This is a genomic window from Prauserella isguenensis (assembly GCF_014191605.1).
Lineage (GTDB): Bacteria > Actinomycetota > Actinomycetes > Mycobacteriales > Pseudonocardiaceae > Prauserella > Prauserella isguenensis.
In genome coordinates this window covers 1-56,635 of record NZ_JACHWU010000006.1, presented here as the reverse complement: position 1 = coordinate 56,635, position 56,635 = coordinate 1, and the positions used below count along the sequence as shown (strand labels likewise).

General features: G+C 71.0%; 51 protein-coding genes (1 of these 51 cut by a window edge). 30 read left to right on the top strand and 21 right to left on the bottom strand.

Annotated features, from left to right (window positions below):
* Positions 1-2,013 carry the 3' portion of a 3-hydroxyacyl-CoA dehydrogenase NAD-binding domain-containing protein gene (locus FHS23_RS19775; protein ID WP_183658238.1) on the top strand. 159 nt of this gene lie to the left of the window's left edge, so the window shows 2,013 of its 2,172 coding nt (coding positions 160-2,172); its start codon lies beyond the left edge, outside the window; its stop codon occupies positions 2,011-2,013.
* Between the two features lie 450 nt (positions 2,014-2,463).
* Here FHS23_RS19775 and FHS23_RS19770 read toward each other — a convergent pair whose 3' ends face one another.
* From FHS23_RS19770 to FHS23_RS19755, 4 genes are all read right to left on the bottom strand, one after another.
* Positions 2,464-4,020 (bottom strand): acetolactate synthase large subunit, encoded by a 1,557-nt coding sequence (locus tag FHS23_RS19770; RefSeq protein ID WP_246382490.1) that lies wholly within the window; start codon positions 4,018-4,020, stop codon positions 2,464-2,466.
* A gap of 106 nt (positions 4,021-4,126) precedes the next feature.
* Positions 4,127-5,773 carry an FAD-binding dehydrogenase gene (locus FHS23_RS19765; protein ID WP_183658236.1) on the bottom strand — a complete coding sequence of 549 codons (1,647 nt, stop codon included), beginning with the start codon at positions 5,771-5,773 and terminating at the stop codon, positions 4,127-4,129.
* A gap of 826 nt (positions 5,774-6,599) precedes the next feature.
* Complete coding sequence (locus FHS23_RS19760; protein WP_183658234.1) at positions 6,600-7,097, bottom strand: DUF3830 family protein; 498 nt, start codon at positions 7,095-7,097, stop codon at positions 6,600-6,602.
* A gap of 13 nt (positions 7,098-7,110) precedes the next feature.
* Entirely contained in the window at positions 7,111-8,364 is a 1,254-nt protein-coding gene (locus FHS23_RS19755; RefSeq protein ID WP_183658232.1) for an aspartate aminotransferase family protein, read from the bottom strand.
* A 316-nt stretch (positions 8,365-8,680) separates the two neighbouring features.
* Between FHS23_RS19755 and FHS23_RS19750 the strand changes: the two genes are divergently transcribed.
* From FHS23_RS19750 to FHS23_RS19740, 3 genes are all read left to right on the top strand, one after another.
* Positions 8,681-10,147 carry an NAD-dependent succinate-semialdehyde dehydrogenase gene (locus tag FHS23_RS19750; protein WP_183658230.1) on the top strand — a complete coding sequence of 489 codons (1,467 nt, stop codon included), beginning with the start codon at positions 8,681-8,683 and terminating at the stop codon, positions 10,145-10,147.
* Complete coding sequence (locus tag FHS23_RS19745; RefSeq protein WP_183658228.1) at positions 10,144-11,199, top strand: tartrate dehydrogenase; 1,056 nt, start codon at positions 10,144-10,146, stop codon at positions 11,197-11,199. Before FHS23_RS19750 ends, FHS23_RS19745 begins: the two co-directional genes overlap by 4 nt.
* Positions 11,200-11,348: 149 nt before the next feature.
* On the top strand, positions 11,349-12,011 hold the full coding sequence (locus FHS23_RS19740; protein ID WP_343054121.1) for a class I SAM-dependent methyltransferase: 663 nt from the start codon (positions 11,349-11,351) through the stop codon (positions 12,009-12,011).
* Positions 12,012-12,022: 11 nt separating this feature from the next.
* On the opposite strand, the gene FHS23_RS19735 is transcribed toward FHS23_RS19740, so the two are convergent.
* On the bottom strand, positions 12,023-12,718 hold the full coding sequence (locus FHS23_RS19735; RefSeq protein WP_183658225.1) for a GntR family transcriptional regulator: 696 nt from the start codon (positions 12,716-12,718) through the stop codon (positions 12,023-12,025).
* The gene (locus tag FHS23_RS19730; protein WP_343054120.1) at positions 12,715-13,440 is read right to left on the bottom strand and encodes a maleate cis-trans isomerase family protein; all 726 of its coding nucleotides are present in this window, start codon (positions 13,438-13,440) and stop codon (positions 12,715-12,717) included. Before FHS23_RS19730 ends, FHS23_RS19735 begins: the two co-directional genes overlap by 4 nt.
* 219 nt (positions 13,441-13,659) lie before the next feature.
* On the opposite strand from FHS23_RS19730, the gene FHS23_RS19725 reads away from it, so the two are divergent.
* Positions 13,660-14,577 (top strand): D-2-hydroxyacid dehydrogenase, encoded by a 918-nt coding sequence (locus FHS23_RS19725; RefSeq protein ID WP_183658470.1) that lies wholly within the window; start codon positions 13,660-13,662, stop codon positions 14,575-14,577.
* Positions 14,578-14,592: 15 nt separating this feature from the next.
* Here FHS23_RS19725 and FHS23_RS19720 read toward each other — a convergent pair whose 3' ends face one another.
* Both FHS23_RS19720 and FHS23_RS19715 read right to left on the bottom strand, forming a co-directional pair.
* On the bottom strand, positions 14,593-15,840 hold the full coding sequence (locus FHS23_RS19720; protein WP_183658222.1) for an MFS transporter: 1,248 nt from the start codon (positions 15,838-15,840) through the stop codon (positions 14,593-14,595).
* Positions 15,837-16,349, bottom strand: a complete 513-nt coding sequence (locus tag FHS23_RS19715; protein WP_343054119.1) for a helix-turn-helix domain-containing protein — start codon at positions 16,347-16,349, stop codon at positions 15,837-15,839. Before FHS23_RS19715 ends, FHS23_RS19720 begins: the two co-directional genes overlap by 4 nt.
* 137 nt (positions 16,350-16,486) lie before the next feature.
* Between FHS23_RS19715 and FHS23_RS19710 the strand changes: the two genes are divergently transcribed.
* Complete coding sequence (locus FHS23_RS19710; RefSeq protein ID WP_183658217.1) at positions 16,487-17,461, top strand: aldo/keto reductase; 975 nt, start codon at positions 16,487-16,489, stop codon at positions 17,459-17,461.
* A 146-nt stretch (positions 17,462-17,607) separates the two neighbouring features.
* Here FHS23_RS19710 and FHS23_RS19705 read toward each other — a convergent pair whose 3' ends face one another.
* Positions 17,608-18,978 carry a WS/DGAT/MGAT family O-acyltransferase gene (locus FHS23_RS19705; RefSeq protein ID WP_183658213.1) on the bottom strand — a complete coding sequence of 457 codons (1,371 nt, stop codon included), beginning with the start codon at positions 18,976-18,978 and terminating at the stop codon, positions 17,608-17,610.
* A gap of 220 nt (positions 18,979-19,198) precedes the next feature.
* Between FHS23_RS19705 and FHS23_RS19700 the strand changes: the two genes are divergently transcribed.
* The 3 genes from FHS23_RS19700 to FHS23_RS19690 all read left to right on the top strand — a co-directional run bounded on the left by FHS23_RS19700 (position 19,199) and on the right by FHS23_RS19690 (position 22,407).
* The gene (locus tag FHS23_RS19700; protein ID WP_183658210.1) at positions 19,199-20,200 is read left to right on the top strand and encodes a glutathione S-transferase family protein; all 1,002 of its coding nucleotides are present in this window, start codon (positions 19,199-19,201) and stop codon (positions 20,198-20,200) included.
* A gap of 22 nt (positions 20,201-20,222) precedes the next feature.
* Complete coding sequence (locus tag FHS23_RS19695) at positions 20,223-21,884, top strand: thiamine pyrophosphate-binding protein (RefSeq protein ID WP_183658208.1); 1,662 nt, start codon at positions 20,223-20,225, stop codon at positions 21,882-21,884.
* Positions 21,885-21,993: 109 nt separating this feature from the next.
* Positions 21,994-22,407, top strand: coding sequence for a CoA-binding protein (locus FHS23_RS19690; protein WP_183658205.1), 414 nt, complete (start codon positions 21,994-21,996; stop codon positions 22,405-22,407).
* A gap of 167 nt (positions 22,408-22,574) precedes the next feature.
* Here FHS23_RS19690 and FHS23_RS19685 read toward each other — a convergent pair whose 3' ends face one another.
* Positions 22,575-23,837: an HNH endonuclease signature motif containing protein gene (locus tag FHS23_RS19685; protein ID WP_183658202.1), complete on the bottom strand. Its 1,263-nt coding sequence runs from the start codon at positions 23,835-23,837 to the stop codon at positions 22,575-22,577.
* A 463-nt stretch (positions 23,838-24,300) separates the two neighbouring features.
* Between FHS23_RS19685 and FHS23_RS19680 the strand changes: the two genes are divergently transcribed.
* Both FHS23_RS19680 and FHS23_RS19675 read left to right on the top strand, forming a co-directional pair.
* Positions 24,301-25,542: an MFS transporter gene (locus FHS23_RS19680; protein ID WP_183658199.1), complete on the top strand. Its 1,242-nt coding sequence runs from the start codon at positions 24,301-24,303 to the stop codon at positions 25,540-25,542.
* 207 nt (positions 25,543-25,749) lie between these two features.
* A complete protein-coding gene (locus FHS23_RS19675) occupies positions 25,750-27,120 on the top strand; it encodes an FAD-binding oxidoreductase (protein WP_183658195.1) in 1,371 nt (456 codons plus the stop codon).
* A gap of 56 nt (positions 27,121-27,176) precedes the next feature.
* On the opposite strand, the gene FHS23_RS19670 is transcribed toward FHS23_RS19675, so the two are convergent.
* The 4 genes from FHS23_RS19670 to FHS23_RS19655 form a co-directional block, all read right to left on the bottom strand.
* Complete coding sequence (locus FHS23_RS19670; RefSeq protein ID WP_183658191.1) at positions 27,177-28,634, bottom strand: cytochrome P450; 1,458 nt, start codon at positions 28,632-28,634, stop codon at positions 27,177-27,179.
* 89 nt (positions 28,635-28,723) lie between these two features.
* Entirely contained in the window at positions 28,724-29,605 is an 882-nt protein-coding gene (locus FHS23_RS19665) for an SDR family oxidoreductase (RefSeq protein ID WP_183658189.1), read from the bottom strand.
* Positions 29,606-29,723: 118 nt separating this feature from the next.
* A complete protein-coding gene (locus FHS23_RS19660) occupies positions 29,724-30,980 on the bottom strand; it encodes a cytochrome P450 (protein ID WP_183658464.1) in 1,257 nt (418 codons plus the stop codon).
* Positions 30,981-31,125: 145 nt separating this feature from the next.
* Positions 31,126-31,359 carry a hypothetical protein gene (locus tag FHS23_RS19655; protein WP_183658186.1) on the bottom strand — a complete coding sequence of 78 codons (234 nt, stop codon included), beginning with the start codon at positions 31,357-31,359 and terminating at the stop codon, positions 31,126-31,128.
* 76 nt (positions 31,360-31,435) lie between these two features.
* Between FHS23_RS19655 and FHS23_RS19650 the strand changes: the two genes are divergently transcribed.
* The 4 genes from FHS23_RS19650 (at position 31,436) to FHS23_RS19635 (ending at position 35,680) form a co-directional block, all read left to right on the top strand.
* Positions 31,436-32,872, top strand: a complete 1,437-nt coding sequence (locus FHS23_RS19650; protein ID WP_183658183.1) for a sensor histidine kinase — start codon at positions 31,436-31,438, stop codon at positions 32,870-32,872.
* On the top strand, positions 32,869-33,546 hold the full coding sequence (locus FHS23_RS19645) for a response regulator (protein WP_183658180.1): 678 nt from the start codon (positions 32,869-32,871) through the stop codon (positions 33,544-33,546). Before FHS23_RS19650 ends, FHS23_RS19645 begins: the two co-directional genes overlap by 4 nt.
* A gap of 98 nt (positions 33,547-33,644) precedes the next feature.
* Positions 33,645-34,550 carry an ABC transporter ATP-binding protein gene (locus FHS23_RS19640; RefSeq protein WP_183658177.1) on the top strand — a complete coding sequence of 302 codons (906 nt, stop codon included), beginning with the start codon at positions 33,645-33,647 and terminating at the stop codon, positions 34,548-34,550.
* Complete coding sequence (locus FHS23_RS19635; RefSeq protein ID WP_183658174.1) at positions 34,550-35,680, top strand: ABC transporter permease; 1,131 nt, start codon at positions 34,550-34,552, stop codon at positions 35,678-35,680. The genes FHS23_RS19640 and FHS23_RS19635 overlap by 1 nt, the downstream gene beginning before the upstream one ends.
* A 173-nt stretch (positions 35,681-35,853) precedes the next feature.
* Here the strand turns inward: FHS23_RS19635 and FHS23_RS19630 are convergent, their stop codons facing one another.
* Positions 35,854-37,308 (bottom strand): cytochrome P450, encoded by a 1,455-nt coding sequence (locus FHS23_RS19630; protein ID WP_246382488.1) that lies wholly within the window; start codon positions 37,306-37,308, stop codon positions 35,854-35,856.
* 160 nt (positions 37,309-37,468) lie between these two features.
* Here FHS23_RS19630 and FHS23_RS19625 point away from each other — a divergent pair, with 160 nt between their 5' ends.
* Together FHS23_RS19625 and FHS23_RS19620 are read left to right on the top strand one after the other, a co-directional pair.
* Positions 37,469-37,840: a DUF4383 domain-containing protein gene (locus FHS23_RS19625; RefSeq protein WP_183658171.1), complete on the top strand. Its 372-nt coding sequence runs from the start codon at positions 37,469-37,471 to the stop codon at positions 37,838-37,840.
* Between the two features lie 407 nt (positions 37,841-38,247).
* Positions 38,248-38,478 carry a hypothetical protein gene (locus tag FHS23_RS19620; protein WP_183658168.1) on the top strand — a complete coding sequence of 77 codons (231 nt, stop codon included), beginning with the start codon at positions 38,248-38,250 and terminating at the stop codon, positions 38,476-38,478.
* A gap of 102 nt (positions 38,479-38,580) precedes the next feature.
* On the opposite strand, the gene FHS23_RS19615 is transcribed toward FHS23_RS19620, so the two are convergent.
* The gene (locus FHS23_RS19615) at positions 38,581-39,147 is read right to left on the bottom strand and encodes a hypothetical protein (RefSeq protein ID WP_183658165.1); all 567 of its coding nucleotides are present in this window, start codon (positions 39,145-39,147) and stop codon (positions 38,581-38,583) included.
* 138 nt (positions 39,148-39,285) lie between these two features.
* Between FHS23_RS19615 and FHS23_RS19610 the strand changes: the two genes are divergently transcribed.
* The 3 genes from FHS23_RS19610 (at position 39,286) to FHS23_RS19600 (ending at position 41,030) form a co-directional block, all read left to right on the top strand.
* Entirely contained in the window at positions 39,286-39,666 is a 381-nt protein-coding gene (locus FHS23_RS19610) for a hypothetical protein (protein WP_183658162.1), read from the top strand.
* Positions 39,667-39,681: 15 nt separating this feature from the next.
* The gene (locus FHS23_RS19605; protein WP_183658159.1) at positions 39,682-40,764 is read left to right on the top strand and encodes an Rv2629 family ribosome hibernation factor; all 1,083 of its coding nucleotides are present in this window, start codon (positions 39,682-39,684) and stop codon (positions 40,762-40,764) included.
* An 83-nt stretch (positions 40,765-40,847) separates the two neighbouring features.
* Positions 40,848-41,030, top strand: a complete 183-nt coding sequence (locus FHS23_RS19600; RefSeq protein WP_183658157.1) for a hypothetical protein — start codon at positions 40,848-40,850, stop codon at positions 41,028-41,030.
* 12 nt (positions 41,031-41,042) lie between these two features.
* Here FHS23_RS19600 and FHS23_RS19595 read toward each other — a convergent pair whose 3' ends face one another.
* Positions 41,043-41,636, bottom strand: coding sequence for a TetR/AcrR family transcriptional regulator (locus FHS23_RS19595; RefSeq protein WP_183658154.1), 594 nt, complete (start codon positions 41,634-41,636; stop codon positions 41,043-41,045).
* 72 nt (positions 41,637-41,708) lie between these two features.
* On the opposite strand from FHS23_RS19595, the gene FHS23_RS19590 reads away from it, so the two are divergent.
* Positions 41,709-43,235: an MFS transporter gene (locus tag FHS23_RS19590; protein ID WP_425501156.1), complete on the top strand. Its 1,527-nt coding sequence runs from the start codon at positions 41,709-41,711 to the stop codon at positions 43,233-43,235.
* Positions 43,236-43,287: 52 nt separating this feature from the next.
* Here FHS23_RS19590 and FHS23_RS19585 read toward each other — a convergent pair whose 3' ends face one another.
* On the bottom strand, positions 43,288-43,698 hold the full coding sequence (locus FHS23_RS19585; RefSeq protein WP_183658146.1) for a RidA family protein: 411 nt from the start codon (positions 43,696-43,698) through the stop codon (positions 43,288-43,290).
* A gap of 125 nt (positions 43,699-43,823) precedes the next feature.
* On the opposite strand from FHS23_RS19585, the gene FHS23_RS19580 reads away from it, so the two are divergent.
* Complete coding sequence (locus FHS23_RS19580) at positions 43,824-44,189, top strand: winged helix-turn-helix transcriptional regulator (protein WP_183658143.1); 366 nt, start codon at positions 43,824-43,826, stop codon at positions 44,187-44,189.
* 32 nt (positions 44,190-44,221) lie between these two features.
* On the opposite strand, the gene FHS23_RS19575 is transcribed toward FHS23_RS19580, so the two are convergent.
* Positions 44,222-44,788 carry a TetR/AcrR family transcriptional regulator gene (locus FHS23_RS19575; RefSeq protein WP_183658140.1) on the bottom strand — a complete coding sequence of 189 codons (567 nt, stop codon included), beginning with the start codon at positions 44,786-44,788 and terminating at the stop codon, positions 44,222-44,224.
* A gap of 140 nt (positions 44,789-44,928) precedes the next feature.
* Between FHS23_RS19575 and FHS23_RS19570 the strand changes: the two genes are divergently transcribed.
* From FHS23_RS19570 to FHS23_RS19545, 6 genes are all read left to right on the top strand, one after another.
* On the top strand, positions 44,929-45,402 hold the full coding sequence (locus FHS23_RS19570) for a hypothetical protein (protein ID WP_183658137.1): 474 nt from the start codon (positions 44,929-44,931) through the stop codon (positions 45,400-45,402).
* Positions 45,403-45,680: 278 nt separating this feature from the next.
* Positions 45,681-46,706 carry a Gfo/Idh/MocA family protein gene (locus FHS23_RS19565; protein ID WP_183658134.1) on the top strand — a complete coding sequence of 342 codons (1,026 nt, stop codon included), beginning with the start codon at positions 45,681-45,683 and terminating at the stop codon, positions 46,704-46,706.
* Between the two features lie 308 nt (positions 46,707-47,014).
* Entirely contained in the window at positions 47,015-48,145 is a 1,131-nt protein-coding gene (locus FHS23_RS19560; RefSeq protein ID WP_183658131.1) for a TAXI family TRAP transporter solute-binding subunit, read from the top strand.
* Complete coding sequence (locus FHS23_RS23370; RefSeq protein WP_183658128.1) at positions 48,138-50,267, top strand: TRAP transporter permease; 2,130 nt, start codon at positions 48,138-48,140, stop codon at positions 50,265-50,267. The genes FHS23_RS19560 and FHS23_RS23370 overlap by 8 nt, the downstream gene beginning before the upstream one ends.
* Positions 50,264-51,202: a CoA transferase subunit A gene (locus tag FHS23_RS19550; protein WP_183658535.1), complete on the top strand. Its 939-nt coding sequence runs from the start codon at positions 50,264-50,266 to the stop codon at positions 51,200-51,202. Before FHS23_RS23370 ends, FHS23_RS19550 begins: the two co-directional genes overlap by 4 nt.
* A complete protein-coding gene (locus FHS23_RS19545) occupies positions 51,199-52,077 on the top strand; it encodes a CoA-transferase subunit beta (RefSeq protein WP_183658126.1) in 879 nt (292 codons plus the stop codon). The genes FHS23_RS19550 and FHS23_RS19545 overlap by 4 nt, the downstream gene beginning before the upstream one ends.
* 11 nt (positions 52,078-52,088) lie before the next feature.
* Here the strand turns inward: FHS23_RS19545 and FHS23_RS19540 are convergent, their stop codons facing one another.
* A complete protein-coding gene (locus FHS23_RS19540; RefSeq protein WP_183658124.1) occupies positions 52,089-52,997 on the bottom strand; it encodes a LysR family transcriptional regulator in 909 nt (302 codons plus the stop codon).
* Positions 52,998-53,164: 167 nt separating this feature from the next.
* On the opposite strand from FHS23_RS19540, the gene FHS23_RS19535 reads away from it, so the two are divergent.
* On the top strand, positions 53,165-54,373 hold the full coding sequence (locus FHS23_RS19535; RefSeq protein WP_183658121.1) for a CaiB/BaiF CoA transferase family protein: 1,209 nt from the start codon (positions 53,165-53,167) through the stop codon (positions 54,371-54,373).
* A gap of 41 nt (positions 54,374-54,414) precedes the next feature.
* Complete coding sequence (locus FHS23_RS19530) at positions 54,415-55,596, top strand: acyl-CoA dehydrogenase family protein (RefSeq protein ID WP_183658451.1); 1,182 nt, start codon at positions 54,415-54,417, stop codon at positions 55,594-55,596.
* Positions 55,597-55,764: 168 nt separating this feature from the next.
* On the opposite strand, the gene FHS23_RS19525 is transcribed toward FHS23_RS19530, so the two are convergent.
* Complete coding sequence (locus tag FHS23_RS19525; RefSeq protein ID WP_183658118.1) at positions 55,765-56,334, bottom strand: TetR family transcriptional regulator; 570 nt, start codon at positions 56,332-56,334, stop codon at positions 55,765-55,767.
* Positions 56,335-56,635: the final 301 nt, after the last annotated feature.

Genomic DNA, 56,635 nt, shown 5'->3' with positions numbered 1-56,635 from the left:
ACCGGTGTCGTGCTGACCTCCGCGAAGAAGACGTTCTTCGCGGGCGGCGACCTCAACGACCTGATCAAGGCGACGCCCGACGACGCCGCCGAGATCACGGAAGCGAGCAACGAACTGAAGGGGCAGCTGCGCCGGCTGGAGACGCTGGGCAAGCCCGTCGTCGCCGCCGTCAACGGTGCGGCGCTCGGTGGCGGCCTGGAGATCGCGCTGGCCTGCCACCGCCGGATCGTCGCCGACGTCAAGGGCACGGCCATCGGCCTGCCCGAGGTGTCGCTGGGCCTGCTGCCCGGTGGCGGCGGCATCGTCCGCACGGTCCGCCTGCTCGGCATCCAGAGCGCCATCATGAACGTCCTCGTGCAGGGCCAGCGGCACCGGCCCGCCAAGGCACTGGAGCTCGGCCTGGTGGACGAGCTGGTGTCCAGCGTGGACGAACTGCTGCCAAAGGCCAAGGCGTGGATCAAGGAGAACCCCGAGGGCGGTGTGCAGCCGTGGGACCAGAAGGGCTTCAAGATCCCGGGCGGCAGCCCGTCGAACCCGAAGTTCGCCGCGAACCTCCCCGCGTTCCCCGCGAACCTGCGTAAGCAGCTCAAGGGCGCTCCGATGCCGGCGCCGCGTGCCATCCTGTCCGCCGCCGTCGAGGGGGCGCAGGTCGACGTCGACACGGCGGCCCTGATCGAGACCCGCTACTTCGTCAGCCTCGTCACCGGACAGGTCGCGAAGAACATGACCAAGGCCTTCTTCTTCGACCTGCAGGCCATCAACGCGGGCGAGTCGCGCCCGGACGGCCACGAGCAGTACCAGGCCAAGAAGGTTGGCGTGCTCGGCGCGGGCATGATGGGTGCCGCCATCGCCTACGTGTCGGCGAAGGCCGGCATCGACGTGGTCCTCAAGGATGTCTCGCAGGAGAACGCCGAGAAGGGCAAGGGCTACGCGGCCAAGCTCGAGGAGAAGGCACTCAAGCGGGGCAAGACCACGCAGGAGAAGTCCGACGCGCTGCTCGGCCGCATCACGCCGACGGCCGACCCGGCCGACCTGAAGGGCGTCGACTTCGTCATCGAGGCCGTCTTCGAGAGCACCGAACTCAAGCACAAGGTGTTCCAGGAGATCGAGGACGTCGTCAACCCCGACGCCGTGCTCGGCTCCAACACCTCCACGCTGCCCATCACCGGCCTGGCCGAGGGCGTGCAGCGGCAGGAGGACTTCATCGGCATCCACTTCTTCTCGCCGGTCGACAAGATGCCGCTCGTGGAGATCATCCGCGGTGAGAAGACGTCCGACGCCACGCTGGCGAAGGTCTTCGACTACACGCTGCAGATCAAGAAGACGCCGATCGTCGTGAACGACAGTCGAGGCTTCTTCACCTCGCGCGTCATCGGAACGTTCATCAACGAGGCCGTGGCGGCGCTCGGCGAGGGCGTCGAGCCGGCGACCATCGAGCAGGCCGGAGCGCAGGCCGGGTACCCGGCGCCGCCGTTGCAGCTGATGGACGAGCTGACGCTCACGCTGCCGCGCAAGATCCGTCTCGAGACCAAGGAGGCCGTCGAGGCCGCGGGCGGCACGTGGGAGGCGCACCCGTCGGAGGCGATCATCGACCGGATGATCGACGAGTACGACCGCAAGGGCCGTTCGACGGGGTCGGGCTTCTACGAGTACGACGACGAGGGCAACCGGACGCAGCTGTGGCCGGGCCTGCGGGATGCGTTCGACAGCGGAAGCGGCGACGTGCCGTTCGAGGACCTCAAGGAGCGCATGCTCTTCGCCGAGGCACTCGAAACCGTCAAGTGCTTCGACGAGGGCGTGCTCAACACCGTCGAGGACGCCAACATCGGCTCGATCATGGGCATCGGATTCCCGCCGTGGACCGGTGGCGTGATCCAGTACATCAACGGCTACGAAGGTGGTTTGAAGGGCTTCGTGGCGCGCTCCAAGGAGCTCGCCGCGCGCTACGGCAACCACTTCGAGCCGCCGGCCTCGCTGGTCGCGAAGGCCGAGAAGGGCGAGATCTACGAGTGATCGCTCTGGCCTGAGCCGGGCGTGAACGCCCGTCGGCTCAGCCGGTTGTGAACGGCACGGCCCCGGTCGCGAATCCCCGCGACCGGGGCCGTGTTGTCGTTCCCGGAGCCCGTGTTGCAGTTTCCGGAGCCCGTGTTGCGCGTTCCGGGGCGCGTGTTGCGAGTTCCGGAATGCTGCGGGGTGCCGTCGCGTGGTTTCGCCTGTTCTCGTGCCTGCGATGCCGCCTATCGCCCGTTCTCGCGCGGCAGTCATCCCGGCGTTGCCGTGCGCCGTCGGTGTCGTCTCGCAGTCCGTCGGGCCGCAACAAGGGGTCCTGAATGGGCGCCACGCAGCCCTGAATGCACAACACGGGCCCGCGAGTGCGCAACACGCGCCCCTGAATGCGCAACACGAGGCCCTGAACGCGCAACACGCGCCCCCGAATGCGCAACACGCGGGCCTGCGTGCGGGTTACAGCAGTGGCGGGATGCGGGCGTCGATGAGGTGCGGGCCGGGTTCGGCCACGGCCCGGCGGAACCGGTCGGCCAGTTCCTCCGCGGTGTTCGCAACGGATGCGGGCACGCCCATCCCCTCGGCGAGGTGCGTGAAGTCGATGTCCGGTGTGGACAGATCGAACAGGCCTGCCTTGGCCGGGTCGACGTCGCCCGCACCGGTACGCTGCAGCTCCATTCGCAGGATCGCGTACGCCCGGTTGTTCAGGATCACCGTCGTCACGTCGAGGCCTTCGCGGGCCTGCGTCCACAGCGCCGAGATCGTGTACATCGCGCTGCCGTCGGCCTGCAGGTTGACCACCGGCCGCTGCGGCGCCGCGACGGCGGCTCCCGTCGCCACGGGGATGCCCTGCCCGATGGCGCCGCCGGTGAGTGACAGGACGTCGTGGCGGGGTGCGCCGGCCGTCGCGGCGGCGAGCAGCAGGCCCGAGGTGTTGGTCTCGTCGACGATGACCGCGTCCTCGGGCAGCAGCGCGCCGATGACGTCGGGCCAGGTGGCCACGAGCAGCTCGCCGGTCGGCAGTTCGGGCCGGTGTGCGGGCGCCGGCGCCGGTGCGGCTCCCGGTGCGACGAGGTCGGCCAGCTCCTCGAGGGCCGTCGTGACGTCCTCGCCCGGCGCGGCGAGGGTATGCAGCTCGGCGCCGGACGGCACGAGATCGCCGCGCTTGCCCGGGTAGGCGAAGAACGTCGTGGGCGGCTTCGCGCCGGCGACGACGACGTGCCGAGCACCGCCGAGTTGCTGTTCGGCCTGCTCGGGAACGTAGCCGAGACGTTCCACCGCAGGCAGGCCTGCCCCGCGTTCCAGCCGGGCGGGGAACGTCTCCACGAACAGTCGCACGCCGAGTGCCTCGGAGATCCGGCTCGCCGCCCGCAGAGCGGGCTCGCGGCACCCCTCGCCACCGAGCAGGATCACCACCGGGTCGCCGCTCCGGCACGCCGATGCGACGTCGTCCACAGCGGATGACCGCGTGGGCCGGGCGGGTGTGATCGGCCGTCCGGGAGCGCCGCCCTCGCTCCAGGAGGCGTCGGCGGGCAGGATCAGGGTCGTCACGCTGCCGGGGGCGTCCTGCGCGGCGGCGATCGCGGCCGCTGCGTCCTTGCCGACATCCGCGGGCGTCGTCGACCGGAACACCGGCCCGAGCGTGGCGGCGACGGCGTCGATGTCGGACTCCAGCGGTGCGTCGTACTGCTTGTGGTACGTCGCGTGGTCACCGACGACGTTGACGATCGGCGAATGCGCGCGGCGGGCGTTGTGCAGGTTGGCCAGCCCGTTGCCGAGGCCCGGTCCGAGGTGCAGCAGCGTGACACCCGGTGCGGCGGTCATGCGCGCGTAGCCGTCCGCCGCGCCCGTGACCGCACCCTCGGCGAGGCCGAGCACACCGCGCACGCGGGGTTCGGCCTCCAGCGCCGCGACGAAGTGCATCTCCGACGTGCCCGGGTTGGCGAACACCACCTCGACCCCGGCACCGGCCAACGTGGCCAGCAACGCCTGCGCGCCCGTCATGCCTTCGCTCATGCGCCTTCTGCCGCCTTTCGTGCACGCTGTTCGGCCCGCGAAACCCTTGCGCTCACGGGGAATCCCTGCCGTCCAACGCCCGCCGGCGAAACCCCCGTGCCGCCGGTCAGCCCGCCTTGGCGAGTGCCTGGCCCGCGCGCCTGCCGGTGAACAGGCAACCGCCGAGGAACGTGCCCTCCAGCGAGCGGTAGCCGTGCATCCCGCCGCCGCCGAAACCGGAGGCCTCGCCCGCGGCGTACAGGCCGGGCACCGGCTGTCCGGAATCGGCCAGCACGCGGCCGTCGAGGTCGGTCTCCAGTCCGCCGAGCGTCTTGCGGCTCAGCACGTGGAGCTTCACCGCGATGAGCGGACCGGCCTGAGGATCGAGCATCCGATGTGGCGAGGCGACGCGGATGAGCTTGTCACCGCGGAACTTCCGCGCTCCGCGCAACGCCGTGATCTGCATGTCCTTGGTGAACTCGTTGCCGATCTCCCGGTCGCGCGCGACGATCTCGCGGCGGATCTGGTCGACCGACAGCAGGTCCTCGTCGGTCTTGGCGTTCATGCCGCGGACGAGGTCGTCGAGGTTGTCGGCGACGACGAAGTCGGGACCCTTGTCGAGGAACGCCTGCACCGGGCCGGGTGGACCCGGCTTGACGCGCTGCAGCGTCAGCTTCAGATCCTTGCCGGTCAGGTCGGGGTTCTGCTCGGAGCCCGACAGTGCGAACTCCCGCTCGACGATCTTCTGTGTCAGCACGAACCACGAGTGGTCCTGCCCGGTGCGGCGCAGATGCGCGAGTGTGCCGAGCGTGTCGAAGCCGGGGAACAGCGGGACGGGCAGGCGCTGCCCGGTCGCGTCGAACCACAGCGACGACGGTCCCGGCAGGATGCGGATGCCGTGCTGCGGCCAGACGGGGGAGTGGTTGTCGATGCCCTCGACGTAGTGCCACATGCGGTCGCGATTGATCAGGTGCGCGCCCGCGGCCTCGCTGATGCCGAGCATGCGGCCGTCGACGTGCTCGGGGACACCGGAGAGCATCGAACGAGGCGCCTCGCCGAGGCGGGCGGGCCAGTTCTTGCGGATGAGGTCGTGGTTGCCGCCTATGCCGCCGCCGGCCACGAGGACCGCTTGTGCGCGCAGTGCGAACTCGCCGGCCACCTCGCGGGAGCTGCTCTCACCACGGGCGACCTCGCTGGGTGCCAGAACCGATCCGCTCACGCCGTCCACGGAACCGGCCGACGTCGTCAGCTCGTCGACGCGGTGCCGGAACCGCAACTCGACCAGGCCGCGGTCGACGGCGTCCCGGACGCGCCGCACGAACGGGGCGAGCACGCCGGGGCCGGTGCCCCAGGTGATGTGGAAGCGGGGGACGGAGTTGCCGTGGCCGATGGCGCCGTACCCGCCGCGCTCGGCCCAGCCGACGACCGGGAAGAACCTGACACCCATCGCGGCGAGCCAGGACCGCTTCTCGCCCGCAGCGAAGTCGACGTAGGCCTCGGCCCAGCGGCGTGGCCAGGCGTCCTCCTCGCGGTCGAAACCGGCCGTGCCGATCCAGTCCTGCCACGCGAGGTCGTGGGAGTCGCGGACGCCGAGCCTGCGCTGCTCCGGGCTGTCCACGAGGAAAAGGCCGCCGAACGACCAGAAGGCCTGCCCGCCGAGGGACGCCTCGGGTTCCTGTTCGACGACGATGACGCGCTTGCCCGCGTCGGCCAGAGTGGCCGTTGCGACCAGTCCGGCCAGTCCCGCGCCGACGACGATGACGTCCGCGTCCATGGGCACCTCCGCTCCGAGTCGCCTGCAGATTACCGCCGAGGTACCGCTGGGACGAAGGGCCGCGGCGTATCCGCGGGCGCGCCGCCGCCACGCGAGCCGCAGTGGGAGGTGACCGTCGACCTCCGGAGGTCGCAGTCTACGGCGGAGCGCCGGCCCGGGGAGGTGTCGCCGGGCCGGCGCCGGATGAGCGAGACGAAGGGGCCGGTCCGCGCCAACGATACCGGCCCCTCGGTCACTCTCGGTGGTTCACCGTCTGGTTCAGACCAGCCAGCCGAGCAGGTGCGAGAGGTTGGCGAGAACCGACGTGATGATGTCGCCGCCGTGCATGGCAAAGTGCTGCATTTCGAGGGGCTCCTTCGTATCTGGAGTGATTCGTTGACATCCGTGTGTTCGCGACGCACACGTTGCTTTCGAAAGCACGGCAACGTTTTCAGCGACGCCGCCCGGTGTCAAAACGCGGGAAGAGCCCTCGACGTCGAATGCGAAATCCCTTCAGTTTAAACATGTAAGGCTTTCGTGTTTTTGCGCGGGTGGTGCGGGCGGCAGGTGGTGTCACGGTGTGTGGTGACAACGGTCGCAGTCACGGTCGGTGACAATGATCTTGAGTTGTGGTCGCGGCGTGCCGCTTCCCTGAAGGGGTGACGCAAGATCACGTCGCGTGAGTTCGGTCGAACCACTCGTTCGAGGGAACGCCGGGCCCTGCGCGTCGGCCTGAACGGCGGGTCCGCGCAACCCGGCAGCCGTTCGGGCATGAGTCGCCGGACACGCGTCGGGGCGGGCACGCCGCTCGGCATGCCCGCCCCGGCCGTCGGTTCCTGTGCGCGTGTCAGGCGCGCGCGTACGTCATCGTCTCGCCCTCGACGCCCCGCAGCCACATGTCCTGTGCGGCCTCGGCCATGGTGTCGAGGCCCTCCTCGATCGTGGCGAACACGTTGCCGGGTACCCAGCCCGCGTCGCCGTTGATGAGCAGGTTGTTGCGGCCGTAGAAGATCGCCAGATCGGTGGCGCCCCGGTCGCTGTGCGCTTCGCTGTCGGCGTCGTAGCCGTAGGCCGGGTTGCCGATCTCCCACGGTTCGAAGCCGAAGTAGCAGACGTCGCCGGGGATCGGGGTGACCGTCGGGTTCTCCCGCCCCGGCTTCGGCTCCGGCAGCGGCGGCACGAGCGTGTAGATCTCGTTCCGGGCGTACTTCGCGTGATACGCGGCGCCGCTCTGCGGCAGCGCATCCCACACGGCCCGGCACGTCCGCGGCGCCTCGTCCTCGAGCAGGCGCGCGCGGCAGGACACGCCGCGCTTGTCGAGCGTGATCGTGATGTACCTGCTCATTCCGCGCCCGCCGTCACTTCGTCACTTCGGCGACGACACCGGACCAGATCTCCAGTGCCTCGTCGATCTGCTCCGAGGTGACGACCAGCGGCGGGATCATGCGCACGACGTTCATGTAGGCGCCGCAGGTGAGCATCAGCAGGCCACGCTCGGCCGCGAGCTTCTGCGCCGCCTGCGCCGTCGTGTTGTCCGGCTTGCCGTCGGCGGTCGTGAACTCGGAACCGACGAGCAGCCCCATGCCGCGCACGTCGCCGATCGCGGGGGTCTTGTCGGCGACCGCCCGTGCGCCCGCGAGCAGCTGCTCGCCCCGCTCGGCGGCGTTGGCGACGAGGTTCTCGTCGCGGATGACGTCGAGGGTGGCGACGGCCGCCGCGCACGACACGGCGTTGCCGCCGTAGGTGCCGCCCTGTGAGCCGGGGAACGCCTTCGCCATCAGGTCCGCCGGTGCCGCGATGCCCGACAGCGGGAAGCCGCTCGCCAGCCCCTTGGCGATCGTGATCACGTCGGGCCGCACGCCGAAGTGGTCGTGGCCCCAGAACTTGCCCGTGCGGCCGAATCCGGTCTGGATCTCGTCGACCACGAGCAGGATGCCGTGCTCGTCGGCGCGCTCGCGCAGGCCCGCCATGAACTCGGGGTTCGCGGGGACGTAACCGCCCTCGCCGAGCATCGGCTCGATGAAGAACGCGGCGGTCTCGCCCGGCGCGGTGGCGGTGGCGAACAGGTAGTCGAGCTCCCGCAGTGCGAAGTCGGTAGCGGTCTTCTCGTCCCACCCGTAGCGGTAGGCGAACGGGAAGGGCGCCATGTGCACGCCGCCCATCAGCGGGGAGACGCCCGCGCTGAACCGCGTGCCGGACGTGGTCATGGTGGCGGTGGCGACCGTGCGGCCGTGGAAACCGCCCTGGAACACCACGACGTTGGGCCTGCCGGTGGCCTGCCGGGCCAGCCGCAACGCGGCCTCGACGGCCTCGCTGCCGGAGTTGGCGAAGAACAGCGAGTCGAGTCCCGCGGGCAGCACCTCGCCGAGTCGCTCCGACAGCTCGAGCAACGGCTTGTGCATCACGGTCGTGTACTGGCCGTGAACGAGTTTGCCGACCTGCTGCTGTGCTGCGGCCACGACCCGCGGGTGGCAGTGTCCGGTGCTGGTGACACCGATGCCCGCGGTGAAGTCGAGGTGCCTGCGGCCGTCGGTGTCGTAGAGGTACGCACCTTCACCGTGGTCGACGACGACCGGGGTCGCCTGCTTGAGCAGTGGGGACAGCGTGGCCATGACTGCGGCTCCTTCTCGGGTTCCGGGGGCTGACCTCGGTGGACGTCGGTGTCACCGGTTGCCGGACGGGTGGTTCCGGTCCAGGCTCGAACCCGGCGCCGTCGGAACGCGGCCCCGGGTCCGGGGCGCGTCGCCGACGGGGTTGTAGATTGTCAACAATGTTCGTAGCATAGCCGTGCAGGGGGCGCAACGACGCCTCGTCCGCAGGCGCCGGGTTCGCAGGGTCCGGGACCCGGCGGGGTAGCCATGGGTCGGCTGCACGCGGACCGGGAACCCGACCGCAAGCGGGATCTTCGACGAACTTGGGAGCTGTGGCATGAGCACGGTCAGTGAAGCCGACGTCGTCTCGGCGGTGAACAAGGAACTGTTCATCGGCGGCAAGTGGGCCCCGGCGGCCGGGAACGCGACGTTCGACGTCCACGACCCGGCGACGGGTGAGGTGCTGTGCGCGGTCGCCGACGCCTCGCCGCAGGACGGCATCGCCGCGCTCGAGGCGGCGACCGCGGCGCAGGCCGATTGGGCCGCGCATCCGCCGCGGGAGCGCGGCGAGATCCTCCGGCGCGCCTACGAGAAGCTCATGGAACGTCAGGACGAACTCGGCCTGCTGATGACCCTCGAGATGGGCAAGCCGCTCGCCGAGGCCAAGGGCGAGATCGCCTACGCGGCCGAGTTCTTCCGCTGGTTCGCCGAGGAAGCGGTGCGGATCGACGGCGGATACGCGGTCGCACCCAACGGCAGCGGACGGTTTCTCGTCACCAATCAGCCGGTCGGCCCGTCTCTGCTGATCACCCCGTGGAACTTCCCCATGGCGATGGGCACGCGGAAGATCGGCCCGGCAGTGGCCGCGGGCTGCACCATGGTCATCAAGCCGGCCGCGCAGACGCCGTTGTCGATGCTGGCGCTCGCGGGCATTCTCGCCGAGGCGGGCCTGCCGGACGGCGTGCTCAACGTCGTCACGACCACGCAGGCCGGCGGCGTGATGGAGCCGATGATCCGTGACGGGCGTGCGCGGAAGCTGTCGTTCACCGGCTCCACGGGGGTCGGCCGCAAGTTGCTCGAACAGTGCGCCGGAACCGTCATGCGCACGTCCATGGAACTGGGTGGCAACGCGCCGTTCCTCGTGTTCGAGGACGCCGATCTCGACGCGGCCGTCGACGGTGCGATGCAGGCGAAGATGCGCAACATCGGCGAGGCCTGCACGGCCGCCAACCGGTTCTACGTGCACAGCTCGGTGGCCGACGAGTTCTCCCGCAAGCTCACCGAACGGATGGAGGGCCTGCCCATCGGCCGGGGCACCGAGGACGGCGTCGTCGTGGGCCCGCTGATCGACACGGCCGCGATCGACAAGGTCTCGGAGCTCGTGGCCGACGCGGCGCAGCGGGGCGCGACCGTGCTCACCGGAGGCGGCACTGTGGACGGTCCGGGGAACTTCTACCAGCCGACCGTCCTGACGGGTGTGCCGCGCGAGGCCAGGATGACGTCGGAGGAGATCTTCGGCCCGGTGGCGCCGATCTCGACGTTCGAGACCGAGGACGAGGCGATCGCGGCGACCAACGACACCGAGTACGGCCTCGTCGGCTACGTCTACACGCAGAACCTCACCCGGGCGCTCCGCGTCAGCGAGCGGATGGAGACCGGCATGGTCGGTCTGAACCAGGGCGTCGTGTCGAACCCGGCCGCGCCGTTCGGCGGCGTCAAACAGTCCGGGCTCGGACGTGAGGGCGGCACCGTGGGCATCGACGAGTTCCTCGAGACGAAGTACATCGCGGTCGGTGGCCTGTGACCACCTATCGCGTCGCGTCGATCCCCGGCGACGGCATCGGGGTCGACGTCCAGCGCGAGGCCTGCAAGGTCGTCGACGCGGCCGCGCGGCGATTCGGCTTCGGGCTGGAGTGGTCGGAGTTCGACTGGAGCTGTGAGCGTCACGCCGAGACCGGGTCGATGATGCCCGCCGACGGCATCGACACGTTGCGGGCGTTCGACGCAGTGTTGCTCGGTGCCGTCGGGTTCCCCGGTGTGCCGGACCACGTATCCCTGTGGGGTCTGCTGATCCCGGTCCGCAGGGCGTTCGAGCAGTACGTCAACCTGCGGCCGGTGCGCCTGCTGCCGGGGACGAGCTCGGTGCTCTCCGGCCGCGGCGCCGATGAGCTGGAGATGGTGATCGTCCGGGAGAACTCCGAGGGCGAGTACTCGGAGCTGGGCGGCAGGCACAACGCGGGCCGTCCCGGCGAGTTCGTGCTGCAGGAATCGGTGTTCACGCGCGTCGGCGTCGAGCGGATCATCCGCTACGCCTTCGAGTTGGCGCGCACGCGGCAGCACCGCGTGTGCTCGGCGACGAAGTCCAACGGGATCATCCACACGATGCCGTTCTGGGACGAGATCTTCGCCGAGGTCGCGGCGGAGTACCCGGACGTCGAGTCCGAGCAGCTGCACATCGACGCGCTGGCCGCGCGGATGGTGCAGCGGCCGGACCTGCTCGACGTCGTCGTCGGGTCGAACCTGTTCGGCGACATCCTCAGTGACCTCGCGGCGGCGATCACCGGAGGGCTGGGCATGGCCCCGTCCGGCAACATCAATCCCGAGGGCGCTTTCCCGTCGATGTTCGAGGCCGTGCACGGCAGCGCCCCGGACATCGCGGGCCGGGGGATCGCGAACCCGGTGGCGCAGATCCTCGCGGCGGCGATGATGCTCGACCAGCTCGGTGAGAAGGCCGCGGCCGAGGCGGTCCGCGGCGCCGTGCAGACGGTGCTGGAGGCGTCGGAGGTGCTGACCCCCGACCTCGGTGGCGGTGCGACGACCGAACAGCTCGGCTCGGCGGTCGCGGCCGCGCTGTAGGGACCGTTCCGCGGGCTCGGCGAGCGTTGCCGGCTACGGCCGCGGGTGGTCCGTCGTCGGTGTGCGTACGGCGGTTCGCCCGTGGCCGCTATGCTCGACGACGGTCCGCCCGGATCGTTCGGCCGCGTATGCGCTGCTCGGAGTTCGGTGTGACCTTTGACACGAAGCGGAAGGCCGAGATCGTCACGGATGGTGTGGTCATGCTCGATGGTTTGAAGCGCTCGCTGCCGCCGTTCGTCTCGGCGGCCGTCCGCAACCCGAAGTCCGTCGGTGCCGCCGCGCCGAGCTCCCGTGCGCTGGCCGCGCGGATGGCGTCGGCCGTGCCCGACACGGTCACCACGCCGACCGTCGTGGAGATCGGCGCCGGTACCGGCGCGTTCACACGGGTGGCGCGCGAGCGTGTGGCGGGCGGCGGTCGCTACATCGCCATCGAGCGTGACGAGCGGATGGCGGGCCACCTGGAACGCGGGAACCCCGGCGTCGAGGTCGTGAACGGCGACGCCTCCGAGCTGGGCGAGATCCTGGCCGGCTGCGGCGTGACCAGCGTCGACGCCGTGCTGTGCGGCCTGCCGTGGTCGCTGTTCCCCGTGGAGATGCAGCGTCGGATCCTCGGCGAGATCGCCACGGCCATGGCACCGCACGCGGTGTTCACGACGTTCGCCTACGTCCACGCCGCGCGGATTCCCGGATCGAAGCGGTTCCGCGCCGAGGTCGAGGCCGTGTTCGAGGACGTCGAGGCGCAGTCGCCGGTGTGGCGGAACCTGCCGCCCGCGATGACCTACCTCTGCCGCAACGCGCGCGGCGTCGGCTGACGCAGGTCCGGTCAGGCTCGGCCTGTCTCGACGGAGCGGTCGTCGGGTGCGAGCCGGACCACCGCGTCGGCCATGTGCTCGTCGAGCAGCCGCAGCAGCTTCGTTTCGTCGCCCGCGCGCAGCGCGGCGATGATCGCGTGGTGCTCGGCGATGCGCTCGTCGGTCTCGTAGTCGTCGGTCGGGTACGTGCGCTGCAGTTCCGTCAGGCACATGCGTGTCTCGATCATCAGCGTGCGGGCCATGCGGCGCAGCCGGGGACTACCGGAGGCGTCGATGAGCGCCTCGTGGAACCGCAGGTCCGCTTCGGACAGCGCGGTCGGATCGCCCTGCGCGTCGGCGTCGGCCATCCCGGCCACGGCCTCGTCCAGGGTGTCGGCGATCGCGTCCCGGTCGGGCGCGCGTACGACGAGCGTCGCCGCCGCGCGTTCGACCGCCGAGCGCGCGAGGTAGATGTCCCGGATGTCCCCGGGGCCGAGGTCGACGACGAACAGGCCGCGGTGCCGTTCGCTGCGCAACAGGCCTTCGGACACGAGCCGCTGCATCGCCTCGCGCAAGGGGCCGCGGGAGACCTGGAACCGGGACGCGAGTTCCGCCTCGCCGAGCTGCATGCCCGGCGCCAGCGTGCCCGCCATGATCGCCTCGCGCAGTCTGCGGGCGATGATGGCGGCGGTGGATTCCCGGTTGACCGGTTCGATGTCGGCGATCATCGGCGCCCGCCGGTGCGCAGCAGCGTGCCCAGGCCGTCGTACGTGCGGGCGAGGCCTGCGATCCGCAGGCCTTCCCACACCGTCACCTGGTTGGCGGTGAGCACGGGTTTGCCGAGGCGGCGCTCCAGGTCGTCGACGAGTGCGAGGGTGCGCATCGCGGTGTCCGGGATCAGCAGCGCGTCGGCGTCCGGGTGATCGTGACTCACCGCCAGGTCGACGACCTGTTCGGCGGGCAGGTTTCCGACCTCGGCGGCGGTGTCGATGTCGGCGGCCGCGGCCGACACCACCTCGATGCCGCCGCGACCGAGGAAATCGGCGAACAGCTTCGCGACGTCCCCGGGGTAGCTCGCTGCGACGGCGACCGTGCGCAGCCCGAGCGTCTGGGCGGCGTGGACGAACGCCAGGGACGTGCTCGAGGCCGGGAGCCCGCCCGCGGCCTCGGACAGTCCGGCGACCTGCTCGGCGGCGCCGTCCCAGCCGTAGACGAAACTGCCGCTGGTGCAGGCCCAGACGACGGCGTCGGGCGCGTGCTTCGCCAGCAGTGCGGCGCCGTCCGACAGTCGCGTGGGAGAGCCGAGGTCGAGCAGCTCGGGCACCGCGTGCAGATCCGTGCCGTAGATGTGCTCGACGCGCAGGGCGGTGTCGTCGCCGAGCATCCGTTCGGCCAGTGGGTAGTCGTCTTCCGCGGCGTGGTCCGGGTAGACGAAACCGATCGTGGGCACGAGGCACCTCCTCGGCGTCCGTTGGGGTCCACGGTGGACACGGCCTGCGACCGGTGTCGCGGTGGCGGTGGTCGTCCGGTGATGGCGATGGGGCCCGAGGGGAACCTCGGATTGTTGACAATCATACGACCCGCTTCTAGCGTGTCAACGGTGAATGCGGTGACCGAGTCCGGCAAGCCCGTGCTGACCGTGCTGACCGGCGACGACGCGCCCCCGGACATGACGGCCGTCGAACAGGATGCCGAGGTTCGGTACACCGATGCCGCGGGTCTCGCCGACGCGCTGCGCGGGGCCGATGCCCTGTTCATGTACCAGTTCCTGTCCACGGCGCTGCCGTCGGCGTGGCATGCCGCCGACCGGTTGCAGTGGCTGCACATCGCCGCGGCGGGGGTGGACCCGGTGATGTTCCCCGAGCTGCGGGCCAGTGACGTCGTGCTCACGAACGCGCGTGGCGTCTTCGACGACTCCATCGCCGAGTACGTGCTCGGCCAGGTACTCGCGTTCGCCAAGGACATGCCGACCTCGCTTCGCCTGCAGGACGCCCGCACCTGGCGACACCGCGAGACGGAGCGAATCGGCGGCGCCTCGGCCGTCGTCGTCGGCACCGGGCCCATCGGCAGGGCGATCGCGCGGCTGTTGCGCGCGGTGGGACTGCGCGTGTCCGGCGCGGGCAGGCGGGCGCGCGACGACGATCCGGACTTCGGCACGGTGCACACCACCGACCGGCTCGCCGAGTGCGTGGCCGACGCCGACTACGTCGTCGCCGTGGCCCCGCTGACCGACCAGACGAAGAACATGTTCGACGGCGACGCGTTCGCGGCGATGAAGCCGTCCGCGCGGTTCGTCAACGTCGGCCGCGGGGAGCTGGTGGTGACCGATGATCTCGTCGCCGCGCTGCGTTCGGGGACGATCGCCGGTGCCGCACTCGACGTGTTCGACACCGAGCCGCTGCCCGCCGACCATCCACTGTGGACGATGGAGAACGTGCTGATCTCGCCGCACATGTCGGGTGACGTCGTGGGGTGGCGGCGCGAGCTGGTCGGGGTCTTCGCGGACAACTTCCGCCGGTGGCGCGCCGGCCAGGAGTTGCGGAACGTCGTGGACAAGCAGCTGGGTTACGTGCCGTCGGGGAGCTGACGTCCCGATGGGCGGTCAGTCCGCGGGCCGCCGCTGGAGCGTGCGCACCTGCTTGCTGGTCAGGGTGAGCAGGGTGACGACCGTCAGCAGGGCCGCGCCGCCGAGCAGGGTCGCGGGTCTGCCGAACTGTGCGGCCAGCGGCCCCGCGGCCACCTCGCCGATCGGCAGGGCGACGAACGAGCCGAGCATGTCGTAGGAGTAGACCCGCGCGAGTCGGTCGGGCGGGATGTTCTCCTGGAGCGACACGTCCCACGCGACGGTGAACTGTTCGAGTGCGACGCCCGCCAGGAACATCACGGCCAGCAGGGGCACGAACTCGGGCAACTCGGCGAGGACCACGAGCGGCACGGCCTCGACGAGTGTGACCGCGACCCCGATGCGCAGCGCGTGCCGGGGCCGCCACCGCGCGGCGAGGAACCCGCCCGCGAACGCGCCCGCCGTCTGGGCGGCGAGGACGAATCCCCACGCACTGCGGCCGAGACTCTGGTCCGCGATCGCCGGCCCCAGCACGACGACACAGCCCGAGACGACGGCGTTGACCACCATGAACTGCAGCACCACGAGCCACACCCAGCTGCGGGCCGTGAATTCGCGCCATCCCTCGGCGAGTTCGCGCAGCGGTGCCGTGTGCGTACCGCCCCCGGCCGCGGGAGCGTGCACGCCCCGATATGCCAGGGCGGAGCCCGCGAAGAGCGCCGCGTTGGCGGCGAGTGTCCACCCCGGACCTGCCGCTGCGACGAGGATGCCACCGATCGCGGCTCCGCTGATGCGGCCGCTGTTGGCCGCGACCCGGACGAGCGCGTTGGCCTGCGTGAGCAGCGCGGGCGGCACGGTCTGCGGGGTCAGCGCCGCCGCGGCGGGCAGCGAGATCGCTGCGACGGCACCGTTGAGCAGGCTCAGCACGACGAGTAGCGGTACACCGGCGAACCCGCCGAGGACGCCGGCAGCGATCGCCGCCTGGGTCAGCGCGGCCGCGGCACCGGTGCCCTGGAGGATCACCGCGCGGGGGAATCGGTCGGCGAGGACCCCCGCCAGCAGCAGGAACACGACACTCGCCAGCGAGCGGGCTCCGACGACGAGTCCGAGCTGGGTGGGCGATCCGGTCAGGTCCAGGACGGCGAAGGCCAGCGCCACCGGCGCGAGGGCGTTGGCGACCTCGTCGAACGTGCGGCCGAGGAGCAGGCTGCGGAAGTCCGGCAGGCTCAGCGGGGCCGTGACCCGCGCGGACGGCGGCACGGGTTCCCGCGGTGGTGTCGCCGTCATCGCTGCATCCGGAACAACGCGACCGTGGCGCTGACCCGGTGGGTGCCCGGGGTGCGGGGAGCCTTCGCGTGCGTGTGCAGCAGGTCGCCCAGCTCACCCGCCAGCGCGCGGGCACGCCGCCAGACGCGCTCGTCCACCCACACCTCGGCGTCGGTGGTCGAGTACTCGGCTCCCTGTGTGCGCTGCGAGGACCTGCGGTGGAGCTCGTCGGCGAGGGCGCCGAGCAGGACCCGTTCCTCCTCCGGCTCGCGGTCGAGGAAGGGGCCCGTGCTGGCCGGGTCGTGCCGGTAACGCTTGGCGCGGCCGCCGCGGATCACCACTTCGCCCGCGGGCTCGACCAGACCCGCCGCGTGCAACCTGCGCAGGTGATAGCTGACGTTGGCCTGTTTCTCACCCAGTTCCCGGGCGGCTTCGGCCGAGCTCATCGCAGCGCCGGTCAGCAATGAGAGCAGGCGCATGCGCAGCGGGTGGGCGAGGACCCGCAGGCGGTCGAGGCTGTCTTCGGTCACGAGACGCGAGTCTCCGGGCGGTCGGCGACGACTGTCAAACAGCCCTTTTGGGGTCTGGCGCCGGATGCCGTATTCCCGTCGCCGAGGTGGAGGACCTCACGGTGCGTGGGCGCTGCTCGCGGGGTAACCCTGGAGACATGCAGACGATCACTTTGGGCAGGAGCGGTCTCGACGTCTCGCGGATCTGCTTCGGGACGTGGCAGATCGGCGGCGACTGGGGTTCGTTCGACTCCGACGCCGCGATCGACGCCATCCGGCAGGCCCGCGAGCTGGGCGTGACGTTCTTCGACACGGCGCAGGCGTACGGTTTCGGCGCGTCCGAGGAGCTGCTCGGCAGGGCGCTGCGGCCGGACCTGGACCGAGACCGCGACAGTGTCGTCATCGCGACGAAGGGCGGCATCGAACCGGGCAGCGACCGGCCGCGGAAGGCGACGCGGGAGTTCCTGCGCAGCGGTGTCGAGCAGAGCCTGCGGCACCTTGGTGTCGACCACATCGACCTGTATCAGGTGCACTGGCCCGACGAGCGGACTCCGGCGGAGGAGACGGCCTCGGCGCTGCAGGAACTGGTCGACGAGGGCAAGATCCGCCACGCGGGAGTGTCCAATTACGACAGCGAACAGCTCGCGGCGTTCGACCGAACCCGGCCGGTGGAGACGCTGCAGCCGCCGTACCACCTGCTGCGCCGGGACATCGAGACCGATCCGCTGCCGTACGCGCGGGAACACGACATCGGCGTGCTGGTCTACAGCGCGCTGGGCAGTGGCCTGTTGACCGGGGCGCTGACGGCCGACGCCACGTTCGAGGCGTCGGACTGGCGCTCGCAGTCGTCGGCGTTCCAGGGGGAGAACCTGCGGCGGAACGTGGCGGTGGTCGAGGAGCTGAAGGAGTTCGCGGCGGGCAGGAACGCGAGCGTCAGCCAGCTCGCGATCGCGTGGACGCTGGCGCAACCGGGGGTGCACGTGGCGATCGTCGGTGCGCGCAGGGCCCGCAACATCGCCGACAGCGTCGGTGCGGCGGACCTCGAGCTGACCACCGGCGACCTGGCGGAGATCGACCGCATCACCGCGGCGGGCGTCCCGGTGACGGGCGCCAGCCCGGAGGGCATTGCCTGACGCTCAGTAGTCGTGGAACCCAGCCGCACGCCGGCGGCAGGGTGCCCCGAGGGCACCTCGGGGCACTCACCGCCCGAAGGTGCCCTCGGGGGGCGAGTGTTCCGCGAGGCGGGCGGCGGCGGATACCGCGGGTGATTCGCCGTGGGTCAGCGGGTCGCCTTCTCCAGATCCGTCAACGCCGTGTCGAGATGCGTGAGCAGGCGTTGCAGGTGCGGGACGCTGCGGCGGCAGCCGGTGATGCCGACGTCGAGGTCGTCGCCGGAGGTCGTCAGCGTGATGTTCAGTGCCTGCCCGTCGAGCAGCACCGACGCGGGGTAGATGCCGTCGAGGCGTGCTCCGTTCCAGTACATCTGTTTGCGCGGTCCCGGCACGTTCGAGATCACCAGGTTGAACGGCGGGCGCGTGTTCCCGGCGATCCCGGGCACCGGGCTCGCCGCGAGCGGAGCGACGTTCAGCGCCGACAACAGTAACGCCTGCAGCGGGGTCAGTTCGCGGAACACACGCTTGGCGTCGGCCGTGGACCGTGCCACGGTCTCCAGTCGTTCGTCGGCGTCCTGCAGGTCGGTGCCGAGGTTCGTCAGCAGGGCGCCGATGCGGTTGCCGGACGCCTCGCCCGGGTCGCCGGGCGACCGCATCGACACCGGCACCATCGCTGTCAACGGTGCGGTGGGCAGCGCGTGCCGTTCGATCAGGTAGGCCCGCAGGGCACCGCCGCACATCGCGAGCACGACGTCGTTGCGCGTCACGCCCGCCGCTGAGGCGACCGTCCTGATCCGTTCCAGCGGCCACGACTGCGCGGCGAACCGCCGCGCGCCGCCGACCGGCACGTTGAACATCGTCCGCGGCGCCTCGAGCGGCAGGGTGAGGGTGCGTTCGCGGAAGGCCTCCTTGGCGACCGACAGTGCCGCGGCGGGGGCGCCCGCGAGCTGCCGCGCCGTTCCTGTCGCCGTCCGGAGCACGTCCATCGGGTCCGGGGCGGTGCGCGGTGTGCGTGGTCGTGAATCGCGTTTTCCCCACGGTGGTGGGCAGGAGCGGTCGTCCGGGTCCTCGGACAGCACGCCGGTCACCTGCCGCAGTGCGGACACGCCGTCCATCGCCGCGTGGTGAATCTTGCTGTACAGGGCGAACCGGCCGTCGGCGAGTCCTTCGACGAGGTGCACCTCCCACAGCGGACGGTGCCGGTCGAGCAGGGTGCTGTGCCAGCGGGACGTGAGCTCGAGCAGTTCGCGGATGCGGCCGGGGCCGGGCAGCGCCGAGTGGCGGAAGTGGTAGTCGAGGTCGAGGTGGGGATCGCGTTGCCACGCCAGGTAACCCGCGGTGTTGACCGGTCTGCGCAGTCGCTGCTGGAAGACGTCACGCACCGTGGTGCGCTGGAGCAGCGTTTCACGGATCTCGCGCAGGTACTCGGGGCCGGCGTCGTCGGGCGGTGTGAACAGCTGCAGGCCGCCCACGTGCATGGGATGCTCGCGGGTTTCGATCGCGAGGAACATCGAGTCGGTCACGGGCATCAGCGACATCGGTGCCACCTCCCACGGGTCGGGGACCGCCGCCCGCAGCGTGCGGTGGCAGGAGTGTACGCACCGACGCCCGTGCCGTGGCCATACCGACGGATCCGGAGATCGGGATTCTGCACCGCGCTCCGCACACCCGTGTGCCGGAGCGGGTGCGGTAGACGTTCGCCGAGTCGGCGCTGCCGGACCGTGCGGCGGTGGGCGGGTACGCATTAACGTCGGGGACATGACCATCCCGACGGACCCGGAAACCGGGGAGTTCCACCGCGCGCCCAACGCGTTCACCTCCCGTATCACCGCCGACGGCCGCGACGGCTGGCCCGTCGAAGCGGGCCGCTACCGGCTGGTCGTCAGCCGCGCGTGCCCGTGGGCGAGTCGGGCGCTGGTGGTGCGCAGGCTGCTCGGGCTGGAGAACGTCCTGTCGCTGGCCGTGGCCGATCCGATCCAGGACTCGCGCAGTTGGCGGTTCACGCTCGATCCGGGCGACGTCGACCCGGTGCTCGGCATCGGATTCCTGTACGAGGCCTACGAGAAGGCCGATCCCACGTACGACGGCGGCATCAGCGTGCCCGCGATCGTCGACGTGCCGAGCGGCAAGCTCGTCACCAACGACTACCCGCAGATCACGCTCGACCTCGACACCCAGTGGACGGCGCTGCGGCGAGACGGCGCGCCCGAGCTGTACCCCGAGGCCCTGCGCGACGAGATCGATGCCGTCAACGCCGACGTGCACCGAGACGTCAACGCGGCCGTCTACGAGGCCGGGTTCGCCACGAAGCAGGCGGCCTACGAGGACGCCTACGACCGGCTGTTCGCCCGCCTCGACGTGCTGTCGGACCGGCTCTCGCGGCAGCGCTACCTCGTGGGCGACACGATCACCGAAGCCGACATCCGCCTGTTCACCACGCTGGTGCGGTTCGACGCCGTCTACCACGGCCACTTCAAGTGCAACCGCCACAAGCTCACCGAACTGCCGGTGCTGTGGGCCTACGCGCGGGACCTGTTCCAGACGCCGGGCTTCGGTGACACCGTCGACTTCGACCACATCAAACGGCACTACTACCAGGTGCACGAGCAGGTGAACCCGACGCGGATCGTGCCGAAGGGACCGGACCTGTCCGGCTGGCGTACTCCGCACGGCCGGGAGGAACTGGGCGGACGGCCGTTCGGCAACGGTACGCCTCCGCCCCCTCCGCCCCCGCAGGAGGCCATCACCTCGGTGTCGTGAGGTCTACTCGTATCCTCTCGGCGTGGCAGCGACCGGAGGATGCACGGGAGGCGAACGGCTCGCGGACGCACTGCGCGAGCTCGAGGTCGATCGCGCGTTCGGGCTGCCGGGGGTGCACAACCTGCCCGCGTGGAATGCGTTGTCGCAGCAGGGGATCCGGCTGATCGGAGTTCGCCACGAACAGTCGGCCGCCTTCGCCGCGGACGGTTACGCCCGCGCCACGGGCCGGCTCGGCGTGGCGGTCGTGACGACCGGTCCCGGCGCCGCCAACACTCTCGCCGCGGTCGGTGAGGCGCAGGCGTCGGCATCGCCGGTGGTCGTCGTCGCCACGGACGTGCCGTCCGCGCTGCGCCGCCCGGGCGTGGTGCGCGGGGCGCTGCACGAGATGTCGGATCAGGCCGCGATGTTCGCGCCGCTGACGAAGGCGGCCCTGACCGCGGAGTCGCCCGACGACGTCGCGCGCGTGATCCGCAGGGCGGGCCGGCTCGCGCGCAGGCCGCAGAGCGGTCCGGTGTACGTCGGCATCCCCGCGGACTTCCTCACCGCGGAGGCTGCGGCCGAACCGCTGCCGGCCGACCCGCTGCCGGCGGAGTCGACCGAGGTGATCCACCGCGTCGACGTCGCCGACCTGTTGCAGGCACGGGAGTTGCTGAGCACGGCACGGCGGCCGGTGATCTGGGCGGGCGGCGGCGCGTTGCGCGCAGGCGCGGGCGAAGCGCTCGGGGAGCTGGCCGAAACCCTGGCCGCGCCCGTCATCACGACGTACGCCGCGCGGGGCATCGTGCCGCCGGACCATCCGTGCCGCGCGTCGAATCCCGTGCACACGCCCGAGGTCGGTGCACTGTGGGACGAGGCCGACGTCGTGCTCGCCGTCGGCACCGACTTCGACGGCATGATGACGCAGAACTGGCGGATGCCGAAGCCGCCGACGCTCATCACGATCAACGTCGACGCGGGTGACGCCGCCAAGAACTACCTGCCGGATCTGCAACTGACCGGTGACGCCCGCGAGGTCACCGAGAACCTGGCGTTGGGCATGCCGCGGCGGGCGGGCCTGACCGAACTGTCACGCCGACTCGACGACATCGAGACGCGCGTGCGCAGGCGGATCCGCAGGGAGGAACCGCAGGCCGCGGAGCTGCTGACCGCACTGTCCGAGACGCTGCCCGACGACGCGGTGCTGGTCTCGGACATGTGCATCGCCGGTTACTGGATCGGCGGCTTCTACCGGGTCGCGGCCCCGCGCAAGCTGGCCTATCCGATGGGCTGGGGCACCCTCGGCTTCGGATTTCCCGCCTCGCTCGGTGTCGCGGCCGCGGGCGGCGGCCGCGCGGTGTGCGTGACGGGCGACGGCGGATTCCTGTACGGCGTCGGCGAGCTCGCCACGGCGATCCAGGAGGCCCTGCCGCTCACGGTCGTGGTGGTCGACGACAGCGGATACGGCATGCTCCGCTACGACCAGACGCGCGGCGGCCTGCCGCACGAGGGGGTCGATCTCGTGACGCCGGACTTCGTCGGGCTGGCCAAGTCGTTCGGGATCGACGCCGACCGGGTGGACGGGTTCGGCCGTGCGTTCCGGAGGCGGTTGCGCGAGTTCACGCGCTCGGAGGAGCCGAACCTGCTGGTGGTGGCGGCCGAGCTCAGCCCGCCGCTGAACACCTCGCCGCGCTGGTACCGCCGCTGACGACAGCTCGCTCGGTAACGGTGACGACTGCGCCGCGGCACCCCGACGATCGCACCGCGGTGCCGTGATCGGCGGCCCTCCCGTGGAGCGGCCACGTAGGCTGGGCGGCATGACCACCGACACCGCGACCGCCGAGCGAGTGCTGTCCGAGGCCACGACGATCGCCGTCGTGGGCCTGAGCCGGAGCCCGGCGAAGTCGGCGCATTCGGTGCCCGCCGCGATGCAGTCGGCGGGTTTCCGCGTGATCCCCGTCCACCCGTCGGCCGACGTACTGCTGGGGGAGCGGGTCTACCGCACGCTGGCCGACGTCCCGGAGCCCGTGGACATCGTCGACGTGTTCCGCCCGTCGGCCGAGGCGGCGGGCGTCGCCAGGCAGGCCGCGGAGATCGGCGCGAAGGCGCTGTGGTTGCAGCAGGACATCGTCTCGGCCGAGGCGCGCGGCATCGCCGCCGAGGCGGGTATCGACTACGTCGAGGACCAGTGCATCGCCGTGGTCCGGGCCTTGGCGGGCATCACGCGCTGACCACGGAGCCCGCGCCGTGGGCGGTGGACGTCACGGGGTTGCCCGGGCGCTCGCCTGACGCCGGAGCGTGAGGAGGAGCAGCGCGCCGGGACCACCCTCCGCAGGACCGGAGTTCCCGATGACGTCGTGGGCCTCACCCAGTTCCTGCTCTCCTCGCGCGCAGCACCTCACCGGGCAGGATGTCCATCTCGACGGTGGTGCCCGTCCGCCGCGGTAGTCCGGTGGCCGAGTACGCCTAGAACGGTGGGCTCGCGTCGCCCTGACTTCGGGGTGAGAACGGGGTGGCGGTGTGCGGTATAGGTCGCCCCGTGCGGCGTCGTCACCCGGGCGATGCCGTGGACCGGGTCGTAGCGAGCACTCCAATCCGGATCGTCTTTCAGCCGGTGGTGCCGTCGGCACCGTGGGCCGCCGTTGGCTACCGAGGTCGAGCCGCCGCCGGGTGTGTTGGCCCAGGGGCGTTCGTGGTCGTGGTCGCAGTGCCGGGCAGGCCGGTGACACCAGGGCATGATGCATTCCCGGTCGCGTACCCGGACCAACTCGCGGATCACAGCGCTCGGGCGCCGCCGTGTCCGCCCCAGGTCGACCGGCTCGCCGGTTCCGGGATCGCACAGCACGGCGCGCCAGGTGCTGTGTTCGTTGGTCATGATCTCCCGGGCGATCGGGGCGGGTATCGGTCCGTAGCCGTCCAACTCACACCGCTCGTCCGAGATCGTCAGGGCCGCGTCGGCGGGAACGTGCAGATAGACCATGGCTGCGGCCTCCGGCGGCGCCACACCCGGGTCATGTCCCAGTAGCAGGTCGGCGGTCACGTCCGCGCGCAGTTGGTCGAGGGTGCGCTGGTCGCCGCGGTGGCGCAGTGACCGTGCCATCCCGTCCACCCGCGAATAGCACGCGCCCGCCACCTCCGCCGGCAGATGCGCCTCCAACGAGGACATCACATGCTCACCCGGCGTGAGTTCGAGCTTCCGCTCTGCCCGTGCTCGCCGCGCCCGCTCGACCTGCCCGTCGGGGTCGACCTTCTCCACGAGTCGGCGCACCCGTTGGGTCAGGTTGCCCGGCTGCCACGCCGTTTCCGGCGCGTCCGCCAACCTTTCCGCCAGCAGAGCGTCGACATTCCGGGCCGCGTCGTCGTCGAGCGGGTCGACCACGGCCAACACGCGCCGCACGCCATACGTCCCGACCTCGCCGGTGCGCATCGACCCGAGCAGCCACGGCATTCGTCGCATCACCGACCTGCCGTCGTCGATGCGGCGTTCCACCTCGCGGGTCGAGACTCGCAGGACGGGCGTCAACTCCTCCGCCACACCGCGATCGTTACCCACGGCCGCCGAGATGTCGGCCAGCAGTGCCAGTTCCTCGGCATCGAGCTGCGCCCGCCGAACCCGCAGGCCCCGCAGTCGCTCGACTGTTTCACCAACGTCGTCCCCCATGTCATTCACAATTCCCACTGTGTCGAACTAGTGGTCGAATAGACAATGGCACAATGGGGTGAACCAGCGCAGCCCCTCGCGTCGAAAGCCCGACCAACGAGCCAACTCAGGCCAACGAGACAACCCATATCAACGGATAACCACGACACACGAGACAAACGAAGCCGGCCCCGGCGCATGGCCGGCCTGTGTCGTCGCCGGACGGTTCGACGTGCACGTCGAACCGGCGATGCGGTGGGTTCTGTGTTGCCACCGGTGACGCCGGTGGCAGGTGCACGAGTGGGCCGTGATGGGTCCCGGGTCGGCGCCGCGGGAACGCGGTCGCGACCGGAAACCCTGTCGGCGCGCGCCGGTCGGCGGTATCGTGCGAAGCATGTCTCCACCGTGACGCTCGACGAAGCGACGTTCGCCTCGTCCGTCCCAGCCCGCCCGGCGCCTGACCCGGCGCGCGTGTGCCTGGGCGGTGCTCGCGGACGCGGTGCCGCTGTACGCGCTGCTGTTCAGCGCGCACGGCCTCTCCGACGCGCAGATCTCCGCGCTGTTGGCCGTCTGGTCGCTGACCGGTGTCGTCGCCGAGGTGCCCACCGGCGCGCTCGCCGACCGCTTCTCCCGCACCGGCTCCATGGCTGCGGGCGGTGTCGCCCAGGCCCTCGCCTACGTGTTGTGGACGGCTTTTCCCGGGTTCGGTGCGTTCGCGGCCGGTTTCGTGCTGTGGGGCATCGGCGGCACGCTCGTCTCCGGTGCGGTCGAGGCGTGGCTGTACGACAGCCTGGTCGAACTGGGCGAACCGGAACGGTTCCGCAGCAGCTACGGCCGGCTCGACGCGTGTGAACTGCTCGCACAGGTCCCTGCCGCCGTCGGCGCGACCGTACTGTTTCCGCTCGGCGGATTCGAGCTCGTCGGGTGGGCCGGCGTCGCCACGTGCCTCGGCGCCGCCGCGGTGGCCGCCCGGCTACCCGAACCGCCGCGCCACGACCCGGCCACGAACACGGACGGCGCGGACACCGACGACGCGGACACCGACGGCGGGCAACAGGGCGGCGGGCAACAGGGCAGCGGGGACCAGGGCAGCGGGCCACAGGGCGAGCTCGGGTACGTCGCCACGCTGCGGGCCGGGATCGTCGCCGCGGTCCGCACGCCCGGTGTCCCGGTGGCGCTGTTCGTCGTGGCGCTCCTGACCTCGCTCGACAACATCGAGGAGTACTTCGGCCTGCTCGCCGAGGACTGGCACGTTCCGGTGCGGTGGGTGCCGCTCGCGGTCCTCGGCATCCCACTCGCCGGTGCCGCCGGTGCGTTGTTCGCAGCACGCCTGCGTGACAGGTGGGCGAGCGCGCTGTTGTCGGCCGGTGTCGCGTTGTTCGCGGTCGCCGGGTTGTGGGCACAGCCCACGGGCCTGGCGCTCGTCGCGGTGTTCTACGCGCTGTACCGCGGGGTGCTCGTCGTCGCCGAGGCCCGACTGCAGGAACGCATCGCCGGCGCGACGCGGGCGACGGTCACCTCGATCGCGGGCGTCGGCATCGAACTGGCCGGCCTCCTCGTGTTCGCCGCATGGGCGGTCGCGGGCCTGCCCGCGACGCTGGTGCTGGCCGCGGTCGTCGCGTTCGCCGTGACACCCGGACTGCGCTCGCGGAACCCCGGTGGCGCGCGGGCCGTCCGAGGACACACCACGGGCGAAGGGACGAGGGGATCCGCGCCCCACCCGTGACGAAGAAGTCCGTCACCGCTCGCTGCCGTCGGTGACGCGGGCGTCCCCACGGGCCGTCGCTGCGCATCCACAGGAAGGGAGGCGCCGGTGCGGCTGCTCGGCTGGTGACGTCACGGCCCCGGCGCCGGCGCCCGGCGAGGCGGAACGGACGCTGCCGATGGCACGGTGCGGCCTCGACCGGCGTGCTGGCCGCACTATCGTGGGATCATGCTGCTCGAGGACCTGCGCCGTGACCTGCCCGCCGACCGGCTCGTCGACGACCCCGACGTCGTTGCCGGATACGTCCACGACGAGGCCGAATGGGCGCCGCACGGCAAACCGGAGGTGGTCGTCCGGCCGCGCAGTGCCGAGGAGGTCCAGGCCGTGGTCCGCGCCTGCCTCGCGCACGGAACGCCGCTGGTCACCCGCGGTGCGGGCACGGGCCTGTCCGGCGGCGCGAACGCCGTCGACGGATGCGTCCTGCTGTCCACAGAGCTGATGACGGCGGTGCGGGAGATCGACGAGTCCGAACGCCTTGCCGTCGTCGAACCGGGCGTGGTCAACGACGACCTGCGCGCCGCCTGCGCGGAACGCGGCCTGTGGTACCCGCCGGACCCGGCCAGCGCCCCGTGGTCGACGATCGGCGGCAACGTCGCCACCAACGCGGGCGGCCTGTGCTGCGTCAAGTACGGCGTGACCCGCGACTACGTCCTCGGGATGCAGGTCGTCACCGGGACCGGGGAGCTGGTGCGGCTCGGCAGGCGCACCGCGAAGGGCGTCGCCGGGTACGACCTCGCCGGGCTGATGGTCGGTTCGGAAGGCACGCTCGGCGTCGTCACCGAGGTGACGGTGAAGCTGCGGCCGCTGCGCGACCCCGAGCACACGGTAGCCGGGTACTTCTCCTCGATCGTCGACGCCGGACGTGCCGTCGCGGCGGTCGCCGACGCGGGTATCACGCCGTCCGCACTCGAGTTGGTCGACCGGCACTGCCTCGCCGCCGTGGACGCGTGGAAGAACATGGGCCTGTCGGTCGAGGCCGACGTCGTACTGCTCGGCCGGACCGACGCGCCGGGCGCGGCGGGGGAGCAGGAGGCCGACCGCATGCTCGCCTGCTTCGAGGAAGGCGGCGCCACGTGGGCGGCCCGGTCGACGGACCAGGAGGAGGCCGACGCGCTGTTCTCCGCCCGCCGCCTCGCCTACCCGGCACTGGAGCGGCTCGGCCCGCTGCTCACCGAGGACGTGTGCGTCCCGAAGGCGGCCGTGCCGGAGATGCTGGCCCGCATCGAGGCGGCCGCGCAACGGCACGACACGCACATCGCCAACATCGCGCACGCCGGTGACGGCAACCTTCATCCGCTGCTGAGCACGCCTCCCGGCGACGACGCCGCCCGCGAGCGTGCGCAGGAGGCGTTCCACGACATCATCCGCGACGCCCTCGAACTCGGCGGGACCGTCACCGGTGAGCACGGCGTCGGCCTGCTCAAGAAGGACGGCCTCGGCTTGGAACTGGACGGGGAGGTCGTCGCCATGCACCGGGCGGTCAAGACCGCGCTCGACCCGCACGGCATCCTCAACCCGGGCAAGGTCATCCCGGACTGACGGCCTCCCGGCCGACGGCACCGGCTACGGATCGCCGGTGCCGGTTCTCCCTGTCGTCAGCGGCGGTGCAGCCGCATCGGCAGTCCGTCGGCGGGCACCGGCAGTGACGTGTTGTCCCAGCGCGGGTGCACTCCGTCCGGCACGGTCCACGTGTAGTTGCGCAGCATCTCGTGCAGGATCGCCTTCACCTCGAGCGTGCCGAAGTGCAGCCCGATGCACTTGTGCACCCCGCCGCCGAACGGGATCCACGCGAACCGGTGCCCGGCGTCCTCGCGGCGGGATTCGGAGAAGCGGTCCGGGTCGAACCGGTCCGGGTCGGTCCAGATGCCGGGGTCGAAGTGGTTCACACCCGGTGCCGCGACGACGGCCGTCTCCGCCGGGATGTGATGCCCCGCGATCTGGGTGGGCTTCACGGTCATCCGCATCAGCGTCGGCACCGGTGCCACGAGGCGTAGCGACTCCTTGATGATCAGGTCCAGCGTGGTGAGGCTCTCCAGCGCGTGGATGTCGGGGACGTCGTCGCCGAGCGCGAGCGACTCCTGGCGGGCGCGCCGCTGCCACTCCGGATGCTTGCCGAGGTAATGCGCCGCGGCGCTGGTGGTGATCGTCGACGTGTCGTGCGCGGCCATCATCAGGAAGATCATGTGGTTGACGATGTCGTCGTCGCTGAAGCGCTCGCCGTCGTCGGTGGCGGCCTGGCACAGCCCGGCGAACAGGTCCGACCCGTCGGACAGGCGCGCCGCGGGCAGCTGCCTGCGGAAATAGTGTTCGAGGGTCTTCCGGCCCTGCACACCGGCGCGGAACCGGGTTCCGGGAAGCGGGTACCGCACGATCGACGTGGCCGCGCGCACGGCGTCGACGAACGCGTGGTTGATCTCGTCGAGGTCCTCGTCGCCGCCTCGGCCGCCCATGAACACCTGGGTCGCGACGTCGAGGGTGAGTTGTTTGAGCAGCCAGTAGATGCGCACCGGCCGACCGGCGGTCCACTGTGGAACATTGGCCCGCACCGAGGGGCCCATCTGGTCGACGTAGCCGGTCAGCCGGTCGCGGGTGAACGCGGACTGCATGATCCGGCGGTGCATGCGGTGCTCGTCGAAGTCCAGGAGCATGAGGCCGCGGTGGAAGAACTCGTCGATCATCCGGGTCCAGCCTTCCTGCGAGAAGGCCTTGTCCTTGTTGACGAGCACCTGCTGGGTCGCGTCGGGCCCGCCGACGGTCACCACTTTCTGCCCGAGCGAACCCATCCACGACACCGGGCCGAAGCGCTCGTAGCGATCGCGCAGGAACTCGTTGCCGAACCGGATGTAGCTCAGCGTGTGGCCGAGCAGCGGCGCACCCTGGTCACCGCGGACCGGTTCGAGGCCGCTGCCGCTCGGGGGTGGAGCGAGAGTGGTGACCCGGCCGTGGGTCGCGCGCAGCCACGCGTCGTCGACCGCTTTCGGCGCGGGCGCGGCGAGCACGGACGACAGGCGTTCGCGCGCCGCCCGGTTCGCGTGTTCCAGCAGTGAAACCATCTGAACTCCCCGTCACAGGAACGGATCCGTGGGATTCCCGCTGCCGCGAGGTCCACAGTGGATGAGGTGGTGCCGGTGAGCGGCCTGGGTCAGTGACCCGCGTCCCCGGCCGTGCCGACCGCGCGGGACTCGTACTCCTTACGGGCCGTGTGGTCGGCGGCACCGAGCACGCGATGGGCGCCGCTGGCGCGCAACAGCCCGTCGGAGAGCTTCCGGGGAAGCAGCGCCCCGAGCGTGTTCGCCACCACCAGGTCGCGCGGCACGTAGACGTCGAACCGCGGCCTGCGGATCGTTGCCAGCACGGCTGCCGCGACGTCCTCCGGTGTCACGGGCCGGATCGCGCGCGATTCGCCGAGGCCGGTCGCCAGTTCGGTCCGCACGACCGACGGCATCACGACCGATATGTCGACACCCGTGCGGTGCAGCTCCGCGCGCACGGCGTCGGAGAAACCGACCACGCCGTGTTTCGTGGCGCAGTAGGTGGCGGCTCCCTCGAACCCGATTCTGCCCGCCTCCGACGCGACGTTGACGATGTGGCCGCGGCCGCGTGGCCGCATGCGTCGTACGGCTTCCCGGCTTCCGTGGATGACCGCGTGCAGGTTGATCGCCAGCTGTTTCGCCGTGACCTCGTCCGGCTCGTCGTCGATGCGGCCGAGCGGCATGATCCCGGCGTTGTTGATGACCACGTCGACCGGGCCGAGGGCGTCCTCCACGGCGTCGAGGAACCGCGTGTACGCGGCCGCGGCGGTCACGTCGACCCGCCACGTGTGCACTCGCGGATGGTCGCGCAGCCGCGGGGGCAGCGCCGACAGGTCGAGGTCGGCGACGGCCACCGTCGCGCCCGCCTCGACGAGCGTCGTCGTCGTGGCCGCACCGATGCCGCGGGCGCCGCCGGTGATCGTGACGACCATGCCCGCGACGTCCCGCTGCCTGCGGCCGAAACGCCCGCGCGGCCCGCGTTCCTGACCCATTCGCGCCTCCTTGCGCTGGCCGGGGAATGCCGGACCTGATCTTGACCGGCGATCGCCAGCATCCAACTGACAACCCCGCATGTCAATATCGACCGAACGGGTGGCGGACGGGGAGACCTCAGGTCAGGCGGGCCGGGAGTCGCTCGTAGCCCCGCAGGATGCGCGTCGCCCGGTGTGCGGCACCGGGCCGCAATGACAGGTCCGGGAAGCGGTCGAACAACGCGCGCAGGCCGACCTCGCCCTCCATGCGGGCCAGTGCCGCGCCGAGGCAGTAGTGCCTGCCGGAGGAGAACGCGATGTGCTCGCGGGCGTTCGGTCGTGTCACGTCGAACGTGTGGGGATCGTCGAACACCTCGGGATCCCGGTTGGCGCCTGCCAGCAGCGTCGTCACGAGCGCCCCGGCGCGGACGGGCCTGCCCGCGATCTCCGTGTCGCGCACGGTCGTCCTGCCGGTGAGCAGCACGGGTGGGTCGAACCGCAGGATCTCGTCGACCGCGCCCGACCACAGTGACGGATCCTGGCGCACCTTCTCGAGCTGCGGCGGATGCTCACGCAACAGGGCGATGCCGTTGCCCAGCAGGTTGACCGTCGTCTCGAACCCGGCGGCCAGCACGAGGCCCGCCGTGGCGCGGAGCTCCTTGTCGTTCAGGCCGACCCCGTCCTCGCGTGCCGCGACGAGCTTGCTCAGCAGGTTGTCGCCGGGGTTCTCCTTCAGTGCGGCGAGGTGGCCGCCCAGCCAGGCGTCGAACTCGGCCAGGGCTCGATCCGTCTCGCGGAACTGCCGCCACGACATGCCCATGTCGAGACTCGGCGCCGCCGCGGTGCCGAGGGTGAGGACCTTGTGTCGCTCGTGATCGGGGACACCGAGGATCTCGGCGATCACGGTCACCGGCAGCAGACTGCAGTAGGCCTCGACCAGGTCGACCTCTTCGCCCGCTTGTGCACGGGCCTCCAGCGCGTCGAGCAGTTCGGCGGCGATCTCCTCGGTTCGCGTACGCAGGTTCTCCACCGCGCGGGCGGTGAACACACGGGTCACGAGTTTGCGGTAGCGCGTGTGCTCGGGCGGTTCGGTGGCCAGCAGCGACGGTGGTTCGATCGGGTGCAGGTGGTTCGAGGCCGACCATGCGCTCAGCCTGCCGAGGACACCGTCGACCCGGTCGATCCCGGCGCGCACGTCCTGCGAGGTCAGCACGTCGCGGACGACCGAGTGGTGCGAGACGAGGTAGGAGTACTTGCCGCGGACGATCGGCCCGCGATCGTGGATCTCGTCGAACAGCCCGGCCAGTCCCAGGGTCGGCGTCTCGGCGGACTCGGTGAACAGTCTCGCCTGCAGATCTCCCTTGCCCGCGGCGCTGCGGAGCGCGGCGCGGGGCATCGCATGGGTCACGCCCCAGCGCACGGCCTTCTTCGCGATGGACACCCTTGGCCTCCCATTATCTACTGCCGAGTAGGTACGGGTTCCAGTCTGCGCCCGTCGCGGCGCCGGGGAAAGGGGGCCCGGGCAGACCAGTCCTGTCGGCTCACCCGGGCCGGCTCGCGCCGGCGAGCGTGACCACCGCCGACTCGTGCGCGGACCGGAGAGTCTCCAGCTCGGCTTCGCTCCTCGGATGCTGCATCATCCGAGGGGCGAAGCCGTCGGTCGGCGCGATGATCGCATCGGCCGGTTCGCCGGTGGTCGTCCCGCCGGTGGCCGCTGGTGGGCCTTCGCCCTCGTGGCCGCCCACCGCCGGCGGAGCCGCGGCATCGAGGGTCACGACGGAACGAGTCGGCCGACGGGGTCGTTGGCTCGTACCGCCGCGGGACCCGCGGGCGGCGGGATACGGTACCGGCATGACGTCCCGTACCGGTCTCGGCGCCACGCCCCGCACAGCGGGGTGGAGCGACTGGCGCAGACCCCGGCCGGATCCCGCGATCCAGCGTTCGGACGTGCTGATCACGGCAAGCGTGTTCGCAGGCATGGTGCTCGCCGTCCTGGCCATCAACGGCATGGGGGCCCAGGTCTTCGGAACCGCCCCGTCGCTGGCCGAACAGCTGGTCTGGGGCACGGCGCTGTCGTTGCCGCTCGTGGCGAGGCGGCGGTTCCCGTCCGCGGTACTGCTGTTCGTCGGCGCCGTGTTCATCGCCGCGCAGGCGCGCCAGATCGGGGACAACAGCGTGCCGTCGGTGTGCGTGTTCCTCGCCAGCTACAGCGTCGGCGCGTGGGAGCGCAACCGCAGACTCGCGCGCTGGTCGCGGCTCGCGGTGATCATCGTGATGTTCCTCTGGCTGGCCTACTCGTTCGTCCAGGCCATGGCGGGGGACGTACCCGAGTTCCCCGGGTCACTGGGGCCGTTCGATCCGGTGCTGGCCTCGGTGGTCTACAGCACGCTCTTCAACGGCGTGTTCTTCGCCGCCGCGTACTTCTACGGGAACATGGCCTGGGAAACGGCGCGCCGCAGGGCCGAGCTGGAACAGCGCAACGACGAGCTGCAGCGCTCCCACGAGGAGAACCTCCGCGGCGCGCTCGTGGCGGAGCGGATCCGGATCGCGCGCGACCTGCATGACGTCGTGGCGCACAGCGTGTCGGTGATGGGCATCCAGGCGGGGGCCGCGCGGCGGACACTGGACCGCGACCCCGTGCTCGCCGGTGAGGCGTTGCAGACGGTGGAGGAGACCGCCCGGTCGGCGATCGGCGAGCTGCGCGGCCTGCTGGGCGTGCTGCGGTCGGAGCCGGACCCGTCCGCGGTCGGCGACGCCGTCCGCGAGGGTGGGGAAGCGAGCGGGGACGGCACTGCGAGTGGGGGCGAGGTCACGGACGTGGCCGACCCGGCAGGCGGTGGCTCCGGGGAGCGGAACGCACGTGCCGCCTCCCCGGGACTCGCCGACATCCCCGACCTCGTGTCCAGAATGGACGTGGTCGGGATCGTGGCGGGGTACGGCGTGTACGGCCAGGAACGGCCCGTTCCGGACGCCGTGGCGCTGTCGGCCTACCGCATCGTGCAGGAGGCGCTGACCAACGTCTCGAAACACTCCGGCGCCGAACAGGTCGACGTGCGCGTGCGGTACCTGGCGAGCGCGCTCGAAGTCGAAGTCGTCGACGACGGGTACGGCAGGTCGTCGGCGGGCGGTAGCGGCCTCGGCCAGGCGGGCATGCGGGAGCGTGTCGCGGTGCACGGCGGCGAGATCGAAACCGGCCCGCGCGAGAGCGGGCGGGGATACCGCGTGTGGGCGAGCATGCCGCTCGGCCCACGACCGGTGTCGGCCACGACGCGGGAGGAGAGCTCGTGACCGAGTCGTTGCGGGTCGTGCTGGTCGACGACCAGGATCTGGTGCGGGCGGGATTCCGCGTCATCCTGGGCGCCGAGCCCGACGTGGCGGTCGTCGGCGAAGCCGGTGACGGGCTCGAGGCGGTCCGGCTGATCGGCGAGCTGCGCCCGGACGTCGTGCTGATGGACGTGCAGATGCCGGAGATCGACGGTCTCGAGGCGACGCGCCGCATCCTCGGTGAGCAGGTGGGCTCGGCCGCCCCGACGAAGGTCGTCATCCTCACGACGTTCGACCGGGAGGACTACCTGTTCGAAGCGTTGCAGGCGGGGGCGAGCGGGTTCCTGCTGAAGAACGCGTCGCCGGAGGACCTCGTCGAGTCGGTGCGCATCGTCGCCCGCGGGGACGCGCTGCTGTCGCCGGAGGTCACGCGGCGCGTGATCGCACGGTTCAGCGGTACGGCCGCCGCGCCTGCGCCCGCGACCAGACCCGACGTCCTGACCGAACGCGAGTACGAGGTGCTGGTCATGCTGGCCAGGGGCGCCTCCAACGGGGAGATCGCCGAGCGGTTCGTCGTCAGCGAGGCCACCGTCAAGACCCACGTGTCACGGGTGCTGACGAAACTGGACCTGCGCGACCGGACACACGCCGTGGTGTTCGCCTACGAGAACGGGATCGTCGCCCCGGGCACACCGTGACCGCCGGTCCGGGCCGCCGGGGTCATCCGCGAGGGTGACGTCGGGGATACATCGCGGGCCTGACGCGTGCGGGAGCCCCGCGCGCCTAGCCTGCTCGTATGTTGAAGGTGAATGGCGTCAGCCGGAGCTTCGGCGACCACCGGGTCCTCGACTCGGTGTCGTTCGACGTGAAGCCCGGCCGGATGACGGGGTTTCTGGGGGCCAACGGCGCCGGCAAGACCACCACGATGCGGATCATTCTGGGGGTCCTCAAAGCGGACGCGGGCTCGGTGACGTGGAACGGGGAACCGGTCACGCAGGCGGTGCGGCAGCGGTTCGGCTACATGCCGGAGGAACGCGGCCTGTACCCGAAGATGAAGGTCGCGGAGCAGATCCAGTGGTTCGGCAGGCTGCACGGTATGCCGGCGGCCAAGGCGGCGGCGAACACCGAGCGGCTGCTCGAGGAACTCGACCTGCACACACGGGCGGGCGACAAGCTCGAAGCGCTGTCGCTCGGCAACCAGCAGCGCGCGCAGATCGCCGCCTCGCTGGTGCACGATCCGGACCTGCTGATCCTCGACGAGCCGTTCTCGGGGCTGGATCCGATCGCGGTCGACACCGTGCTGCGGGTGCTGCGGCGGCGTGCGGCCGACGGCGCTCCCGTGCTGTTCTCGAGCCATCAGCTCAGCGTGGTCGAGCAGCTGTGCGACGACCTGGTGATCATCTCGGGGGGTGACATCAAGGCCAGCGGTGAGCGGGACGAGCTCAAGCAGCGCTACGGCACGCCGCGGTACGAGATCGTCGTCGGCTCGGACGCGGGGTGGCTGCGCGATGTGCCGGGCATCAGGGTGACCAGTGTGGACGGTCCGCGTGCGGTGATCGAGCCCGCGTCGGCCGAGGGATTCCGCACCGGCGGCGAAGCGCTGGACCAACGGATCCTGCAGGAGGCCATGCGCCGCGGCGAGGTCCGTGCGTTCACGCCGGTCGTGCCGTCGCTCAACGAGATCTTCAAGGAGGCGATCTGATGACCAGCGTCGAGGAGCGGACCTCCGTGGAGTCCGGCAACGCAGGCGGCCTGACGTTCATGCAGGCCACCTGGCTCGTCGCGGAACGCGAGATCAAGGCGTTCCTGCAGATGAAGGGCTTCTGGATCGGGCTCGCGACGATCGTGATCGGGCTCTTCGCCGCGTCGATCCTGCCGAACGTGTTCGGTGGCGGGGACACGAAGGTCGCCGTGACGAGCGCCGAGGTGGCGCAGACGCTCGAGGCAGGCCCGTTCGACGTCGAGCGCACCGACGACGCCGCCGCGGCGGAAGAGCTGGTTCGCAGCGAAGAGGTCGAGGCGGCGGTCGTACCGGACACGACGGGACAGTCGCCGACGGGCGTCGAGGTCGTCGCGCTCGAGAACCCGCCGAGCGACCTCATGGCGTCGCTGGGGGCGCCGCCACCGGTGAACCTGCTGGACCCGGGTGACGTCGGCGAGGGCGAGAAGCAACTCGTCATCATGGTGTTCGCGCTCGTGTTCATGATCTTCGCCATGGGAGGTACGGCGATCGCGCAGAGCGCGGTCACCGAGAAGCAGACCCGGGTCGTAGAGATCCTGGTGTCGACCCTGCCGGTGAAGTCGCTGCTGGCGGGCAAGATCGCGGGCCACACGCTGCTCACCATCGGCCAGGTGGTCGTGCTGGCCGTCGCGGCACCGATCGCGTTGCAGGCGGGTGACAACGAGGGACTGTTGCAGGTCATCCTGCCCGCGCTCGGCTGGTACGTGCCGTTCCTGATTCTCGCGTTCCTGCTGCTGTCGTCGATGTGGGCGGTCGCCGGGTCGTTGGTGAGCAGGCAGGAGGACCTGGGCTCGACGATGGGCCTGGTCATGATGCTGGTGTTCGGCCCGTACATGGCCGTCATCTTCCTGTCCGACAACGAGACGGCCATGGCGGTGCTGTCGTACGTGCCCTTCTCGGCCGCCATCGCGATGCCGGTGCGCCTGTTCACCGGTGACGCCCAGACGTGGGAGCCGTTCGTGTCGCTCGGCCTGATGGCCGTCATGATCGTGCTGATCATGGCTGCGGCCACCCGGCTCTACGCGGGCTCGGTGCTGCAGACCGGCGGCAAGGTCAAGCTGTCCCGCGCGTGGTCGGCCGCGTCGGACTGACCACCCGCGACGGCGGTCCCCGGCCGAGTACACGGCCGGGGACCGCCGGGCGTGGTGGTCCGCATCAGGCGAAGGGAACGCCCGCGTCGACGAGGCCACGAAGCCGAGTCCGGTCGGCGCGCGCGTGCGTGCCGACCGGACGGTTGCTCGACGAGTTGGCGTGACGCGCGGTCTCAGCCGGACACCCTCAGCGCGAAGTGATTCAGGCTCGCGGGGACCCGGCCGCCGTCGAGCCGGGCACCCCCGGTCTCGTCCAACTGCGGCTCGCGATCCCGGAGGAATACGGCGAGGAACGTGGCGGTGGTGAACAGGACGACATCCCTGCCGGGGCACGCCGCGGGACCGGCGCTGAACGGCACGAGCGCGGGCTGTGCCGCGGCGCGCCCGTCCAGCCAGACGTCGGGTGCGAACCGGTCGGCGTAGGGCAGCCGGGCGGAGTCCCTGTGGAACAACGGTGCGAAGGCGAGGAGGGTCGCGCCGTTCCGGGCCCACGCGGTGTCGGTACGCGCCTCGCGCAGCAGTGCCGGCGTCGTGGGCCACAGTCGCAGCGATTCGAGTACGCAGGCGCGCAGGAACGGCAGCTGTCGTGGGGCGTCGGCCGCTCCGTCCCGCGCTTCCTCGCGGGCACGGCGGAGCATGTCCGGATGCGCGGCGAGCAACGCCAGCGTGCGGAACGTCGCGATTCCGGCGGCATCGAAGGCGAACAACCAGTGCAGCAGCTGGCTCGCGACGGCGTCGGAGCCGGTGTGGCGCGAGCCGTGGGATCGGCCTCCGCTCCCGGCGTGGTCGGCCGCAGCGACGAGGGCGGACGCGAGGCTGCCCGGCCGGTTCGCCGCAACCTGTTGGCGGACGAGCTCGAGGAGCCGTTCCCGGTGCCGCCGGAGTTTCGGAACGAGGTAGGCCCAGTTCGCGCGCTGTCGCAACGCGGTGAGCAGATCGGTGATCTCCCGGTCGTCGACCGTGTCGCCGCCGAGAGTGATCTCCCTGACCAGCCGCCACCACGTGTCGGAGAACTGCTCCCAGCCGACGACGGTCGGGAGTCCGCCCGCGTGGGAGGCGATCGTCGCCGGCCAGCCGCCCGCGATGTGGTGCACCTCGTGTCCGGGTTGGAGAGCCTCCTCGTTCAGGTCACGGCGCTCGGCCCGCTCGCCGCCCTCCGAGATGAGCACTCCGTGCGGCTGGAACCGCCTCAGCGCGGCACGCTTCTCCAACGTCGCCGGGCTGAACGGGGCCGGTGCCTCCGCGAGCAGATGGCCGACGTCAGCGTGGTCCAGCAGGACCGTGACCGATCGTCCCGGCAGCCGGAGCTGAACGGGCCGGCCGCGGTGGTCGCGCCGGAGCTTGCGCAGCGTCCTGACGGCGAGCCGGTCCACCTCGTAGCGTTCGACCAGTTGCATCGCCGCGGGCCGTCGTCTGATCAGACCCGTCGCCACGGCCGGCAGCAACACCGTCGCGGCGACCCGCGCCGTCTCGCCGAGGGACGCCGTGTCGGCGGCCGGGTGCGGTTCGTCGGCGCGGACGGTCGCCGCGGAGGGGATCGCGTGTGCAGTCGTGGCCGGGGCTGCCGCGGCCCGGTCGGGCATGGCTCGGTCGGTCGCCGTTCGGTCGGTCGCCGTTCGGTCGGTCATGTCGCCGTGGTACCCGGCGGGGCGGCGGGCGAATCGACGCGAGCCGGTGACGGCCGCGGCCTGTTTTCGGCTGCGTGACCTCGGGAACACCTCGGACATGTCGGGCAGCAACGCAACGTGGGACCGGAGTCGCCCGCACACGGGATCCCGGGCGCGGGCGATGCTCTGTGTCGTCGGTGCCTGTTACGTCGCGCTCGGCGTCGCCGGTATGGCGAGCGGCCCCGGCAGAGTGCTGGTCTTCAGCTCGGGGCTGTTGCTCGACCTGGTGCGCGCGGGTGTCGGCCTGCTGTGTCTCACCGCACTGCACCCTCGTGCGTCGGCCACCGCGATCGGCTGGTTCCTCACCGTGGGATTCACCGCGCTCGTCGCCTACGGGGTGCCCGCGGCCATCGCCACGGACAGAGTCGACGTGGACCACGTCCTCCCGATCTCGTGGGCGGACAACGTGCTGCACCTCGCGACGGCGCTCGTGGGCTTCGCCGTCGCGATCACCCGGTACCGCGTACGCGACGTCGTGTCTCCCGGGCAGTGAGCACGGGGGCGGTTGTGCCGGCACCCGGCCGAACCCGGCGAGTGTCCCCGTGTCCACAGGAGAACCGTCCACAGTGGTAATGCCGTGCAGCACAGGGGTTTTCGCTGTCCTGTTCGAACTTTGCCGAGACGAACCGCGATCGGTCCGTTACTTTTCGGCGCAGGCGGGAAACCGGGGAGGGAAGGGCCACGAGCCGCCCGGAGGTCAGCATGCGCGGCGCACCGGAAGCGGTCGAGGACGTCGCAGCGACCAGACCTCATCCGGGAACCGGCGAATCGTCACCGGTGACGATGCTCGCCAGACCGCCGTGGCCGTGTTCGACCGGATCAGGGACGCCGTTCGCGACCGGAGGAACCGCTGAGCCGAGCGGCCGGCCGCGAACGGCCCGACCAGGAAAGGAGTGGGAGATGACGACGCCCGAAGGCGGTCATGTGACCGGCACGAAGGACAAGAACTACAACATCATCTGGTACGTCGAGTCGTGCCTGAGCAACGCGCTGCGGCTGGAGACCTACATCGGTGACGCCGAGCGTGACGGCGACGACGAGCTGGCCGAGTTGTTCCGCAAGGCGCAGGCCGACAGCCGCAAGGGCGCCGAGCAGGGCAAGGAACTGCTCAGGAAGCGCCTGTCGGGCTGACGGTGTGACGCAGGTTCCCCGGCAAGTCACGACGAGCGGCCCGGCAGGGTGGGTGCCGGGCCGCTCGCGCGTGTGGTCACGTGCCTGCGGGGTCCGGCGTCGTCATGGGCTGCGCACCTCCGGCAGGTCGGCCAGCGCGCGTTGCACCGTCTCGACCACGCGCGGGTGGCCGAGGGGCAGCGGAGGCGGCACCCGGTCCTGGTCGTCGTCGGTGCTGTGGGCGATCACCTCGACGGTGACACCTGCCCGTTCGGCCTCGTCGATCTCGGAGCCGTGGCGGCGCAGCCACGCGTCGTCGGCCTCGCTCGCGTGGCCGGAGTCGGAAACGTGGTCCGCCGCGGGGTCGACGAGCAGGACCGAGCGCACCGCGGATGTGTGCCGCCGCGCCAGGTCGATCGCGAACTCGCCGTAGGGCCCGGAGGTGACGACGTCCGTGTGCGGACGTGCGGGGCCGGCCGACGACAGCAGCCTGTCGCACTCGGCGTCGTCGCTCGCCGGAAGCCTGACCCAGACGATCTCGTGTCGGTCTGTCAGCGGTCGCCAGGTGGCGGGCAGTTCGTCGTGCTTGCCCGCCCCGGCCGGATCGAGGACGAGTACCCGCCGGTCACCTCCGTGTCCGTGCACGGTGACGGCGGGACCTTCCGCACGCAGGGGTTCGGTGTCCGACATGCCGCACGGATGCCCGGGCCGGAGAGCGGGAAAACGCCGTGGCGGCGCGGCCCTGTGAGCCGCGTAACGCGTTTACCCGGGCGCCGGTCGGGCAACGCTTGGGGGTGCCCTCTCGCAGCGGCCGGAAAGGAGCGCCTGATGCAGCAGGAGGAGTTCGACGCGGTGACACCACCGCAGGACACGGGCGCGCCGGACAGCGTCGAGGAGGATCCCGCCGCCCTGGGCAGCGCCGAGGACCTCGACGAGGACCGGTTGCAGCAGGACCCGCTGGAAGGCGGGATGGAACCACCCGAACAGTGGTCGGGCGTCGACCGCTGGGGAACGACGCCGGCTGAGGAACGTGAGGGTGAGCCGCTCGAGGAGCGACTCGCCGAGGAGGAGCCCGACACACCCGTGCCGCCCTCGCCCGAGCGGGAACCGGATCTGCCGCGAGGCCTCGACGACGAACGGAGCGAAGAGGCCGACAAGGCGGGCGGGTCGGTGGCGGACGCGATCCGCACACCGCGCCCGCCCGAGTGACCGCCAGGAGGGACCATGCGCAGGGACGAACTGCAGGACGTACTGGCCGCGGAGGGCCCGTTCGCGTGCGCGTACTTCGACGCATCGCACGACACCGAGGACGCGTCCGACCGCGTCCGGCTGCAGTGGCGTTCGGTACGGGAGCAGCTGACCGAACAGGGCGCGGACCAATCCACAGTGGACGCGATGAACCAGGCGGTCGAGGACGCGGCTCCGCCGGTCGGCACCGCGGGCCGGGCGTTGATCGCCGCGGCAGGAGACGTGCTGGTCGACGAGTGGCTGCCGTCGCCGCCGCAGACCGTCGCCGCATGGTCGGACGTGCCGCAGCTGCTGCCGCTGCTGGCGTCGATGGACAGGCCCGTGCCCTACGTGGCGGTGGTCGCCGACCGCACCGAGGCGCGGCTGAAGGCCGTGGACCACAGTGGTGAACCGGTGGCGACGGAGGACGTCAGCGGTGAGGACTACCACGTCCACAAGCCACGCGGTGGCGGCTGGTCGCATCGCCGGATCCAGCAGTACGCCGAGGAGTCGGTGAAGCGCAACGCCCGCGACATGGCCGAGGAGGCCGACCTGCTCGCGCAGAAGGTGAGCGCGCGCCTGCTCGCGATCGGCGGCGAGGCACAGACTCGGTCGGCGCTGCGCGAGGAGCTCTCGCCGCGGTGCCGGGAGATCGCGGTCGAGCTGAACGCGGGCCCGGCCGAGGGCGAACCCGACATGGACGAGTACGACACGTGGATCGCCGAGCTCGTCGAGCGGCAGCAGGCCGAGGACCGCGAGGCGGTCGTGCAGCGATATCGCGCCGCCGCCGGCAGGGGCGATGAAGCATCGTCCGGACTGCGCGAGGTGACGTCCGCGCTGCGGGACGGCCGGGTCGCCACGCTGCTGGTGGACCGCGGCGCGCTGGGTGACGCCTCCGTGCTGTGGGGCGCGGACGTGCTGCGGGTCGCCACGGGCGACGACGGACTGTCCGAGCAGAACGTGACCGAGCACCGCGCTGACGAGGCGCTGCCCGCCGCGGCGATCGCCGCCGGAGCGGACGTGCTGGTGGTCGACGGTGCCGAACTCCCGGACGGGGTCGGTGCGCTACTGCGGTACTGAGGCTTCGGCCGCGGAGGCGCGGTTGGTGCACCGAGCCGCGGGATCGCCCGGCCACCGAGTCGCCGGAATGTGGAGGGATCCGAATGAAACGCGAGAGTGATCAGCACGCGCCGTGGGTCGACGACGAGCTGGAACACGAGCTCGACGGGGCGCTCCGCGGCAACCGGCCGTCCCGGACCGATGAGCCGCGGGACCCGGAACCGCCCGCGGACGACGATCCCGACGTCGCAGGATGGTCGCCGCGCAAGGAGGACGAGACGGAGTGACGCGACCGTCGTTCAGGGCCCGCCGGCGCCCGCGCCGGCGGGCCCGTCGTCCGGGTCGCCGGTGACGCGGCTGTCGGTGATTCCCAGCCGCCGGAGCACCTCGGGCAGGTCGTCGAGCACGGGTGAGCGCAGGTCGCCGCCCATGAGGGTGGCGCGTAGGTAGAGCCCGTCGCTGATCAGGCCGAGCAGTTCGGCGGTCAGCGGGTCGTCCACGTACTCGCGGGCCAGGTCCGTCCACATGCGAAACGACGCGGCGAGGGCCTCGTCGGCCTTCGGCTCGCTGCCGATCAGCCGGAGGGTCGCCACGGATGTCCGGTGGGCCGGCTTGGCCATGTCGGCATCGGTCACCGAGGTGCCGAGGAGATACCGCACCATGCCCTCGGGGGCGGCTCTGGCATGTTCGGTGTCCTGGCTGGTGCGGTCGAGGAGCCGCTCGATGAGGCCGTCGAGGAGGGCGTCCTTCGATTTGAAGTGGTAGAGCAGGCCGCCTTTGGACACGTCCGCTCTCGCCGCGACGGCGTCCAGCGTGACGGCGGCGAGGCCCTTCTCGATCAACAGGTCCTCGTAGGCGTCGAGCACCTGTTCGCGCGCGGATGGTCGTCCCATGGCCGGACACTGTACCGCGTTGACTTGACCGTCCAGACGGTTTATTTTCCACGGGTCGGCAAACTGTACCGGCTGGACGGTCAAGAAACTGGAGGGGTTGTGGACAGGGCGGGAACGCGCGATTGGGCCGCGCTCGGGGTGCTGGTGCTGCCGGTGCTGTTGATCAGCGTGGACATGACGGTGCTCGGCTTCGCGCTGCCGTACCTGAGCGAGGATCTCGCTCCGACGGGAGCTGAGCAGCTGTGGATCGTCGACATCTACTCGTTCGTGCTCGCCGGCCTGCTCGTGCTGATGGGATCGGTGGGCGATCGGATCGGTAGGCGCAGGCTCCTGTTGTCGGGCGCGGCGCTGTTCGGTGCGGCGTCGGTGTTCGCCGCGTTCGCGGCGAGTCCGGCGATGCTGATCGCCGCGCGGGCGTTGCTCGGGGTCGGAGGCGCGACGCTGATGCCCTCGACGCTGTCGTTGATTCGCACCATCTTCGCCGACCCGGCGCAGCGCAGGCTGGCGATCGCGGTATGGGGCTCGGGTTTCTCGGGTGGCATGGCACTCGGGCCGGTGGTGGGCGGCTGGCTGCTCGAACACTTCTGGTGGGGTTCGGTCTTCCTCGTGAACGTCCCGGTGATGGCCGTGCTGCTCGTCGTCGGACCGTTGCTGCTGCCCGAGGCGGCCGACCCCGCGCCGGGTCGGTTCGACCTGCTCTCTGCGGTGCTCTCGCTGGCCACCGTGCTGCCCGTCGTCTACGGGATCAAGGACCTCGCCAAGCACGGGCTCGGGTCCGCACCGCTCGCCGCGATCGGTCTCGGACTCGCGGTCGGCGCGGCGTTCGTGCACCGGCAGCGGATGCTCGCCGACCCGATGATCGACCTGAGGTTGTTCGCCAGGCGCGAGTTCAGCGTGTCGATCGTGACCAACATGCTGGGCGTGTTCGCGATGACGGGGCTGTTGTTGCTGATCCCGCAGTACCTCCAGCTCGTACTGGGGATGCCGCCGCTGACCGCGGCGCTGTGGATGCTGCCGATGACGCTGGCGGGCGTCGCGGGGTCGCTGCTGGTGACACGGCTGGCCCGGCACGTTCCGGTGCCGCGGCTGATCGGTGCGGGCCTGCTGCTCGCCGCAGTGGGGTTCGCGCTCGTGGCCGTGCTGGGCGGCGGCGCAGGGCCGGGGATCGTCGTGTCGGCGCTGGTGCTGGTGGGGTTCGGCGTGCCCCTGTCGGAGGTGCTGACGAACGACCTCATCGTGTCGACGGCTCCGCCGGAGCGGGCCGGTTCGGCGGCGGCGATCTCCGAGACCGGCTTCGAACTCGGCGGCGCGCTGGGGACGGCTGTTCTCGGCAGCGTCGCCATGGCGATCTACCACTCCGGGGTACCCGTCGGTGCGCCGGACGCGGCCCGCGAGACGCTCGGCGGGGCGGTCGGCGCGGCGCGCGGGCTCCCACCGGAAGAGGCCGGCGCGCTGCTCGACACGGCCGCGGAGGCGTTCGTCTCGGGCATGCGGATCAGTGCGGTGGCGGGCACCGTGCTGCTCGTGCTGACCGCTGCTCAGGCGGTTCTCCTGCTGCGCAAGGTCAGGACGGACACGTCCCCGGCCGTGCCCGTCTGACACGGCCGGGGACCGTGCCGGGTGTCCACCGGGCGGCACCCGGCACGCAAGCTCAGTCCAGCACGGCGTACGCCTCGACCTCGACGAGGACGTCGGGTTCGAAGAGGTGGGCGACGTCGATGACCGACAGTGGTGGCAGCGGCGTGGGGATGCCGAGTTCCCCCGCCACCCGGTCGATCCCGGCCAGGAACGGTTCCATCAGGTCCGGACGCCAGCCGGTGGTGAAGAAGCGCAGCCGGACGACGTCGGAGAAGTCCGCGCCTGCGCCCGCGAGGCCGCGTGCGGTGTTGCGGAGCGCCTGCGCGACCTGGCCGGCGAGGTCGCCGGTCGCGACCGGCTCGCCGGACGCGTCCCGGGCGATCTGTCCGGCGACGTGGACGTGCGTGGTGCCCGTCGCGACGGACACGTGGTGATACGGCACCGGCTGGAACATGCCTTCGGGGCTGAAGGTCTGCACGGTCATGGGACACCTTTCGCGGTGAGCGGGCAGGGCCCGCGGACGGTTCTCGCCGCTGTTCGAACGTGTTGCCGAACAGGTATCCAATGGCTACCTTGTATCGAAAGGGAACTTCAACGAGACCAGGTGTCATGGACGAAACCACCGAGGTCGGCCGGCTCGGCGCCGAGCACCGCGAGCTGCTGGGGCAGGTGCTGGACAAGTGGTCGCTCGAGGTGCTCGACCGGCTGTGTGAACGACCGCGCCGGTTCAACGAGCTGCGGCGGGCGATTCCGGAGGTGACGCAGAAGTCGCTGACGGCGACCCTGCGGAGGCTGGAGCGCAACGGCATGGTCGAACGGGACATCGTGAGCACCCGCCCGGTCGGCGTCGAGTACCGGATCGCGCCGCTCGGCAAGACGCTGCAGGACCTCATCGACGCGCTGCTGCAGTGGAGTGCTGCGCGTCTGCCGGAGGTGCAGCGGGCTCGCGACCGCTTCGACGCCGCCGAGGGTTGACGAGGCCGTTCGGCGAGTGGGCCCACAGGGCGTCAGCGCAGGACGGTCGCAGCGAGGTCGCGCAGGATCTCGTCGGTCTCGCGTTCCCGGTCCGCCGCGTCCGAGGTCAGCAGCCACAGCGCCGCGCCGTCGACACCGAGCAACAACTGCCGGGCCTGCCTGACCGGGTCGCCGTCCCGGAGCGCTCCTTCCTCGGCCAGGACGTCGAGCCACCCGTGGACCCGCTCGTGGGCGCGGCGCACCGCCGACATCCACCGTGACCGGCGTTCGGGCGCCGCGTCCGGGCCCGCCACCGCCGCGACGGTGGCGGCCCATTGTTCGAGTCCGTCCGCCGGGGTGACGAACTGCCGGAGGCACTCGACGAGCCGGTCGGAGGCCGGCACGCCGTTGTCGCGGATCCGCAGGTCGCCGAGCCGGTCGTCGAAGGCCGCCTCGGCGACGGCGTCGTACAGATCGCGCTGGCTGGGGAAGTAGTGGCGCAGTGTGCTGGCCCCGACGCCGGCGCGTGCGGCGACGGTCCTCACGCTCAGCGCGGCCATGCCGCGTTGGGCGGCGATCTCCCGTGCGGCCGTCACGATGACGTCCCTGCGCCCTCCCATGTCGCTCCTCGCGTATGCCCGTTTCGTCGTGGCGGTTGTCCGGTTCGTGCTAACGTGCCGGCCGACACTAGTACAGTGTACTAATTCATGCGGCGACGGTGGTCGCGCATTCTGCGGGGAAGAAGGGACCGAGGGGCGACATGATCAGCAGTGTGCAGGAATGGGCGTTGTCCCTTCCGTGGTTCCTTCACTGGGTCGGAATCCTGGTGCTCGGGGCGATCCCGTTCGTCGAGTCGTACTTCGGGTCGGTCATCGGAGTGTTGTCGGGGCTGTCGCCGTTCGTGGCGATCCCGGTGGCGATCGGCGGCAACGTCGTGTCGATGCTGGCGTTCGTGTTCGGCGCACACGCGGTGCGAGGGCGTGTCATGCGGGACAGGGAACAGGCCGCGCTGTCGCCGCGGCGGCAGAAGGTCAAGGAACGGTTCGACAGGTACGGCGTGGCCGGAGTGAGCCTGCTCGGGCAACTGGTTCGGCCCAGTCAGATCACGTCGGCACTCATCGTGTCGTTCGGCGCCTCCAGGAACCGCGTGATCATGTGGCAGGTCGTCTCGATCATCATGTGGGGCGTGGTGTGTGGCGTGCTGGCCGTCTACGGCGTCGATGTCTTCGCCTGACGTCCGCTTCGCCTGAGTCCGTAGGGAACGTCGCCGACGGGCGACGGCGTACGATCGGCGGCCGGCGCCGAGCTCAGTGGTAGGCAACAACAGTGGCAGGCAATAACAGCGCCACGGAACCGGCAGCGCCACGGAACCAACAGTGCCAAGGAACCAACAGCGGCACGGAACCGACAGCGGCGCAGCAGAAACGGTGGCACGGCGCCGCGAACAATCGGACACAGCCGAGAACAAGCAGTACCCGCGCCAGCGGTACCCGAGCACAGCAAGGTGGGCACATGACCGTACGTACGGCCGTTATCGGCTTCGGACTCGCGGGGCGGGTTTTTCACGCGCCGTTCGTGGATCACGACGAGTCGTACTCGTTGGATTTCGTCGTCACGGGTAATGAGGATCGTGCTCGTGAGGCGCGGGAGTCGTATCCGGGTGTGACGGTGCTGCCCGACACGGCGGCGTTGTTGGCGCGGGCGTCCGATGTGGATCTGGTGGTGGTCGGGACGCCGCCCGCGACGCATGCGGAGATCGCGGGCGAGGCGTTGGATGCGGGTCTGCATGTGGTGGTGGACAAGCCGTTCGCGACGACGAGTGAGCAGGGGCGGGCGTTGATCGAGCGTGCGCGCCGGGCCGGGCGGGTGTTGACGGTGTATCAGAACCGCCGTTGGGACGGGGATTTCCTGACGCTGCGGGAGTTGGTCGAGTCCGGTGAGCTGGGTGAGGTGCACAGTTTCGAGTCGCGGTTCGAGTGGTGGCGACCCGGGGGCGGGCGTGGCTGGAAGGCCAGCGCGAGTGTGGCCGAGGGCGGCGGGATCCTGTTCGATCTGGGTACGCATCTGATCGATCAGGCGGTGCAGTTGTTCGGCGGGGTCGAGGATCTGTGGGCCGATGTGACCACGCGGGGCAGCGACAACGCCGACGACGATTCGGTGGTGGTGTTGCGGCATGCGGGTGGTACGCGGTCGCGGTTGATCATGTCGGGGTTCGCGGCGCTGCCGGCGCCGCGGTTCCACGTGCTGGGGTCGCGGGGCGCGTTCACGATCTGGGGTCTGGACCCGCAGGAGGACGCGCTGCGCGGTGGGGCCCGGCCGGGCGATGCTGGGTTGGGTGTGCGCGGTGAGGAGCAGTGGGCCACGGTCGGCACGCGGGTCGAGTCGCGGCGGGTCGAGCCGCGGCGTGGTGACTACGGCGGGTTCTACGCACGGCTCGCGGAGGCGATCGCCGGCACCGGCGAGGTTCCCGTGGACCCGAACGACGCGGTCGAGGTCCTCGAACTCGTCGAACGCGCGCATCGCTTCGCGGCTCGCTGACCCGCAGGGACTCGAACACCCCGATGTGCCTTCCGTTCGCGCCACGGCCGCCGCTCCGGCGACTGTGGCGCTGACCGGGGGCAACAGGGACATCAGGGACACCAGGGACATTACTGACGGCCCCGGCCCCGGCGCCGGTGTCGTCGCCGTCGTCGGAGGATCGGCGCGATTACGGCCATCGCCGGCAATATCGGGCGCAGCGGCGAAACCGTGTGGGTATCAATCGCTCCGTCAAGAAGTATTGGCGTCGAACGTGTGCCGTCCATCACCGTTGCGGGTGGCGCTTCTCCCAACGACGGGACGAATGGATGCACACTCGACGTCACACGCCGGTCGCGCTCGTGGCCGCCGCCCTGCTCGTGCTCTCCGGCTGCGGAGGGGGTGAGGATCCGGCCCGCAGCGACGCTCCGCTCGACGTGGTGGCCCTGTCCACCTACGGCACGGGCACCGCGACGTTCGCCGACGTGGCGGCCGTCGCGGACGCCGTCACCGCGGCAGACGGGACGCGGTTCCGGATCATTACCTCCGGTACGGCGATCGGCCGGATGCTGCCCCTCAAGGACGGTCAGACCCAGTTCGCGCGCGTCGGCGACGAATACATCTTCGGCTTCCGCGCCGAGCACGAGTTCGCCGACGAGGACTGGGGGCCGCAGCGGACTCGAGTGGTCTGGGGCCCGACCGCACCCCACAGTTGGATGGCCAGGGACGGGTCCGGTATCGAGGAGGCGGCCGATCTCGAGGGCAAACGGATCCCGCGGATCACGGCCAATCCCTCGGTCAACCAGAAGACGCGGGCGATGCTCGCCACGGCCGGCCTGACCTGGGACGACGTCCGTCCTGTCGACATCGGCTACGGCGAGCAGCCCGACGCGCTCAAGGCGGGCAAGCTCGACGTGCTGTTCCAGCAGGTGTACGGCTCGTCGCTGGCGGAGCTGGAGTCGACGACCCCGGTGCACTGGCTGGACTTCGACGCCGACGACCCGCGTACGCAACGGGCCGTCGAGAAGAACGTGCCGTCGGTCGAGTTGCGCCCGTTCAGCGGGGCGCCCGGCCAAGAGGAGGGTGGGTCGAACACCGCGTTCTGGTACGCGGTACCGATCATCACCTACGCCGAGACCTCCGACGTGGTCGCATCCCAGCTCGCACGGTCCATCGTGGACAGCTACGACACCTACCGGGACGCGACGTCGACCACGGACCTGTGGTCGACCGATCACGCGATGATCGAGCCGGTCGAGGTGCCGTTCCACCCCGGACTGATCGACGTTCTCGAGGAGGAGGGCGTGTGGACCGCGAAGGCTCAGCGACGGCAGGAGGAGTTGCTGGCGCAGGAGAAGCGCCTCCACCGCGGCTGGCAGCAGGTGAAGGGGTCGGAGAACCTCGCGCGTGACTGGGCGGCCTGGAAGAAACAGCACCTCGAGGAGGCCGGCGATGCGTGAGGCGACCGAGGACGACCCGCCGAGCGAGCACGACCCGGCGGGCGGCGACCCGCGGCGCGACCATGACCCGGCGGGCGACGGTGCGGTGCGGACGGGCGACGGGCCGGAGCCCGCCCGGCTCACCGGCGTCGAGTGGTTCTGGGCGGCGGTCGCCGTGACGTTGACCGTCGGCGGGGTTCTGGTGGTGCTGAACCAGATCTTCTTCTGGAACCCGGGCGGGTTCACGCTGCTGCTGAACGCGTTCCTGTACGTCGTCCTGGCGTGCTTCCTGTCGCAGGTGTTCATCCTGGTCAGAGCACGCAGGTCCGACGAGCGCTCCCGGTTCTCGGTGCCCTGGTACGACGCGGTGCTGGCCGCGGTGTGTGTCGTGACCAATCTGTACTTCGCCGTGCACGCCGAGCGGATCTCGCTGGAGGGCTGGGACTACGCGGCCCCGCCGGTCGCGGTCGTCGGATCGTTCGTCCTGTGGCTGCTGGTGCTCGAGGCGCTGCGCCGGACGGCTGGACTCGTCGTCACGGTCATCGCGGGTGCGTTCTCGCTGTACCCGCTGATCGCCGAGCGAATGCCGATCGGGTTCCTGCAGGGCGTGCCGTTCCCGATCGAACGCGCGGCGACGGTCCACGCGCTCGGGCCGGACTCGATCCTCGGGCTGCCGCTGCAGACGGCGGGAGCGATTCTGATCGGCTTCCTGGTGTTCGGTGTCGTGCTGCAGCGCACGGGCGGAGCGGAGTTCTTCATCGACCTGGCGCGCAGCGTTTTCGGCCACGCCCGCGGCGGTTCGGCCAAGGTCGCGGTCACCAGTTCGGCGTCGATGGGCATGATGAGCGGGTCGGCGGTGTCCAATGTGCTCACCACCGGACCGATGACGATCCCGGCGATGAAGCGGGCGGGATACCCCGGCAGGTACGCGGCGGGCATCGAGGCCACCGCCGCCACGGGCGGGTCGATCACCCCGCCGATCATGGGTACGGCAGCGTTCCTGATGGTGTCGTTCCTCGGCATCCCGTACTCGGAGGTGGCGCTGGCGGCCGCGGCGCCGGCCCTGTTGTACTACGTGGGCGTGTTCACCCAGGTGGACGCCTACGCCGCCCGCGCCGGACTGCGTGGTGAGCCGCGGTCGGTGCTGCCGAAGGCGCTGGCGACGCTGCGGACCGGCTGGCCGTACCTGTTCGCGCTCGGTGCGCTGATCTTCCTGCTGGTGTGGCGCAACGACGAAGCGCAGGCACCGTTCATCGCCGCCGCCGCACTGCTCGCCATCGGACTGCTGAGGCCGCGCAACCGCCTCGGCGTTCGCGGCCTGCTCGCCGTGGTGGTCGACTCGGGACGGTCGATCGCCGAGATCGTCGGAATCATCGCCGGTGTCGGACTGATCGTCGGTGCGCTCTCGATGTCGGGCGCGTCGCTGTCGTTGGCCCGCGAACTCGTCGCTGCCGTCGGCGACAACGTGCTGCTGATCCTCGTCGCCGGTGCGATCACGTGTTTCGTGCTGGGCATGGGAATGACGGTGTCCGCGGTGTACGTCTTCCTCGCGATCGTGATGGCACCCGCGCTCGTCGAACTCGGGGTGAACCCGGTGGCGGCACACCTGTTCGTCATCTACTGGGCGGCGGCCTCCTACATCACGCCACCGGTCGCGCTGGCCGCGTTCGCGGCGGCGGGGATAGCCCGCACGTCACCGATGGCGACGGCGGTCACGGCGATGCGTCTGGGCGCGGCGAAGTACGTCGTGCCGTTCTGTTTCGCGCTCAACCCGGCACTCGTCGCCCAGGACGACGTCGGCTCGGTGCTTCAGGCCGTCGGGCTGGCGATCGTGGGCGTCTTCGCGATGGGCGCCGCGTTCGAGGGATACGCACCGCTGGTCGAGGTGAGGATGCCGGGATGGACGCGGGTCGTGGCCCTGGCCGCCGGTGCGGCGTTGCTGCTGCCGGAGACCGTGTCGTCGTTGACGGGCCTGCTGGCCGTGGTCGCACTGTTCGGAGGGATCCGGGTGGTCCGTGGACGCGAGCCCCGGGTGGACGGCGGGGTGCCGGCCGCGCAGGCAGCCGGCGAACCGGAGCCGTACGAGCCGGCCGGGTCCGCGCCCGATGTCCGGCGGGACGGCGACCCGGAGGTGCGCACGTGACGGGGTCGAAGGTGACGGGGTCGAAGGTGACGACGCTGCGCGAGGCCGTCGCCGAGCACGTTCGGGACGGGATGACCGTGGCGCTGGAAGGCTTCGGACACCTGATCCCGTTCGCCGCGGGACACGAGATCATCCGGCAGCGCAGGCGCGACCTGACGGTGTGCCGCATGACGCCGGACATCCTCACCGACCAGCTCCTCGTCGCGGGCTGCGTGAGCAGACTCGTGGCCTCCTTCTTCGCCAGCGGCTCGGCCGGGTCGCTGCACGAGATCCGGCGCAGGGTCGAACGCCACGATCCGGCGCCGCTGGAGACCGAGGAGTACTCGCACTACGGCATGTACTGCCGGTACGAGGCCGGTGCGAAACGGTTGCCGTTCCAGCCGTTGCTGTCCTACGTGGGCAGTGATCTGCCGGAGCTGAACCCGCGGATCCGCGCCGTCGAGAGTCCCTACGGCGAGGGCAAGGTGTACGTCGTGCCGCCCCTCAACCCGGACCTGACCATCGTGCACGCCCAGCGCGCCGATCCCGAGGGCAACACGCAGCTGTGGGGTATCACCGGTGCGCAGGCGCCCGCCGCCTACGCGGCGTCGGCCGTGATCGTGACGGTCGAGGAGGTCGTCGAGCCCGAGGTCGTGCGCGCCGATCCGAACCGCACGCTGATCCCGGCGCACGCGGTCGACGTGGTCGTCGAGGTGCCCGGCGGGTCGCACCCGTCGTACGCGCAGGGCTGCTACGACCGCGACAGCGCCTTCTACCGGGAGTGGACGCCGATCAGCAGGGACAGGGAGGCGGCGCTCGCCTGGATCGACGAGTGGATCCACGGCACCGCCGACCACGCCGCGTATCTCGCCAAGCTCGGACGACCGCGCTGGGACGGACTCCGTGTCGCACCGGCACCGTCCGGTTCGGTCTCCTACGGACGGAGGAAGGGATGACGGCCGACGCGCACTCGCCGGACGGTGCGGCACCCACCGCGGCGCCGTCCGTCGCGGACGGGACCGCCACGGACCGGGCCACGGGCCGCTCCACCGTGGCGCTGTCCGACGTCCCGCCGCACAGCGCGGAGTTCCTCGCCACCGTGGCCGCGCGTGAGCTGGCCGGGCGGAGGCGGGTCTTCGCCGGGGTGGGACTGCCGACCCTGGCGGTGGACCTGGCCAGGCGCACCATCGACCCGAATGTGGAGCTCGTCTACGAGTCCGGCGTCGTCGGCGCGCACCCGGAGGCGATGGCCGAGGGAATCGCCGACTCGGTGCTCGTCTCGGGCGCCGAGGCGATGCTGAGCATGGACGCCCTCTTCGGCTACGTGCTGCAGGGCGGACACGTCGACGTCGGATTCCTCGGCGCCGCCCAGGTGGACCGGATCGGCAACATCAACACGTCGGTGATCGGCGACTGGCGGCGCCCGGAGGTGCGGCTGCCCGGATCGGGCGGGGCGAGCGACATCATCGCCTCCGCTCGCGAGATCGTCGTCGTGCTGCGCCGCCACGACCCGCACGCGCTGCCCGCGGAGGTCGACTTCTGCACGTCGCCGAGTCCCGCCCGGGCGCGGCGGCAGGAGGGCTTCCACCAGCCGGCGGGCGCCGGTGTCACCACGGTGATCACCCCGCTCGGCATCCTGCGCAGACCGGACCGCTACGGCGAACTGGAACTGGCGGCGGTCCATCCCGGAGTCACCGTGGCCGAGGCGACCGGCAACGCGGGCTGGGACCTGCGGGTGCGGGCCGATGTGGCCGAGACGCCGCGTCCCCGTACCGAGGACGTCCGGCTGCTGCGGGAGGAGATCGACACGGTGCGGCTGTACCTGCGGTGACGGCGGGCCGGTCACGGTCCGGCGTAGCCCTCCGGTGTGGGCAGTGCGATCTCGGACAGGTCGAGGACCCGGTCGACGGCAGGCGTGGTCTCGGCACGCCAGATCAGCCGGGCCAGCGCGTCCTCCCTGCCGCCTTCGAGCGGGATGACCGACAGGCCGGTGGTGATCACGTTGCGGAACGCGGTGTCCACGGTCAGCGTGAGTCCCACTCCGGCGGCGACGAGTGCCATCAGGGTCCAGGTGTCGGGGCCCTGCTGGACGACCCTCGGGGTGAACCCGGCCTGCTCGGCCTTGCGCATCGCGGTGTCACGCAGCGACGATCCGCTCGCGGCCTCGAGGAACACCCACGACTCGTCGACGAGCTCCTCCATACCGACCGATTCTCGTCCGGCGAGCGGGTGCGATTCGGGTACGACGATGACGAAGTGATCGACGCGGACTACTCGCGAGCACATGCCGGGCGGCGTGGCGTCCCAGCGCACGATCGCCATGTCGAGCGTGCCGTCGGCGAGCTGGCCGATCGCCTCGGAGCCGTAGGTCGTGCTGCTCAGCGCCAGCTCGATGCCCGGCTGGTCCTGCCGGACGCGCTGGGCGAGCGCGCTGATCAGCGGGTGCGACGACGGGCCGGCGAAGCCGATCGAGACCGTGCCGACCGCCCCTTCGCCCGCGTGTGCGACCGCCCGTTCGGCCGCGTCGAAGGCGCGGACGATGTCGTAGGCGGCGGGTACGAGTGCCTCGCCCTGCGGGGTCAGGCTGACGCGCCGCGTGGTGCGGTCGAACAACGGCGAGCCGAGGTGGCGTTCGAGTTGCTGGATGGTGCGGCTCAGCGGCGGCTGGGCGATGTGCAGTCGTGCGGCGGCCCTGCCGAAGTGCAGTTCCTCGGCGACGGCGAGGAACGCCTTGACGTGGTGGAGGTCCATCGGGCGTCTCCTGGCTCCGGCCCGCCGGTCGCGGCAGGGCCCTCGGTCGTCCCAGCGGACGGTCGTACGCGCGCACCGACTCGCCTCGGATTGATGCGTGCGGTCGCATCGGTACCATACCGATTACGCCATTGTCGGGTATCGATCGCCTTGGCAGGATCGTGGGCATGGTCGACACCGCCGCCGAGGTCCCTCCGGCCCTGCCGCTCGAGGGAGTCCGCGTGGTCGCGCTGGAACAGGCGGTCGCGGCGCCGCTGGCCACGCGCCACCTGGCCGACCTGGGCGCCGAGGTGATCAAGGTCGAGCGCGTCGGCGAGGGCGATTTCGCGAGGGCCTACGACGACACGGTGAACGGGATCGCCTCGCACTTCGTGTGGCTGGGCCGCGGGAAGAAGTCCGTCGCACTCGACGTCAAGTCCCGGTGCGGCGGGCGGCTGCTGGCCGACCTCATCGGCACCGCGGACGTGTTCGTGCAGAACCTGGCGCCCGGTGCCGCCGCCCGGCTCGGACTCGGCTCCGACACGTTGCGGGGGCGCGATCCGCGCCTGGTGACCGTGGACCTCAGCGGCTACGGCGACCGCGGCCCGCACGCCGACCGCAAGGCCTACGACATGCTGGTGCAGGCCGAGAGCGGGCTGGTCTCGATCACCGGAACGCCCGAGCAGGCCACCAAGACCGGCATCCCCACCTCCGACATCGCGGCGGGCATGTACGTCCTCACGGCCGTGCTCAGCGCACTGCTGCGGCGGGAACGCACGGGCGTGGGCGCGAGCCTGGACGTGTCGATGTTCGACGCGACGGCCGAATGGCTCGGCCATCCCATGTACGTCGCGATGTACGCCGGCAGGCAGTTGCCCCGGCTCGGGCTCAGCCACGCGGCGATCGCCCCGTACGACGCCTATCCGACGAGCGACGGCCGGGTGCTGATCGGGGTGCAGAACGATCGCGGGTGGCAGGCGCTGTGCCGCGAGGTCTTCGCCGACGACGCGCTCGCGGCCGATTCCCGGTTCGTGACGAACGTGCTGCGGGTGCAGTATCGGGGCGCGTGCGATGCGGAGGTCGGCGTGCGCACCGCGCGGTTCGACACGGCCACCCTGGAGGCGCGGCTCGCCGAGGCCGGCGTGGCGGCGGCGCAGGTCAACGACATGGCCGGGCTCATCGGCCATCCGCAACTGTCCGAACGCGACCGTTGGCGGGAGGTGCGCACCGAGAACGGCCCCGTGCGGGCGCTGTTGCCGCCGATGACCTTTCGTGACGTCGACCTCGTCATGGGCGACGTGCCCGCGCTCGGCGAGCACACCGACGAGACGCTCACCGCTCTCGGCGTGCAGGCCGGGGAGCTCGACGACCTGCGCGCCGACGGAGTGATCCAGTGACCGACAGGGAGGCCACCGCCATGACCACCACGCCCGACCCGATGTCGACACCCGGCCCGGAACAGGTCGGCGACGAGGACTTCGCCGCGATCCTCGCCGCCACGCGTGACTTCGTACGCAGCCGGGTGGTGCCGCGGGAGAACGAGATCGCCGAGGCCGACGCGATCCCGGACGACCTGCGCGCGCAGGTCGCCGACATGGGCCTGTTCGGCTACGCCATCCCGCAGGAGTGGGGCGGTCTGGGCCTGAACCTGACCCAGGACGTCGAACTGGCCATGGAACTGGGCTACACCTCGCTGGCGCTGCGGTCGCTGTTCGGCACCAACAACGGCATCGCGGGCCAGGTGCTGGTCAACTACGGCACCGACACGCAGAAGGCCGCGTGGCTCGAGCGGATCGCCTCCGGAGACGTGGTCGCCTCGTTCGCGCTGACCGAACCGGGTGCCGGATCGAGCCCCGCGGGGCTGCGCACGAAGGCCGAGGCCGACGGCGACGACTGGGTGATCACCGGCGGCAAACGGTTCATCACGAACGCCCCGATCGCGGACCTGTTCGTCACGTTCGCGCGCACACGTGAGGCCGAGGGCAACGATCCCGGCATCGCGGTGTTCCTGGTCCCCGCCGACGCGCCCGGCGTCCAGGTGGGGCCGAGGGACCGCAAGATGGGGCAGGAGGGTGCCTGGACGGCCGACGTCACGTTCGACGGCGTGCGGGTCCCGGCCGACGCGCTCGTCGGCGGGTCCGAGGAGGTCGGGTACAAGGCCGCGATGATGTCGCTGGCCCGCGGCCGGGTGCACATCGCCGCGCTCGCGGTCGGCGCCGCGCGGCGGGCACTCGACGAGTCGGTGGCCTACGCGACGGGTGCGACGCAGGCCGGCGCGCCGATCGGCGGATTCCAGTTGGTCCAGGCCATGCTGGCGGACATGCAGACGGGTGTGATGTCGGGTGAGGCGCTCGTGCGCGAGGCGGCGCGGAAGTATCACACCGGCGAGGACCGACGGATCGCACCGTCGGTGGCGAAGCTGCACTGCACGGAGATGGTCGGCAGGGTCGCCGATCTGGCCGTCCAGGTGCACGGGGGCACCGGGTACATGCGTGAGGTGCCGGTCGAGCGGATCTACCGCGAGGTACGGCTGTTGCGCCTGTACGAGGGCACGAGCGAGATCCAGCGGCTGATCATCGGGGGTGGTCTGGTCAAGGCGGCGCAGCGCGCCGCCCGGTGACGTCCCCGTCGCCGCAACCGCCTGCGTGTCACCGGCCACCGGGCGAACCCACGTGGGTGTGGTCGACCGCCACTCGGACTCCGTCCCGGTCATGAGGCGCTCAGCTTCCCGCGGCAGGCCGCATCACGGGGCGCAGGCGACCGGGACGTCACACCGCGGGGCGGCGGGTCAGCGCCGGAGCAGTCCCTCCGCGATCTCACGGCCTTCGGTGAGCAGGCCCGCACCGTAGATGCGGTGGTGGGCGAACGCGCCTTCCAGTAGCAGGAACAGGTGGTCGGCGAGTCGGCCGGGTTCGGGGGTGTCCGGCAGGTCTTCGGCGATGAGGTCGGCCAGCCGTTTCCACACCAGGTGCTTGTGCCGCCGGATGACCGGGTAGGCGGGGTGGTCCTCGGCGAGCTCGGCGGCCGCGTTGAGGTAGGCGCACCCTCGGGTGATGGTCCTGGCGTCCTCGGCGTAGACGTCGAAGAACACCAGCGCCCGTGGCGTCTCCGCGGCGGCGATGGCGGCTTCGAGGACGGGCCACCAGGTGTCGTGCCGATGTTGGAGGTAGGCGGCGACGAGACCGTCCTTGTTGCCGAAGTTCTTGTAGAGGATCGGCTTTGTGACCTTCGACTCGGCGGCGATGGTGTCGACGCCGACCGGGTGGATGCCCTGTTCGTAGAACAACCCCGACGCGACCTCGAGAATCCGGCGCGCGCCGGGGGTGAGGTGGTCGAGATCGACGCGCTGCTCGTCCACACCCGCTCCTTGACTTGACGAAATCTGTATACCTAGCCTGGCCGCCGCCTGGTTACTGATCTGTATACCGGGTTGGTGGGCGTTGTGGCACCCCGCCGGGCCCGAGGAGTGGCCGAGTATGCCCGCGCCGCACGCCGAGACCGCGGGCCGGGCCCTCCGGCGCAGGGGCGAACCGGGCCGGCGCCGACGCCGGCCTGTCGAGACGTGTTCGAACAGGAGTTGTTGTCGTGGCTTCGGAGGTAGAAGCGGAATCGGGTGCGGCGGATGGGTCGCGTGGGGTTCCGCGGGCGCGGTTGTCCAG

Coding starts and splice junctions, on each gene's coding strand:
- FHS23_RS19770 (WP_246382490.1), bottom strand. CDS start 4,020: ATGAGCGAAGGCATGACGGGCGCGCAGGCGTTGCTGGCCACGTTGGCC.
- FHS23_RS19765 (WP_183658236.1), bottom strand. CDS start 5,773: ATGGACGCGGACGTCATCGTCGTCGGCGCGGGACTGGCCGGACTGGTC.
- FHS23_RS19760 (WP_183658234.1), bottom strand. CDS start 7,097: ATGAGCAGGTACATCACGATCACGCTCGACAAGCGCGGCGTGTCCTGC.
- FHS23_RS19755 (WP_183658232.1), bottom strand. CDS start 8,364: ATGGCCACGCTGTCCCCACTGCTCAAGCAGGCGACCCCGGTCGTCGTC.
- FHS23_RS19750 (WP_183658230.1), top strand. CDS start 8,681: ATGAGCACGGTCAGTGAAGCCGACGTCGTCTCGGCGGTGAACAAGGAA.
- FHS23_RS19735 (WP_183658225.1), bottom strand. CDS start 12,718: ATGATCGCCGACATCGAACCGGTCAACCGGGAATCCACCGCCGCCATC.
- FHS23_RS19725 (WP_183658470.1), top strand. CDS start 13,660: ATGACGGCCGTCGAACAGGATGCCGAGGTTCGGTACACCGATGCCGCG.
- FHS23_RS19720 (WP_183658222.1), bottom strand. CDS start 15,840: ATGACGGCGACACCACCGCGGGAACCCGTGCCGCCGTCCGCGCGGGTC.
- FHS23_RS19710 (WP_183658217.1), top strand. CDS start 16,487: ATGCAGACGATCACTTTGGGCAGGAGCGGTCTCGACGTCTCGCGGATC.
- FHS23_RS19705 (WP_183658213.1), bottom strand. CDS start 18,978: ATGTCGCTGATGCCCGTGACCGACTCGATGTTCCTCGCGATCGAAACC.
- FHS23_RS19700 (WP_183658210.1), top strand. CDS start 19,199: ATGACCATCCCGACGGACCCGGAAACCGGGGAGTTCCACCGCGCGCCC.
- FHS23_RS19690 (WP_183658205.1), top strand. CDS start 21,994: ATGACCACCGACACCGCGACCGCCGAGCGAGTGCTGTCCGAGGCCACG.
- FHS23_RS19685 (WP_183658202.1), bottom strand. CDS start 23,837: ATGGGGGACGACGTTGGTGAAACAGTCGAGCGACTGCGGGGCCTGCGG.
- FHS23_RS19675 (WP_183658195.1), top strand. CDS start 25,750: ATGCTGCTCGAGGACCTGCGCCGTGACCTGCCCGCCGACCGGCTCGTC.
- FHS23_RS19670 (WP_183658191.1), bottom strand. CDS start 28,634: ATGGTTTCACTGCTGGAACACGCGAACCGGGCGGCGCGCGAACGCCTG.
- FHS23_RS19665 (WP_183658189.1), bottom strand. CDS start 29,605: ATGGGTCAGGAACGCGGGCCGCGCGGGCGTTTCGGCCGCAGGCAGCGG.
- FHS23_RS19660 (WP_183658464.1), bottom strand. CDS start 30,980: ATGCCCCGCGCCGCGCTCCGCAGCGCCGCGGGCAAGGGAGATCTGCAG.
- FHS23_RS19650 (WP_183658183.1), top strand. CDS start 31,436: ATGACGTCCCGTACCGGTCTCGGCGCCACGCCCCGCACAGCGGGGTGG.
- FHS23_RS19640 (WP_183658177.1), top strand. CDS start 33,645: ATGTTGAAGGTGAATGGCGTCAGCCGGAGCTTCGGCGACCACCGGGTC.
- FHS23_RS19635 (WP_183658174.1), top strand. CDS start 34,550: ATGACCAGCGTCGAGGAGCGGACCTCCGTGGAGTCCGGCAACGCAGGC.
- FHS23_RS19630 (WP_246382488.1), bottom strand. CDS start 37,308: ATGACCGACCGAACGGCGACCGACCGAACGGCGACCGACCGAGCCATG.
- FHS23_RS19625 (WP_183658171.1), top strand. CDS start 37,469: ATGCTCTGTGTCGTCGGTGCCTGTTACGTCGCGCTCGGCGTCGCCGGT.
- FHS23_RS19620 (WP_183658168.1), top strand. CDS start 38,248: ATGACGACGCCCGAAGGCGGTCATGTGACCGGCACGAAGGACAAGAAC.
- FHS23_RS19615 (WP_183658165.1), bottom strand. CDS start 39,147: ATGTCGGACACCGAACCCCTGCGTGCGGAAGGTCCCGCCGTCACCGTG.
- FHS23_RS19610 (WP_183658162.1), top strand. CDS start 39,286: ATGCAGCAGGAGGAGTTCGACGCGGTGACACCACCGCAGGACACGGGC.
- FHS23_RS19605 (WP_183658159.1), top strand. CDS start 39,682: ATGCGCAGGGACGAACTGCAGGACGTACTGGCCGCGGAGGGCCCGTTC.
- FHS23_RS19600 (WP_183658157.1), top strand. CDS start 40,848: ATGAAACGCGAGAGTGATCAGCACGCGCCGTGGGTCGACGACGAGCTG.
- FHS23_RS19595 (WP_183658154.1), bottom strand. CDS start 41,636: ATGGGACGACCATCCGCGCGCGAACAGGTGCTCGACGCCTACGAGGAC.
- FHS23_RS19585 (WP_183658146.1), bottom strand. CDS start 43,698: ATGACCGTGCAGACCTTCAGCCCCGAAGGCATGTTCCAGCCGGTGCCG.
- FHS23_RS19580 (WP_183658143.1), top strand. CDS start 43,824: ATGGACGAAACCACCGAGGTCGGCCGGCTCGGCGCCGAGCACCGCGAG.
- FHS23_RS19575 (WP_183658140.1), bottom strand. CDS start 44,788: ATGGGAGGGCGCAGGGACGTCATCGTGACGGCCGCACGGGAGATCGCC.
- FHS23_RS19570 (WP_183658137.1), top strand. CDS start 44,929: ATGATCAGCAGTGTGCAGGAATGGGCGTTGTCCCTTCCGTGGTTCCTT.
- FHS23_RS19565 (WP_183658134.1), top strand. CDS start 45,681: ATGACCGTACGTACGGCCGTTATCGGCTTCGGACTCGCGGGGCGGGTT.
- FHS23_RS19560 (WP_183658131.1), top strand. CDS start 47,015: ATGCACACTCGACGTCACACGCCGGTCGCGCTCGTGGCCGCCGCCCTG.
- FHS23_RS23370 (WP_183658128.1), top strand. CDS start 48,138: ATGCGTGAGGCGACCGAGGACGACCCGCCGAGCGAGCACGACCCGGCG.
- FHS23_RS19545 (WP_183658126.1), top strand. CDS start 51,199: ATGACGGCCGACGCGCACTCGCCGGACGGTGCGGCACCCACCGCGGCG.
- FHS23_RS19540 (WP_183658124.1), bottom strand. CDS start 52,997: ATGGACCTCCACCACGTCAAGGCGTTCCTCGCCGTCGCCGAGGAACTG.
- FHS23_RS19535 (WP_183658121.1), top strand. CDS start 53,165: ATGGTCGACACCGCCGCCGAGGTCCCTCCGGCCCTGCCGCTCGAGGGA.
- FHS23_RS19530 (WP_183658451.1), top strand. CDS start 54,415: ATGTCGACACCCGGCCCGGAACAGGTCGGCGACGAGGACTTCGCCGCG.